52 protein-coding genes (2 of these 52 running past the window's edge) are annotated in these 57,671 nt (G+C 60.9%); 35 read left to right on the top strand and 17 right to left on the bottom strand.

What is annotated here, in order from left to right:
- The 6 genes from ABFO07_RS28920 to ABFO07_RS28895 form a co-directional block, all read left to right on the top strand.
- Positions 1-630 carry the 3' portion of an HpcH/HpaI aldolase/citrate lyase family protein gene (locus ABFO07_RS28920; RefSeq protein ID WP_059882521.1) on the top strand. 318 nt of this gene lie to the left of the window's left edge, so the window shows 630 of its 948 coding nt (coding positions 319-948); its start codon lies off the left edge, out of view; the stop codon is at positions 628-630.
- Positions 631-746: 116 nt separating this feature from the next.
- Positions 747-1,340, top strand: coding sequence for a TerD family protein (locus tag ABFO07_RS28915; protein ID WP_347469115.1), 594 nt, complete (start codon positions 747-749; stop codon positions 1,338-1,340).
- On the top strand, positions 1,337-2,548 hold the full coding sequence (locus ABFO07_RS28910) for a TerD family protein (RefSeq protein ID WP_347469114.1): 1,212 nt from the start codon (positions 1,337-1,339) through the stop codon (positions 2,546-2,548). The genes ABFO07_RS28915 and ABFO07_RS28910 overlap by 4 nt, the downstream gene beginning before the upstream one ends.
- 48 nt (positions 2,549-2,596) lie before the next feature.
- Positions 2,597-3,046: a tellurite resistance TerB family protein gene (locus ABFO07_RS28905; protein ID WP_059882517.1), complete on the top strand. Its 450-nt coding sequence runs from the start codon at positions 2,597-2,599 to the stop codon at positions 3,044-3,046.
- A gap of 85 nt (positions 3,047-3,131) precedes the next feature.
- Positions 3,132-3,707: a TerD family protein gene (locus ABFO07_RS28900; RefSeq protein ID WP_060028492.1), complete on the top strand. Its 576-nt coding sequence runs from the start codon at positions 3,132-3,134 to the stop codon at positions 3,705-3,707.
- A 41-nt stretch (positions 3,708-3,748) separates the two neighbouring features.
- Positions 3,749-4,327, top strand: a complete 579-nt coding sequence (locus tag ABFO07_RS28895; protein ID WP_059564253.1) for a TerD family protein — start codon at positions 3,749-3,751, stop codon at positions 4,325-4,327.
- Positions 4,328-4,409: 82 nt separating this feature from the next.
- On the opposite strand, the gene ABFO07_RS28890 is transcribed toward ABFO07_RS28895, so the two are convergent.
- Together ABFO07_RS28890 and ABFO07_RS28885 are read right to left on the bottom strand one after the other, a co-directional pair.
- Positions 4,410-4,640, bottom strand: coding sequence for a hypothetical protein (locus ABFO07_RS28890; RefSeq protein WP_347469710.1), 231 nt, complete (start codon positions 4,638-4,640; stop codon positions 4,410-4,412).
- Positions 4,641-4,691: 51 nt separating this feature from the next.
- Entirely contained in the window at positions 4,692-5,312 is a 621-nt protein-coding gene (locus ABFO07_RS28885; protein ID WP_059564254.1) for a LysE/ArgO family amino acid transporter, read from the bottom strand.
- Positions 5,313-5,413: 101 nt separating this feature from the next.
- On the opposite strand from ABFO07_RS28885, the gene ABFO07_RS28880 reads away from it, so the two are divergent.
- Positions 5,414-6,307, top strand: coding sequence for a LysR family transcriptional regulator ArgP (locus ABFO07_RS28880; RefSeq protein WP_059882515.1), 894 nt, complete (start codon positions 5,414-5,416; stop codon positions 6,305-6,307).
- Between the two features lie 60 nt (positions 6,308-6,367).
- Here the strand turns inward: ABFO07_RS28880 and fnr are convergent, their stop codons facing one another.
- From fnr to ABFO07_RS28865, 3 genes are all read right to left on the bottom strand, one after another.
- Positions 6,368-7,114 carry a fumarate/nitrate reduction transcriptional regulator Fnr gene (fnr, locus tag ABFO07_RS28875; protein WP_059564256.1) on the bottom strand — a complete coding sequence of 249 codons (747 nt, stop codon included), beginning with the start codon at positions 7,112-7,114 and terminating at the stop codon, positions 6,368-6,370.
- 103 nt (positions 7,115-7,217) lie between these two features.
- The gene (locus ABFO07_RS28870; protein WP_059803004.1) at positions 7,218-7,685 is read right to left on the bottom strand and encodes a universal stress protein; all 468 of its coding nucleotides are present in this window, start codon (positions 7,683-7,685) and stop codon (positions 7,218-7,220) included.
- Between the two features lie 500 nt (positions 7,686-8,185).
- The gene (locus ABFO07_RS28865) at positions 8,186-8,596 is read right to left on the bottom strand and encodes a DUF3005 domain-containing protein (RefSeq protein ID WP_059882512.1); all 411 of its coding nucleotides are present in this window, start codon (positions 8,594-8,596) and stop codon (positions 8,186-8,188) included.
- A gap of 279 nt (positions 8,597-8,875) precedes the next feature.
- On the opposite strand from ABFO07_RS28865, the gene ABFO07_RS28860 reads away from it, so the two are divergent.
- Together ABFO07_RS28860 and epsC are read left to right on the top strand one after the other, a co-directional pair.
- Complete coding sequence (locus ABFO07_RS28860; protein ID WP_081063185.1) at positions 8,876-9,109, top strand: hypothetical protein; 234 nt, start codon at positions 8,876-8,878, stop codon at positions 9,107-9,109.
- Positions 9,110-9,248: 139 nt separating this feature from the next.
- A complete protein-coding gene (gene epsC / locus ABFO07_RS28855) occupies positions 9,249-10,169 on the top strand; it encodes a serine O-acetyltransferase EpsC (protein ID WP_059564259.1) in 921 nt (306 codons plus the stop codon).
- Between the two features lie 78 nt (positions 10,170-10,247).
- Here epsC and ABFO07_RS28850 read toward each other — a convergent pair whose 3' ends face one another.
- The 3 genes from ABFO07_RS28850 to ABFO07_RS28840 all read right to left on the bottom strand — a co-directional run bounded on the left by ABFO07_RS28850 (position 10,248) and on the right by ABFO07_RS28840 (position 12,707).
- Complete coding sequence (locus ABFO07_RS28850; protein ID WP_059922231.1) at positions 10,248-11,051, bottom strand: SDR family oxidoreductase; 804 nt, start codon at positions 11,049-11,051, stop codon at positions 10,248-10,250.
- Complete coding sequence (gene folE / locus ABFO07_RS28845) at positions 11,052-11,681, bottom strand: GTP cyclohydrolase I FolE (RefSeq protein WP_026044351.1); 630 nt, start codon at positions 11,679-11,681, stop codon at positions 11,052-11,054.
- Between the two features lie 99 nt (positions 11,682-11,780).
- The gene (locus ABFO07_RS28840) at positions 11,781-12,707 is read right to left on the bottom strand and encodes a LysR family transcriptional regulator (protein ID WP_059882508.1); all 927 of its coding nucleotides are present in this window, start codon (positions 12,705-12,707) and stop codon (positions 11,781-11,783) included.
- 165 nt (positions 12,708-12,872) lie between these two features.
- Here ABFO07_RS28840 and pobA point away from each other — a divergent pair, with 165 nt between their 5' ends.
- From pobA to ABFO07_RS28805, 7 genes are all read left to right on the top strand, one after another.
- On the top strand, positions 12,873-14,105 hold the full coding sequence (gene pobA, locus ABFO07_RS28835; RefSeq protein ID WP_059882506.1) for a 4-hydroxybenzoate 3-monooxygenase: 1,233 nt from the start codon (positions 12,873-12,875) through the stop codon (positions 14,103-14,105).
- A gap of 142 nt (positions 14,106-14,247) precedes the next feature.
- Positions 14,248-14,964: a 3-oxoacid CoA-transferase subunit A gene (locus tag ABFO07_RS28830; protein ID WP_060014405.1), complete on the top strand. Its 717-nt coding sequence runs from the start codon at positions 14,248-14,250 to the stop codon at positions 14,962-14,964.
- 19 nt (positions 14,965-14,983) lie between these two features.
- A complete protein-coding gene (locus tag ABFO07_RS28825; RefSeq protein WP_059922229.1) occupies positions 14,984-15,640 on the top strand; it encodes a CoA transferase subunit B in 657 nt (218 codons plus the stop codon).
- A gap of 86 nt (positions 15,641-15,726) precedes the next feature.
- Positions 15,727-17,100 (top strand): 3-carboxy-cis,cis-muconate cycloisomerase, encoded by a 1,374-nt coding sequence (locus ABFO07_RS28820; RefSeq protein WP_347469110.1) that lies wholly within the window; start codon positions 15,727-15,729, stop codon positions 17,098-17,100.
- Entirely contained in the window at positions 17,100-17,885 is a 786-nt protein-coding gene (pcaD, locus tag ABFO07_RS28815; protein ID WP_347469109.1) for a 3-oxoadipate enol-lactonase, read from the top strand. The genes ABFO07_RS28820 and pcaD overlap by 1 nt, the downstream gene beginning before the upstream one ends.
- Before the next feature lie 15 nt (positions 17,886-17,900).
- Positions 17,901-18,287 (top strand): 4-carboxymuconolactone decarboxylase, encoded by a 387-nt coding sequence (pcaC, locus tag ABFO07_RS28810; protein ID WP_017330845.1) that lies wholly within the window; start codon positions 17,901-17,903, stop codon positions 18,285-18,287.
- Between the two features lie 206 nt (positions 18,288-18,493).
- Complete coding sequence (locus ABFO07_RS28805) at positions 18,494-19,852, top strand: MFS transporter (RefSeq protein ID WP_059803023.1); 1,359 nt, start codon at positions 18,494-18,496, stop codon at positions 19,850-19,852.
- Positions 19,853-19,890: 38 nt separating this feature from the next.
- Here the strand turns inward: ABFO07_RS28805 and ABFO07_RS28800 are convergent, their stop codons facing one another.
- Entirely contained in the window at positions 19,891-20,139 is a 249-nt protein-coding gene (locus ABFO07_RS28800) for a hypothetical protein (RefSeq protein WP_059564268.1), read from the bottom strand.
- Positions 20,140-20,245: 106 nt separating this feature from the next.
- Positions 20,246-20,863 carry a LysE family translocator gene (locus tag ABFO07_RS28795; protein WP_059882550.1) on the bottom strand — a complete coding sequence of 206 codons (618 nt, stop codon included), beginning with the start codon at positions 20,861-20,863 and terminating at the stop codon, positions 20,246-20,248.
- A gap of 875 nt (positions 20,864-21,738) precedes the next feature.
- Here ABFO07_RS28795 and ABFO07_RS28790 point away from each other — a divergent pair.
- The 7 genes from ABFO07_RS28790 (at position 21,739) to ABFO07_RS28760 (ending at position 28,001) form a co-directional block, all read left to right on the top strand.
- On the top strand, positions 21,739-22,095 hold the full coding sequence (locus ABFO07_RS28790) for a helix-turn-helix domain-containing protein (RefSeq protein WP_347469106.1): 357 nt from the start codon (positions 21,739-21,741) through the stop codon (positions 22,093-22,095).
- Between the two features lie 286 nt (positions 22,096-22,381).
- Positions 22,382-23,017 carry a TnsA endonuclease N-terminal domain-containing protein gene (locus tag ABFO07_RS28785; RefSeq protein WP_347469104.1) on the top strand — a complete coding sequence of 212 codons (636 nt, stop codon included), beginning with the start codon at positions 22,382-22,384 and terminating at the stop codon, positions 23,015-23,017.
- Positions 22,998-24,947 carry a Mu transposase C-terminal domain-containing protein gene (locus ABFO07_RS28780; protein ID WP_347469102.1) on the top strand — a complete coding sequence of 650 codons (1,950 nt, stop codon included), beginning with the start codon at positions 22,998-23,000 and terminating at the stop codon, positions 24,945-24,947. Before ABFO07_RS28785 ends, ABFO07_RS28780 begins: the two co-directional genes overlap by 20 nt.
- 10 nt (positions 24,948-24,957) lie before the next feature.
- A complete protein-coding gene (locus ABFO07_RS28775) occupies positions 24,958-25,866 on the top strand; it encodes a TniB family NTP-binding protein (protein WP_060183031.1) in 909 nt (302 codons plus the stop codon).
- Positions 25,863-26,831 (top strand): TniQ family protein, encoded by a 969-nt coding sequence (locus ABFO07_RS28770; RefSeq protein ID WP_347469100.1) that lies wholly within the window; start codon positions 25,863-25,865, stop codon positions 26,829-26,831. The genes ABFO07_RS28775 and ABFO07_RS28770 overlap by 4 nt, the downstream gene beginning before the upstream one ends.
- 131 nt (positions 26,832-26,962) lie before the next feature.
- A complete protein-coding gene (locus ABFO07_RS28765; protein WP_347469098.1) occupies positions 26,963-27,199 on the top strand; it encodes a hypothetical protein in 237 nt (78 codons plus the stop codon).
- Between the two features lie 31 nt (positions 27,200-27,230).
- Entirely contained in the window at positions 27,231-28,001 is a 771-nt protein-coding gene (locus ABFO07_RS28760; protein ID WP_347469096.1) for a TniQ family protein, read from the top strand.
- A gap of 530 nt (positions 28,002-28,531) precedes the next feature.
- Here ABFO07_RS28760 and ABFO07_RS28755 read toward each other — a convergent pair.
- The 4 genes from ABFO07_RS28755 to ABFO07_RS28740 all read right to left on the bottom strand — a co-directional run bounded on the left by ABFO07_RS28755 (position 28,532) and on the right by ABFO07_RS28740 (position 32,975).
- Positions 28,532-29,680: a hypothetical protein gene (locus ABFO07_RS28755; protein WP_347469094.1), complete on the bottom strand. Its 1,149-nt coding sequence runs from the start codon at positions 29,678-29,680 to the stop codon at positions 28,532-28,534.
- Positions 29,670-30,335, bottom strand: a complete 666-nt coding sequence (locus tag ABFO07_RS28750; RefSeq protein WP_301761005.1) for a hypothetical protein — start codon at positions 30,333-30,335, stop codon at positions 29,670-29,672. Before ABFO07_RS28750 ends, ABFO07_RS28755 begins: the two co-directional genes overlap by 11 nt.
- On the bottom strand, positions 30,319-32,346 hold the full coding sequence (locus ABFO07_RS28745; RefSeq protein WP_347469092.1) for an AAA family ATPase: 2,028 nt from the start codon (positions 32,344-32,346) through the stop codon (positions 30,319-30,321). Before ABFO07_RS28745 ends, ABFO07_RS28750 begins: the two co-directional genes overlap by 17 nt.
- 191 nt (positions 32,347-32,537) lie before the next feature.
- Positions 32,538-32,975, bottom strand: coding sequence for a hypothetical protein (locus tag ABFO07_RS28740; RefSeq protein WP_347469091.1), 438 nt, complete (start codon positions 32,973-32,975; stop codon positions 32,538-32,540).
- Positions 32,976-33,024: 49 nt separating this feature from the next.
- Here ABFO07_RS28740 and ABFO07_RS28735 point away from each other — a divergent pair, with 49 nt between their 5' ends.
- The 8 genes from ABFO07_RS28735 to ABFO07_RS28700 all read left to right on the top strand — a co-directional run bounded on the left by ABFO07_RS28735 (position 33,025) and on the right by ABFO07_RS28700 (position 46,366).
- Positions 33,025-34,359 carry an SAM-dependent methyltransferase gene (locus tag ABFO07_RS28735; RefSeq protein WP_347469089.1) on the top strand — a complete coding sequence of 445 codons (1,335 nt, stop codon included), beginning with the start codon at positions 33,025-33,027 and terminating at the stop codon, positions 34,357-34,359.
- Positions 34,360-34,756: 397 nt separating this feature from the next.
- Positions 34,757-36,787 carry an AAA family ATPase gene (locus tag ABFO07_RS28730; RefSeq protein WP_347469088.1) on the top strand — a complete coding sequence of 677 codons (2,031 nt, stop codon included), beginning with the start codon at positions 34,757-34,759 and terminating at the stop codon, positions 36,785-36,787.
- On the top strand, positions 36,780-37,472 hold the full coding sequence (locus tag ABFO07_RS28725) for a hypothetical protein (protein WP_347469086.1): 693 nt from the start codon (positions 36,780-36,782) through the stop codon (positions 37,470-37,472). The genes ABFO07_RS28730 and ABFO07_RS28725 overlap by 8 nt, the downstream gene beginning before the upstream one ends.
- 1 nt (position 37,473) lies before the next feature.
- On the top strand, positions 37,474-38,655 hold the full coding sequence (locus tag ABFO07_RS28720; protein WP_347469084.1) for a hypothetical protein: 1,182 nt from the start codon (positions 37,474-37,476) through the stop codon (positions 38,653-38,655).
- Between the two features lie 302 nt (positions 38,656-38,957).
- Positions 38,958-40,136, top strand: a complete 1,179-nt coding sequence (locus ABFO07_RS28715) for a hypothetical protein (RefSeq protein ID WP_347469082.1) — start codon at positions 38,958-38,960, stop codon at positions 40,134-40,136.
- A gap of 217 nt (positions 40,137-40,353) precedes the next feature.
- On the top strand, positions 40,354-42,111 hold the full coding sequence (locus ABFO07_RS28710) for a hypothetical protein (RefSeq protein WP_347469080.1): 1,758 nt from the start codon (positions 40,354-40,356) through the stop codon (positions 42,109-42,111).
- Positions 42,112-42,116: 5 nt separating this feature from the next.
- Positions 42,117-43,148 carry an AAA family ATPase gene (locus ABFO07_RS28705; RefSeq protein WP_347469078.1) on the top strand — a complete coding sequence of 344 codons (1,032 nt, stop codon included), beginning with the start codon at positions 42,117-42,119 and terminating at the stop codon, positions 43,146-43,148.
- 8 nt (positions 43,149-43,156) lie between these two features.
- Positions 43,157-46,366, top strand: a complete 3,210-nt coding sequence (locus tag ABFO07_RS28700; RefSeq protein ID WP_347469076.1) for an SAV_2336 N-terminal domain-related protein — start codon at positions 43,157-43,159, stop codon at positions 46,364-46,366.
- A gap of 535 nt (positions 46,367-46,901) precedes the next feature.
- Here the strand turns inward: ABFO07_RS28700 and ABFO07_RS28695 are convergent.
- The 3 genes from ABFO07_RS28695 to ABFO07_RS28685 form a co-directional block, all read right to left on the bottom strand.
- Positions 46,902-47,915 carry a hypothetical protein gene (locus ABFO07_RS28695; RefSeq protein ID WP_347469075.1) on the bottom strand — a complete coding sequence of 338 codons (1,014 nt, stop codon included), beginning with the start codon at positions 47,913-47,915 and terminating at the stop codon, positions 46,902-46,904.
- Between the two features lie 111 nt (positions 47,916-48,026).
- Entirely contained in the window at positions 48,027-48,431 is a 405-nt protein-coding gene (locus tag ABFO07_RS28690) for a DUF2384 domain-containing protein (RefSeq protein ID WP_347469074.1), read from the bottom strand.
- 664 nt (positions 48,432-49,095) lie between these two features.
- On the bottom strand, positions 49,096-51,381 hold the full coding sequence (locus tag ABFO07_RS28685; protein ID WP_347469072.1) for a TonB-dependent receptor: 2,286 nt from the start codon (positions 51,379-51,381) through the stop codon (positions 49,096-49,098).
- Positions 51,382-51,719: 338 nt separating this feature from the next.
- Between ABFO07_RS28685 and ABFO07_RS28680 the strand changes: the two genes are divergently transcribed.
- The 4 genes from ABFO07_RS28680 to ABFO07_RS28665 all read left to right on the top strand — a co-directional run.
- Complete coding sequence (locus tag ABFO07_RS28680) at positions 51,720-52,868, top strand: efflux RND transporter periplasmic adaptor subunit (protein WP_124491030.1); 1,149 nt, start codon at positions 51,720-51,722, stop codon at positions 52,866-52,868.
- A gap of 13 nt (positions 52,869-52,881) precedes the next feature.
- Positions 52,882-55,974, top strand: a complete 3,093-nt coding sequence (locus ABFO07_RS28675; protein ID WP_322235390.1) for an efflux RND transporter permease subunit — start codon at positions 52,882-52,884, stop codon at positions 55,972-55,974.
- Positions 55,975-56,038: 64 nt separating this feature from the next.
- Positions 56,039-57,430, top strand: coding sequence for an efflux transporter outer membrane subunit (locus tag ABFO07_RS28670; protein WP_347469709.1), 1,392 nt, complete (start codon positions 56,039-56,041; stop codon positions 57,428-57,430).
- Positions 57,431-57,554: 124 nt separating this feature from the next.
- Positions 57,555-57,671: the beginning of a Fur family transcriptional regulator gene (locus ABFO07_RS28665; protein ID WP_347469070.1), read on the top strand. 456 nt of this gene lie beyond the right edge of the window; only the first 117 of its 573 coding nucleotides appear in the window; the start codon lies at positions 57,555-57,557; its stop codon lies beyond the right edge, outside the window.

The raw sequence follows: 57,671 nt of genomic DNA, 5'->3' as shown, positions 1-57,671 counted from the left end.
CTGACCTTGAACAGCCTGCGCCGCTGGGAGCGGGCGGTCGACAACCCGGACCTGCTCCTCATGCCCACGCTCGAGACGGCCGACGTCTACAACCCGGGGGCGATGGTGGAGCTGGGCCAGGCGCTGAAAGCCAGCCTGAACGAACGCATCCTTGCGCTGCGGATCGGCGGCAACGACCTCATGGGATGCCTCGGGCTGCGCCGCCATCCGGCCAGGACGCTGTACGACACCCCGATGAGTTATGTGATCCCGATGCTGGCCGGCGTGATGGGCGCGCAGGGTTTTTCGCTGACCGCGCCGGTATTCGAGCAGCTCGCCACGCCGGCGCTGCTGACCGCCGAACTGGAGCTGGATATCGCCCACGGCCTGGTGGGCAAGACAGCCATTCACCCGCGCCAGATCAGCCTCATCCAGGACACGCTGCGCGTCAGCCTGGAGGATCTCAACACCGCCAGGCTGATCGTCGACCGGGATGCGCGGGCCGTGTTCAAGCACAACGACGCGATGTGCGAACCGGCCACGCATCACAAGTGGGCGACCCACATCCTCGAGCGCGCCAAATGGCTTGGGGTGAAGCCCGCCGAAGCCGCCGGCGGCGAGCCCAACATCCGCCTGGCGGAGGTCAGCTGATGCGCATCGGGACGCGCGATCGGGCGGTACCCGCAGTTCAAGAAAACCGGGAGCGAGAGGCGAACCCTGGCCGCTCAATCCCGACGGAACACTGAAGATCAACAAGGAGCGAAATCATGGCACTCACCCTGAGCAAGAACCAGAGCATCTCGCTGGAGAAAACGGCCGGCACCGGCTTGAGCAACGTCAGCCTGGGCCTGGGCTGGGACCCCGTGAAGACCGGCGGCTTCCTCTCCAAGCTGCTGGGCGGCGGCAACGACTCGATCGACCTCGATGCATCGTGCATCGTCCTCGATGGCGAGTTCGCGCCGATCGATGTCGTGTGGTTCCGCCAGCTTGCGTCGAAGGACGGTTCGATCGAACACTCCGGCGACAACCTGACCGGTGACGGCGACGGCGACGACGAAACCATCTCCGTGAACCTGCAGCGCCTGCCGGCCCTGGCGAAGCATCTGGTCTTCACCGTGAACAGCTTTCGCGGCCAGACCTTCGACCAGGTCGAAAACGCCTACTGCCGCATCGTGAACGAATCCGGCAACAAGGAACTCGCGCGCTTCAACCTCGCGGAGAAAGGCCGCCATACCGGCGTGGTGATGGCCAGCCTGAGCCGCGGGAGCAGCGGCTGGGAGTTCAAGGCGATCGGCCAGTCGACCAACGGCCGCACCGCGGAAGACCTCGTCAACCTGGCCATTCAGGCGGTGCGCGCATGACCACGCTGCTTCCTGGCGGCAACGCGCCGGTCGCCACCGGCCAACTTCGCGTCGACATCACCTACGCGCCGATTCCGGGCGCCGATATCGACATCTCCGCATTCGCGCTGACCGCCACGGGCAAGGTCCGTGGCGACGGCGACATGTGCTTCTACGGGCAGACCGGCATCCTGGGCGGCGCGGTCGAGCTGACCGGCAGCGCGGCAGGCCGCGCCACGTTCACGCTGGACCTCGGCCGCGTCGACCCCGCGATCGAGAAGGTTGCGTTGACCGCGACCATCTACGAGAACAAGGCTGCGTTCGACCGCGTGTCGACACTGGCGCTGGCCGTCACCGGCGGCATCGAGGCGCAGATTCCGACGCAGGGCATGACCGAGACGGCGCTGATCCTCGGCGAGTTCTATCGCCGCCAGGGTGCGTGGAAGTTCCGCTGCGTCGGTCAAGGCTTCGCGGGCGGGCTGGAGCCGCTGGCGAAGCACTTCGGCGTCGACGTTGCCGCGCCGGCACCGGCGTCTGCGCCGACGCCCGCACCGGCTGCCGCGCCGGCTCCGGCACCCGTTCCTCCGGCCCCGCCGAAACCGACGGTCAGCCTGAGCAAGGTCACGCTCGACAAGACCCGCTCCAGCATCAGCCTCGACAAGCCCGCGGCCGGCTTCGGCGAGATCAAGGTGAACCTGAACTGGAACCGCGGCAGCAGCAGCGGCGGCGGCGGCCTGCTGGGCGGCCTGTTCGGCAAGGGCAATAGCAACGCGGTCGACCTCGACGTCGGCTGCCTGTTCGAGCTGCAGGATGGCTACAAGGGCGTCGTCCAGGCGCTCGGCAACAGCTTCGGCGACCTGAACGACGAGCCCTACATCCAGCTCATGGGTGACGACCGCACCGGCTCCGTCGCGGGCGGCGAGTGGCTGCACATCAACGGCCGGCAGTGGAGCGAGATCAAGCGGATTCTGGTGTTCGCCTTCATCTACGACGGCGCTCCCAACTGGAAGGCGACCGACGGCGTGGTGACCATTTTCGTGCCCGGCCAGCCCGAGATCGAGGTGCGGCTGAACGAGGAGGGCGGCCGCCACGGCATGTGCGCGATCGCGCTGCTTGAAAACGCGGGCGGCGCCGTCAAGGTCACCCGCCGCATCGATTTCCACCGTGGGCATGACGATATGGACCGTGCCTACGGATGGGGGATGCGCTGGCGCGCCGGCTCCAAATAACGACCTGTCCGGCGGGGCCGAGGGGCTCCGCCCAACGAGGAGGAAACCATGCTCGAGTGGCTGAAAACCAACGCGGCGAAAGCGCGCGAAACCTTGACGACGGAAGTCGCCAAGTTCAAGAACCGGACCTTCATGGAAGCGGTGGCCAATGGCTGCGCGCTCATCGCCGCGGCCGACGGCGTGATCCAGTCGGAGGAGAAGATGAAGATGGTCGGCTTCATCAACAACTCCCCGGAGCTCAAGGTCTTCAACCTGAACGATGTGATCAAGGTTTTCACCGATGCCTGCGCGAAGTTCGAATTCGACTTCCAGATCGGCCAGGCCGAAGCTCTGAAGGCCATCAACAAGATCAAGGGCAAGGACGGCGAAGCGCGCCTGCTGGTACGGGTGTGCATCGCCATCGGCGGCTCGGACGGCAACTTCGACGACAAGGAAAAGGCTGCCTGCCGCCTGATCTGCCGGGAGCTTGGCCTGAACCCGGCGGACTTCGAACTCTGAGCATTGAACCGGAAGCGGCGCACCGCTTCCCCCGCGGCATCGGCCGAAAAATAGTTATCCGTAGCAACCACAAGGAGCTGTACTCATGGCACTGACTCTTCAAAAAGGCGGCAACCTCTCCCTGTCCAAAGAGGCTCCGGGCCTGACCAGGATCCTGGTCGGCCTGGGCTGGGACCCGCGCGCCACCGACGGCACCGAGTTCGACCTGGACGCCAGCGCCTTCCTGCTGGGCGCCGGCGGCAAAGTGCGCGGCGAAGCCGACTTCATCTTCTACAACCAGCTCAAGAGCCCGGACGGCTCCGTCGAGCACACCGGCGACAACCGCACCGGCGCCGGCGACGGCGACGACGAAGTCATCAAGGTCGACCTGAGCCGCGTGCCGGCCGATATCGAGAAGATCGCTTTCACCGTCACCATTCACGACGCCGATGCGCGCAAGCAGAACTTCGGGCAGGTTGGCAACTCGTTCATCCGCATCGTCAACGAGACCAACAGCGCCGAAATCGTGCGCTACGACCTCGCCGAAGACGCGTCGATCGAAACCGCGATGATCTTCGCCGAGCTGTATCGCCACAACAACGAATGGAAGTTCCGCGCTGTCGGCCAGGGCTACGCGGGCGGCCTGCGCGCGCTGGCCAACGGCTACGGCATGAGCTTCTGATACTTCCGATCGCTTCACTCAACTGAACAAGGAATCGCACCATGGCTGTGAGTCTGTCCAAAGGCGGTAACGTCTCCCTGACGAAAGAGGCCCCGGGCCTGAGCGAAGTGCTGGTGGGCCTCGGCTGGGACCCGCGCGTCACCGACGGCACCGAGTTCGACCTCGATGCGTCCATCTTCGTCACCGGCGAGAGCGGCAAGGTCCTGAGCGACGCCGGTTTCATCTTCTACAACAACAAGAAGTCCGCCGACGGCTCCGTCGAGCACCTGGGCGACAACCGCTCGGGCCAGGGCGACGGCGATGACGAGCAAGTCGTCGTCAAGCTGACCGGCCTCGCGGCCGACGTGAAGAAGCTCGTGTTCGCGGTGACGATCCACGAAGCCGAAAGCCGCAAGCAGTCGTTCGGGCAAGTCTCGAACGCGTTCATCCGCGTGGTGAACAAGGCCGACGGCAAGGAAATCGCCCGCTACGACCTGTCCGAAGATGCGTCGACCGAGACGGCGATGATCTTCGGCGAGCTGTACCGTCACAACGACGAGTTCAAGTTCAAGGCGATCGGCCAGGGTTTCGCCGGCGGCCTGAAGCCGCTGGCCGAAGCGCACGGCGTGAACATCGGCTGACGACAGCGGATGGAGCAAGCCCCGGTGGCCGGGGCTGAGGGGGCCGAGTTCCGCATTGCGCGGGGCTCGGCCCTTTTTGCATCTAGTTGCCCGCGTTGCGCCGATACAGGCTGAGCGCGACGGCCAACCCCGCCAGCATGCCGGCGCAGCCGCGATCGAGCCACTGCAGCGCGCGCCCGAGCAGCGCTTTCATCGCGTGATGGCCGCCGATCGCGTACACGCTCATCAGCGCGATGTCGATCAGCGCGGTCAGGATCGCGAGCGTGACGTACTGCGGCGTGACGTCGGCCCGAGCCTGGATGAATGGCGGCAGGAAGGCCGAGAAGAACAGCAGGCCCTTGGGATGCGAGAGTGCGACCAGGACTCACCGCAACTGCACGGCCGCGAGAAACAGCACCATGCTGCCGATCGCGGCATCGAGCACGCGCCACGCCGTCGCACGGCGGAACCACGGCGCGAGCAGCCGCGCGCCGTACCCGAGGCCGAGGAACCACACGACGCTGACCGCCATCGCGCCGATCGCGAACGCGAGCCGCGCGCCTTCCGGCTCGCGTGCGCCGGCCGTGCCGATCAGCAGGAACGTGTCGAGATACACGTGCGGGTTGAGCCACGTGAACGCGAGCGTCATCAGCACGATCGAGAGCCCGCTCTGCGGCGGCGGCGCGACGGCATCGCCGCGCACGTCGAGCGTCGCGTGCCCCGGCTTCAACGCGCGCCGCAGCGCGCTCAAGCCGAACCATGCGAGGTACGCGAGGCCGACGTACAGCACCGCATGGACGAACGTCGGATAGCGTTCGACGAGCACCGATGCGCCGCCGACGCCCGCGCCGATCAGGATCATGTCGGACAGCGCGCAGAGCAGCACGATCTTGCCGACATGCGCGCGCATGATGCCCTGGCGCAGCACGAATGCGTTCTGTGCGCCGATGGTGACGATGAGGGACGCGCACAACGCGGCGCCGTGGGAAAAAGCGAGCCAGTTCATGGTGGATGCCAGCAGTAGACGGATGAATCGAGTGGCGCTAGTCTGCGGTGTTCGCTAGGCTAAGAAAAGCTAAATCCTCTAATGCTGATTAAGGAAATCTGATGCTCGACTACGCATTGCTCGATGCCCTCGCGGCGGTGATCCGGCACGGCTCGTTCGAACGCGCGGCGAAGGCGCTGAACGTCACGCCGTCGGCGGTGTCGCAGCGGGTGAAGCTGCTCGAGGAGCGCGTCGGCAGCGTGCTCGTGAAGCGCGGGCAGCCGTGTGTCGCGACGGCGTCGGGCGCGCTGCTGTGCCGTCATACCGAACGCGTGCAACTGCTCGAAGCCGAGTTGTCCGGGCGGCTGCCCGCCCTGCCGGGGGCGCTGTCGGCCGACTGGCCGAGGCTGCGCGTCGCGGTAAACGACGACAGCGTCGCGACGTGGTTCATCGACGCGGTCGCGCCGTTCTGCGCGGAGCGCGAGACGCTGCTCGACCTCGTGATCGACGACCAGGACTACACGGCGTCGCGAATCCGGGACGGCAGCGTGCAGGGCGCGGTGACTGCACAGGCGGAGCCGATCCAGGGCTGCCGTTCGACGCGGCTCGGGCGCATCCGGTATCGCGCCGTGTGTTCGCCCGAATTTCACGCGCGCTATTTCGGCGCGGGCGTGACCCGCGATGCGCTGCGTCGCGCGCCATGCGTGATGTTCAATTCGAAGGATGGCTTGCAGGCGCGCTTCATCCGGCGCGTGACGCGCGCGGATCTCGAGCCGCCGCAGCACTGGATACCGCACGTCGCCGGGTATTTGCGCGCATGCGAAACGGGGCTGGGATGGGGGATGTGTCCGGACCGGATGGTCGATCGCCAGCTGGCGGCGGGAGAACTGGTCGACATGTCGGCGGGGCGGACCGTCGACATCGACTTGTACTGGCAGAGCTGGCGCCTGTCGATCGGCTGGCTCGACGATTTCAGCGCGATGCTGAAGGCGCGCGCGGCGCAGTTTCTGGATTGATCGTTGCACGACGCGCGATGCGTCACGCAACGTGGCCGGACACGCGCGCCGGTTTCGGCGTCAGATTTGACGCAGGCCGTCGAAATCGACGATGTGTACGTGGCGGCCGTGCATTTCGATCAGGCCGCGCTTCTGGAACTTCGACAGCGTGCGGCTGACCGTTTCGAGCGTCATGCCGAGGAAGCTGCCGATGTCTTCGCGCGTCATCCGCAGGTTGAATTCGGTCGGCGAATAGCCGCGCTTCAGGTAGCGCGACGAAATGTCGAGCAGGAACGCGGCGACCCGTTCCTCGGCGTTCAGCGAACCGAGCAGCATCGCTTGCGACGTCTCGCGCATGATCTGCTCGCTCATCAGCTTGTGCATGCGCAGCTGCATCGAGCCGGCTTCGGAGCACAGCGACTTGAGCGCGCTGTACGGAATCACGCAGACGGAGCTGTCTTCGAGCGCGACCGCGGTGCGCGGATGCGCGTCGTCGCAAATGCCGTCGAGGCCGAGCGCTTCGCCGGCGAGGTGCAGACCGGTGACCTGCTCGCGGCCGTCGTGGCGCGTCGCGACCGTCTTCAGCGAACCGGAGCGCACGGCATACAGGTTGTCGAAGGCATCGCCTTCGCGGAACAGCGCTTCACCGCGTTTGACTGCGCGTGCGACGCAGATGACCGACTCGAGGCGGCTGAGCGCTTCGGGTGCCAGGCCCTGCGGCATGCACAAATGCCGCATCGCGCACGACGAGCAGTGCGCTGCCTGGCGGGGAGCCCAGCTGCCTGCGTGGGGCGCGGCGGCTTGGCGTGTGGCGACGGGCGTCAGCATGATCGTTTACTCCGGCGTTAAATCGACCAGATCATTGTCCCACCGCAACTTGCCGCTGTCGGGTGACAAAACGTCGCGATTCGCCGCACCCGCCGCGCGATGCTCAGCCTGGCTGTGTGTCGGCATGCGCGGCCGCCGGAATCAGCAGCACGGGCAGCGACGCATGCCGCACGCATTGCTCGGCGATGCTGCCGAGCACGAGCCGGCGGAAGCCGCGGCGGCCGTGCGTGCCGAGCACGAGCAGGTCGGCGCCGAACGCGCTCGCGGCTTCGAGGATCAGCGACGAGACGTCCGCAATCGACGACGCTTCGCCGAGCTTGGTTTCGCCCTTCACGCCGACGGCCTGCATGCTTTGCGTGAATTCCTTCGCGAGATCGTTGCCCTGCTCGAGGAGCTGGTCGCGCAGCAACGAAGGATCGTAGCCGGGCACGTTGTAGTAGATCGCGGCGTTCTCGACGACGTAGAACGGCTGCAACTCCGCGCCGTGCGATTGCGCGAGTGCGAGCGCGGCATCGAACGCGTGGCGGGAAGTGTCGCTGCCGTCGACGGCAACCAGAATACGCTTGTACATAGTGTCTCCGAGATGCGGGTGGAAAGGGAGCTGGCCGGATGGCCAGTTGAACGGTGCGCTGCTGCGAGGCAGAGTAGACGAATGTCGGCGACCTTGCAGCGCGGTGGCGCTCCGCTCGCAATCCGGTTCGCGGCCCGTCGGCCCGGTGCCTGCGCAACGAGCGGGCCGGCCAAGCGCCTGCATCGTCATTGAAGCGCAATCGGCGGCGAGGGTCGTGACACCGATCAAACGATGTGCGGATCAGGCGTGTGCGGGCGTACGGGCCGCCGGCTGGTTTCGGCATCGGGTTCGATGCTCGACGATGCAGAACGTCTGCTTGCGCGGACACCGCCGTCATCGCGGCTCATGTCCGCGTGCGATGACTGTGTGTGCTTCACCATGGTGCGTCGATCGGGTCGGCCATCTGCGATCGAAGGCGAAGCCGGCGCGACGTGCGATGCGTTCGAGACGTGCCGCGCGCCGCTTCGCAAACGACCAAACGACAGCTTAAAACGCTTGAGCTAACGCGGCGCCGGCGTCAGTTCGATCACCCGCTCAGGCCGGCGTGCGTGGCCGGGCCAGTGCCCGCCTCCATGCATCCGGTGCACCGCGCCGAGCGTTTCGCCGCCGACCGGCAGCGGCGCGTCGAAGCCTTTCTCGATCATCACGTAGCCTGCGCGCAGCGCGAGCGCAAGATGGTTGCCGTCCGGCCTGCTGTCGTATCCGGCGAAGCCGTCGCCGGATTCGGGCATGGCGTTGTCGAGCGACGCATTGCTCGTCGTGACCTGATCGGGTGAGATCGGTTCGCCGCGCGCGAGGCGCGCCGCTTCGCGGTTCTTGCCGTCGGTGTCGACGGTGCTGTCGTGGGTATCGTCGTTGTACAGCTCGATGCTGCGCGGATGTGCGGCGCGCATTTGTGCAGACGATTCCATCGCGAATCTCCTGGCGGCGAAGCGCTCCGGATCGAAGCAAGTCCCGTTCCGGGCACGACGGGAAAAGGCGCGCGGGCGGCCGCCGCAGCCGTGTCGCGCGCGCTGATTTGTCATGATTTATTTCAGCTAGAAGATGCGTTTTCTACAGAGTATGATTCTTTTCCGATGAAGCGGCGACAGGGGACGAAGGATGGCCGCTTCCGCCCATACCAGGGCGCCGCAACACCCTTAACACACGGGTAGTTAACAAGAAAGCAAGGGACTTGAGGTGGCGGACTCATGCAAGCGAATACTGCCTTCACACATCGCGGATATCTGTTGAATTGCGCGCCTGCGCGCGCCAGTGACGGTTCGTTCAAGCCCTACGTCGTGATCTCGCGATCGAGCGACGGGGAGCTTGTCGCCAACCGTTTCTTTCCATCGGAGCTTCAGTTCCATGACGAAGGTTCGGCGATCGCGCATGCCCGCGACTGGGCGGTGCGCTGGATCGACGCGAGCAGCGTCACGATCTGACGCCGGCGGCCGCTGCCGACGTTGGCCATCCGGCCGACCCTCCGGGGGCGGCTCGCGGGCGAAAAACGCGGTAATCTAACCAAACCGTCACTTTTATTTGCGGCCGTGCGCAGTCAGCGCGGGGCTGCCGCTTTTGCATATGTCGAAATCGCCTGCCCGTCACTGGGGCCTCGAAGAAATCGTTGCCGGCTTGCGCGAGTCGCGTGAGGAACTGCATCGCACCCGCCATCCGCGCGGCATCCGTGAACTGCCGTCCCGGGATGCGATATGCAAGATCGTCACCGGCCTGCGCGCGTCGATGTTCCCGACACATTACGGTGCGCCGGACCTGACCGACGAAAGCGTCGACTATTACGTCGGCCATACGCTGGAGAGCACACTGCGCGTGCTGTCCGAGCAGATCCGCCGCGCGTTGACGTTCCTGCCCGAGCATGTGGATACACCGCCTGCCGAACTCGAGGAACGCGCGTTCGACATCGCGCGCGAATTCGGCAAGCAGTTGCCGGCGATTCGCGCGCTGCTCGTCAGCGACATCCAGGCTGCCTACGCAGGCGACCCGGCCGCGCAGCACATCACGGAAATCCTGCTGTGCTACCCGGGCGTGCTGGCGATGATGCACCACCGGCTTGCGCATGCGCTGCATCGTCTCGGCGTGCCGCTGCTCGCGCGCTTCATCAACGAGATCGCACATTCGGCCACCGGCATCGACATCCACCCGGGCGCGCAAATCGGGCCGAGCTTCTTCATCGATCACGGCACCGGCGTGGTGATCGGCGAGACGGCGATCATCGGCGAGCGCGTGCGCGTCTACCAGGCCGTCACGCTCGGCGCGAAGAGTTTCCCGGCCGACGGCGACGGCGCGCTCGTGAAGGGCAATGCGCGTCACCCGATCGTCGAGGACGACGTGGTGATCTACGCGGGCGCGACGATTCTCGGCCGCGTGACGATCGGGCGCGGCTCGGTGATCGGCGGCAACGTGTGGCTCACGCACAGCGTGCCGCCGGGCACCAGCGTCGCGCAGAGCAAGGCGCGCGAAGGCGATCGGGCCGAGCGGCCGTAACGGCGTGGGAAGGGCGGCGCGGGCCGGCGTCGAACGGTGCGCAGCCCGTGCGACGCCGGTCTCTCGATGGTGTTTGCGTCAGGGCTTGCCGGCCGGCGAACGGTGCTTGTACAGCACGTCCTGATCGACGCGGATCAGGTTCTGTCCCGCGTCGACCACGAAATCCACGCCGTTGTACGCGCTGCCCGTCAGCAGCAGGATCGCGCGCGCGACGTCATCGGGCCCGGCGATGCGCGCAAGCGGCGTCGACGCGCGGCTCGCGTGTTCGAAATCGGCCTGGGTCTGGTCGTCGCTCGGCAGCATCAGGCCCGGGAACACCGCGTTCACGCGCAGCACCGGCGCGGCCGACAGCGCGAGCATCTGCGTCAGGTTGCCGAGCGCGGCCTTCGCGACCGTGTAGCTGAAGTGGTCGCGATGGAAGTTTTCCTTGATCTTCTGGTCGATCACGTTCACGACCACGCCCTGCGTGCCGGCTGCGCGCGCCCGTTCGTAGAATGCGCGCGTGAGCAGGATCGGCGCGCGGCAATTGACGGCCCAGGCCTGGTCGAACGCGGCGAGGTCGAAGCCCGGGAAGTGGTCCTGCCAGAACACCGATGCGTTGTTGATCAGCACGTCGAGGCGGCCGAAGCGCGCGTAGACGTCGCCGATCAGCGCGTCGACCTGCGCGGCGTCGGACAGGTCCGCCCGTAGCGCCGCCGAATCGGTCCCGCGCGCGGCGATCGCATCGGCGGCCGCGTGTGCCGCGTCGGCCGACCGGTCGAAGTGGATCGCGGTGCGGTAGCCCTGCGCAGCGAAAAACTCGGCGAATGCGCGCCCGGCCCGGCGCGCGGCGCCGGTCACGAGCACCACGGGCGCATCTGCCGCTTGCTTCGTCGACGCCATTTACGTATTCGTCAGGTTCACGGAGGACGGGTTCGCGACGATCGACAGGAATTCGCGTCGCGTCGATGGATCGGTGCGGAACGTGCCGAGCATGCGCGACGTGACCATCTCGACGCCCGGCTTGTGAATGCCGCGCGTCGAGATGCACTGGTGCGCGGCTTCGAGGATCACGCCGACGCCTTTCGGCTGCAGCACGTCGAACAGCGTGTCGGCGATCTGCACGGTCATCTTTTCCTGGATCTGCAGGCGCTTCGCGAACGCATCGACGAGCCGCGCGAGCTTCGAGATGCCGACGACTCGGTGATTCGGCAGATACGCGACGTGCGCGCGGCCGATGATCGGCACCATGTGGTGCTCGCAGTAGCTCTCGAAGCGGATGTCCTTCAGCACGATCATCTCGTCGTAGCCGTCGACCTCGCTGAACGTGCGCGCGAGGATGTCGCGCGGTTCGATCGCATAGCCGGCGAAGAACTCCTCGTACGCGCGCACGACGCGCGCGGGCGTGTCGACGAGGCCTTCGCGCGCCGGATCGTCGCCGGCCCAGCGCAGCAGCACGCGGACAGCTTCCTCGGCCTCCGAACGGCTCGGCCGGGATGCGGCCGGTTCGGGCCGCGAGGATTTCTTACCCATGTATTCGCTCCATCGAGGACGGCCGCCTGCGGCGGCGCAATGGGGAGCATTGTTTCATGCTTTCGGCGCTCGTGCGTCACGAGGCGGCGCCGCGCCCGCTCACTTCGGCCACTCGTCCTGCTCGTCGTTGAACAGCGACGCGACGACGCCGCGCAGCCACGCGGTGCGCGGATCGTTGTGGAACTTGCGATGCCAGTGCTGCTTCAGGTCGAAGCGCGGCAGCGACAGCGGCGGCTCGACCGGCGTGATGAACGCGTGCTCGGCCGCATACGCGTAGCCGATCGCGTGCGGCACCGTCGCGATCAGGTCGGTGCGGCTCAGGATGAACGGCAGGCTCATGAAGTGCGGCGTCTCGAGCACCGCGCGGCGATGCATCCGCTGCTTCGCGAGGTATTTCTCGAGCACTTCCTGGCTGCGTCCTTCCGCGCGCACCACCGCATGGCCGCACGCGAGAAACTGCTCGACCGTGAACGGCCGCGCCCGTTCGAGCGGATGGCCGCGCCGCATCAGGCACACGAAGCGGTGCGTGAACAGCCGCTGCTGGAAGAAGTTGTTGCCGTCGAGATCGGGGAAGTAGCCGACCGCGAGATCGAGCGAACCGGCTTCGAGGCCGCGCCCGACTTCATCGTGCGAGAGCGACACCGAGCGCAGGTTCGCATGCGGCGCGCGCGCCGAGAACGCCTGCAGCAGCTTCGGCAGGAACACGATCTCGCCGACGTCCGACAGCGCGATCGAGAACGTATACGTGCTCGCCGCCGGATCGAAATCGTGCGGCGCGACGAGGCCGCGCTCGATCTGCGCGAGCGCGTCGCGCGCGGCGGGCAGCAGCGCCTGCGCGCGCGGCGTCGGCTCCATGCCGCGCGACGTGCGCACGAACAGCGGGTCGCCGAAGTATTCGCGCAGGCGGCCGAGCGCGGCGCTCACGCGCGGCTGGCTCACGCCGAGCAGGTCGCCGGCGCGGCTCACGTTGCGCGCGTCGTCGAGCGCGACGAGGTAGGGAATCAGGTTCAGATCGAGCGTTTCCATCACGACACCAATATTCGCGAAACGTATACAACTTATCTCCTGAATCGCGTTGCCGCATAGTCGGGAAAGCGCTGAAATTCGTTTCACTATTCGAATCAATGTTCAGCTTTGCATGGGACCGGGGTAAGCGCTGAAGCGCTAACTCCGGTCGACAAGGAGACAAACATGCGTACCCAAGTCGCGATCATCGGCGCCGGTCCGTCCGGCCTTCTGCTTTCCCATTTGCTGCGCCTGCAAGGCGTCGATTCCATCCTCGTCGAAGCGCGTTCGCGGGAGTACTGCGAGAACCGCATTCGCGCCGGCGTGCTGGAGCAGGGCACCGTCGACACGCTGAACGAAGCCGGCCTCGGCGACCGGATGCGCCGCGAAGGGCTCGAACATCACGGCATCGAGCTGCTGTTCGGCGGCCAGCGCCACCGCATCGACCTGACCGGGCTCACCGGCGGGCGCGCGATCACCGTCTACAGCCAGCACGAAGTGGTGCGCGACCTGATCGCGGCCGGCGTCGAGCATGGCCATCAAATGCACTTCGAAGTGAGCGACGTCGCGGTGCACGACGTCGACGGCGACCAGCCGTTCGTCACGTTCAAGCACGCGGACGGCCGCGCGGAGCGCATCGACTGCGACTACATCGCCGGCTGCGACGGCTTTCACGGCATCGCGCGGCAGGCCATTCCCGCCGAACGGCAGCGCACGTTCGAGCGCGTCTACCCGTATGCGTGGCTCGGCATCCTCGCCGATGCGGCGCCGTCGCTCGACGAACTCGTGTATGCACACCACGAACGCGGCTTCGCGCTCTTCTCGATGCGCTCGCCCACCGTCACGCGGCTCTACCTGCAATGCAAGCCGGACGAGAACCTCGACGAATGGTCCGATGCGCGGATCTGGGACGAGATGCATACGCGTTTCTCGAACGACACGGGCTGGACGCCGGCCGAGGGCCGCATCACGCAGAAGAGCGTGACGCCGATGCGCAGCTTCGTGTCCGAGACGATGCAGTACGGCCGCCTGTTCCTCGCGGGCGACGCCGCGCACATCGTGCCGCCGACGGGCGCGAAGGGGATGAACCTCGCGGTGGCCGACGTCCGCGTGCTGGCCCGCGCGCTCGGCGCGCGCTACCGCCGCGGCGACACGGCGCGGCTCGACGCGTATTCGGCAACCTGCCTCGAACGCGTGTGGCGCGCCGAGCATTTCTCGTACTTCATGACGAACATGCTGCACCCGTCCGCGGACGACACGCCGTTCGTCAATCGCCTGAAAGTGGCCGAACTGAAGTACGTGACGCGCTCCCGGGCCGCCGCGCAGGCGCTCGCCGAGAACTACGTCGGGCTGCCGTTCGACGACGACGCGGCCCCCGAGGGAACCCGCCTTGACAACGCGCTGTGCACGACTCTATGATCGGCCATCGTTCGCTAATCGAATCTAGGTTCGCTTAGCGAACATTCGCCGGGTCCGGATACGGGTCCGGCGCGGCACGCGAGACGCGCGTGTTCCCTCGACAGGCCGCGCATCGTGCCGCGGGTACGTATCAGGAAGAGACATGGTCAACAAGATTTTCGAATCGCTTCAGTCGGCGGTCGCCGACGTTCACGACGGCGCGACGATCATGATCGGCGGCTTCGGCACGGCCGGCATGCCGTCCGAGCTGATCGACACGCTGATCGAGCAGGGCGCGCGCGACCTGACGATCGTCAACAACAACGCGGGCAACGGCGAGATCGGCCTTGCGGCGCTGCTGAAGGCGAAGCGCGTGCGCAAGATCATCTGTTCGTTTCCGCGCCAGAGCGATTCGCAGGTGTTCGACGCGCTGTACCGTGCGGGCGAGCTCGAGCTGGAGCTCGTGCCGCAGGGCAACCTCGCGGAGCGCATCCGCGCGGCGGGCGCGGGCATCGGCGGCTTCTTCACGCCGACCGGCTTCGGCACGAAGCTGGCCGAAGGCAAGGAGACGCGCGTGATCGACGGCAAGCAGTATGTGTTCGAGACGCCCATCCACGCCGATTTCGCGCTCGTGAAGGCGTACAAGGGCGATCGCTGGGGCAACCTCGTGTATCGCAAGACCGCGCGCAACTTCGGGCCGATCATGGCCAGCGCCGCGAAGGTCGCGATCGTCCAGGTGTCGGAAGTCGTGCCGCTTGGCGCGCTGAACCCGGAACACATCGTGACGCCGGGCATCTTCGTGCAGCGCGTCGTCGAAGTGCCGCAGGCCACGCATGCGGCCGAGCTGGCCGCCGAACGTGCCGCATCCCAAGCCGCCTGACCGTCGGAGGAAAATCCAGATGAAACGACTGACCCGCGATGAAATGGCCAAGCGCGTCGCCCAGGACATTCCCGAAGGCGCGTACGTGAACCTCGGCATCGGCGTGCCGACGCTGGTGGCGAACCACCTCGACCCGAGCAAGGAAATCTTCCTGCACAGCGAGAACGGCCTGCTCGGCATGGGCCCGGCGCCCGCGCCCGGCGAGGAAGACGACGAGCTGATCAACGCCGGCAAGCAGCACGTGACGCTGCTCACCGGCGGCGCCTATTTCCACCATGCCGATTCGTTCGCGATGATGCGCGGCGGCCATCTCGACTACTGCGTGCTCGGCGCGTTCCAGGTGTCCGCGAGCGGCGACCTCGCGAACTGGCACACCGGCGCGCCCGACGCGATTCCGGCCGTCGGCGGCGCGATGGATCTCGCGATCGGCGCGAAGCAGGTGTTCGTGATGATGGAGCACCTGACCAAGCAGGGTGAGAGCAAGATCGTCGCGCAGTGTTCGTATCCGGTCACGGGCGTGCAGTGCGTGAGCCGCATCTATACGGATCTGGCCGTGCTCGACGTGACGCGCGACGGCCTCGCGGTGACCGAGATCTTCACCGACCTGTCGTTCGACGCGTTGCAGAAGCTGACCGGTGTGCCGCTGATCGATGCAACGCAGAAGGTTGCCGCCTGAACCGGGCGCAGCCGGCGTGCGCACCGAAGCGCACGCCGGCGCGCTTCGGTGGACAATAAGCGCACCCTGTTTCCCGACCTGACGCCATGCTCGAAGACAGCGCCCGCCTGACCTCCCTCATCTGCGGCACCGAGCCGCTCAACCGGATCTGGTCGCCCCGTGCGACCGTCCAGCGCATGCTCGACGTCGAGGCGGCGCTCGCGCGTGCGCTGGCCGCGCAGCAGGTGATTCCCGCCGCCGCCGTCGCGCCGATCGAGCGCGCGTGCCGGGCCGACCAGCTCGATGCCGACGCGCTCGCGCGCGACGCCGCGCTCGGCGGCAACCTCGCGATTCCGCTCGTCAAGCAGCTGACCGCGCGCGTGAAAGCCGACGACCCCGAGGCCGCGAAGTTCGTGCACTGGGGCGCGACGAGCCAGGACATCATCGATACCGCCACCGTTTTGCAGCTCCGCGACACGCTCGACGTGCTCGAACCGATGCTCGAAACGGCCTGCGCATCGCTCGCCGCGCTGGCGCGCGCGCATCGCGCGACGCCGACGATCGGCCGCACGTGGCTGCAGCAGGCGCTGCCGATCACGCTCGGCCTGAAGTTCGCGCAATGGCTCGATGCGCTGCTGCGCCACCGCGCACGGTTCGCCGAATTGCGCGCGCGGGCGCTGGTGCTGCAGTTCGGCGGCGCGGCGGGCACGCTCGCGAGCCTGCGCGAGCACGCGCGCGGCGTGTCTGCGGCGCTCGCCGGCGACCTGACGCTCGCGCTGCCCGCGGTGCCGTGGCATACGCAGCGCGACCGCATCGCGGAGGCCGCGTCGTGCTTCGGCATGCTGACCGGCACGCTCGGCAAGATCGCGCGCGACGTGTCGCTGCAGATGCAGACCGAAGTCGGCGAACTCGGCGAACCGGCCGCGGCCGGCAAGGGCGGCTCGTCGACGATGCCGCACAAGCGCAACCCGGTCGGCTGCGCGGCCGTGCTGACCGCCGCGGTGCGCGCGCCGGGCCTCGTCGCGACGGTGTTCGCGGGGATGGTCCAGGAGCACGAGCGCGCGCTCGGCGGCTGGCAGGCCGAATGGGACGCGCTGCCGGACCTCGCGCGCCTGACCGGCGGCGCGCTCGCGCAGATCGCGCAGATCGTCGCGGGCCTCGACGTCGACACCGAACGCCTGGCTTCCAATCTCGGCCTGACGCGCGGCCTGATCCTCGGCGAAGCGGTGATGCTCGCGCTCGGCGACAAGATCGGCCGGCTCGATGCGCACCACGTCGTCGAGCACGCGTCGAAGGAAGCGGTGCGCACCGGCGCGACGCTGTTCGACGTGCTCGCCGCCGACGCCACCGTCTCCGCCCATCTGTCGCGCGACGCGCTGGCGCGTCTGCTCGATCCCGCTCATTACGTCGGCGAGGCGCAGGCCTTCGTCGATGCCGTGCTCGCGGCCTATGCGAGCCCGAACCCGCAAGGAGAACACTGATGCCTTTCGCCACTGTCAACGGCGTGCAACTGCATTACCGGATCGACCGCGCCGCGCGCGACGACGCGCCGTGGCTCGTCTTCTCGAACTCGCTCGGCGCCGACCTGCAGATGTGGGCGCCGCAGATCCGCCCGCTCGCGCAGCATTTCAACATCCTGCGCTACGACACGCGCGGCCACGGCCATTCCGCCGCGCCGGCCGGCTCGTACACGATCGACCAGCTCGCGGGCGACGTGATCGGCCTGCTCGATCACGTCGGCATCGCGCGCGCGCATTTCTGCGGGATCTCGATGGGCGGCCTGACGGGCGCGGCGCTCGCCGCGCGCTTCCCGTCGCGGATCGGCCGCGCGGTGCTCGCGAACACCGCCGCGAAGATCGGTTCGCCGGAAGTGTGGGCGCCGCGCGCGCAAAAGGCGCGCACCGAGGGGATGCTGGCACTCGCCGATGCGGTGCTGCCGCGCTGGTTCACGAACGCGTTCTTCGAGCGCGAGCCGCGCCTCGTCGACGCGATCCGCGACACGTTCGTGCACACCGACAAGGACGGCTACGCAGCGAATTGCGACGCGCTGAATGCCGCGGACTTGCGCGAGGAAGTGAAGGGCATCGCGCTGCCGGTGCTCGTCGTGACGGGCGCGCACGACCTGTCGACGCCGCCGGACCAGGGCCGCGCGCTCGCGGCGGCGATTCCGGGCGCCAAACATGTCGAATTCGACGCCGCGCACATCTCGAACATCGAATGCACCGACGGCTTCAACCGTGCGCTGCTCGATTTCCTGACCGCCTGAGCCGAGGAGCCCGCGATGGACGACCAGCAACGTTACGAAGCCGGGATGAAGGTGCGCCGCGCGGTGCTCGGCGACGCGCACGTCGACCGCTCGATCGAGAACCGCACCGAAGTGACCGAGGAGTTCCAGAACCTGATCACGCGCTATGCGTGGGGCGAGATCTGGACGCGTGAAGGGCTGCCGCGCCACACGCGCAGCCTGCTGACGATCGCGATGATGGTTGCGCTGAACCGCGGCGAGGAACTGGCGCTGCATCTGCGTGCCGCGCGCAACAACGGCGTGACGCGCGACGAGATCAAGGAAGTGCTGCTGCAGACCGCGATCTATTGCGGCGTGCCGGCGGCGAACTCGGCGTTTCATCTCGCGGACCGGATCTTCAAGGAACAGGACGGGGCCGCCTAGGACGGCCGGTCAGGCGGGGCTGCCTGAGGCGGCTCGCATCGGCGGGCCGTCGACAACACACGCGCCGGCAGAGCATCGGCGCGCAGCGCATCGTCGAAGGTGCGCAATAAAGGAACGGCGCGGCAGAGAGACCGCGCCGATTACATATCATGCATGCGACCCGAGAAAGCGCCGAAGCGCCGACTCCGGTCGACAGGAGACAGGCGATGAATCGCACCCCGGTCGTCAACGTACAGACCTTCATCAACGAGCAGCCGTTCGGCGGCTTTCAGTGGCTCATCTTTGCGATGTGTTTCGTGATCGTCCTGCTGGACGGTTTCGATACCGCCGCGATCGGCTTCATTGCCCCGTCGTTGCTGACCGAATGGCATCTGACCAAGCCGGATCTCGCGCCGGTGCTCAGCGCCGCGCTGTTCGGCCTCGCGTGCGGTGCGCTCGTGTCGGGCCCGCTGTCCGATCGTCTCGGCCGCCGTGCGCTGCTGCTCGGCTCGGTGTTCCTGTTCGGCGCCGCGTGCCTCGCGTCCGCGTTCTCGTCGGGCATCGGGCAGCTCACGGTGCTGCGCTTCGTCACCGGCGTCGGCCTGGGCGCCGCGATGCCGAATGCGGTCACGATGATGGGCGAGTTCTGCCCCGACAAGCGCCGCGCGACCGTGATCAACCTGATGTTCTGCGGCTTTCCGCTCGGCGCGGCGTTCGGCGGTTTCCTCGCCGCATGGATGATTCCGCACTTCGGCTGGCGCAGCGTGCTGGTGCTCGGCGGCGTGACGCCGCTGGTGCTCGGCGTGCTGCTGCTCGTCAAGATGCCGGAGTCGGTGCGCTTCATGGTCGCGAACAGCCGGCCCGTCGACCGGATCCGCGCGACGCTCGCGCGCATTTCGCGCGATGCGCTGAACGCCGGCGCGTTCGTGCTGACCGAGGCCGCGCCGCAGACGGGCAGCAAGGGCGTCGGCGTCGTGCTGTCGCGCTCGTACGTCGTCGGCTCGGTGATGCTGTGGATCGCGTACTTCATGGGCCTCGTGATCTTCTACGCGTCGATCAACTGGATGCCGATCCTGCTGAAGGATGCCGGCCTCACCCCGAAGAGCGCGACGCTGATCTCCGCGCTGTTCCCGCTCGGCGGCGTCGGGGCCGTGCTGTGCGGCGTGCTGATGGACCGCTTCAACGCGAACCGCGTGATCGCCGTGTGCTATGCGCTGACGGCCGTCAGCGTGGCTGCGATCGGGCAGGCGGTCGGCAACGTCGGGCTGCTGGTGCTGGTCGTGTTCATTGCCGGCGTGCTGATGAATACCGCGCAATCGTCGATGCCCGCGCTCGCGGCGGCGTTCTATCCGACCGAAGGGCGCGGCACCGGCGTCGCATGGATGCTCGGCGTCGGGCGCTTCGGCGGGATCGCGGGGTCGTTCCTCGTCGCCGAGCTGACGCGCCGGCACTTCACGTTCGCGGGCGTGTTCGCGACGATCGCCGTGGCCGGCGTGCTGTCGTGCGTCGCACTGCTGATCAAGCAGTCGGCGCGGCCGTACGAGGTCGCGCCGTCCACGGGCAACGCGGAGTCGCTCGGGCACTGAGCGGGATCAGGCGGGCGGCGCGCGATGGCGCGCCGTCGTCACTCCTCCGTGTCGTGTTCCTTGACGAAGCGGCGCAGATACGCGCGCAGCGCCGCTTCCCGGCTGCGATGATCGGCGGCGTTCGGGGAGCCCATCTCCTCTTCCTCGCCGAACAGCGTCGGCGGCGCCGCATACGTGCCGACTTCGATGTCTTCGCGCAATATCCGGATGTCGTGCGTCAGTTGGTGGTATTCGGCGATCCAGTGCATCCCTTCGATGTGTTCGCCCGTTCTCAGCAGCGGCTTCATCGGCGTTCTCCCGACAAGAGCGGCTCGACCTTCCTGCCGGTTTCGCGCGCCCGGAATCCAAGCGTACGCCTGCATGCGGCGAATCTCAACGGGCGCGCCGGCGCGCTCACTGCGGCAGCAGATGCGCGACGAGCGGATACAGGGACAGGATCAACAGCACCGCCATCGTGACGTTGAACATGCGCAGCGCACGGGGATTCGACAGGAAGTGCCGCAGGCCCTGGCCGAACGCGGCCCACAGGCTGATGCACGGGAACCCGATCAGGATGAACACGACGGCCATCCACGCGGCGTTCATTCCGTAGTCGGCGGACAGCTGGACCGTCGTCGCGGCGGTCAGCACCATCATCCACGCCTTCGGATTGACCCACTGGAACGCGGCGGCTTCGACGAACGTCATCGGCCGCGCCTTGCCGCCGTGCGCCTTGACCTCGCCGGACGTGCCGATCCGCCACGCGAGATACAGCAGGTAGACGACGCTTGCGGCTTCCAGGATCGTGTACAGCACGGGTACACGTTTGAATACTTCGCCGAGACCGAAACCGACGCACAGCATCAGGATCGCGACGCCGATGCTGATGCCGAACAGGTGCGGCATCGTGCGGCGGAACCCGAAGTTGACGCCGGACGCGAGCAGCATCGTGTTGTTCGGGCCGGGCGTGATCGACGTGACGAGCGCAAACAGCATGCCGGCGGGCAGCGCGCTCAGGGTGAGGAATTCCATCGCGGTGTTCTCCATCGGTGAGGCGGGTGATGGAGGCAGTTTAGCGACAGTTGACGGTACAGTAACGGTACAGTTTGGCGGACGAATGCCGGTACGGGGTGGGTGATGTGGGCTCTCGGAGGTTGTTGTTGTTGTTGTCTCTCAGAAAAGATGTCCGCAGTCTCAATATGTTGTCTTTGAATAAAAGGCAGCGTCCCACGCGTTGGGGATGAGATCTGACTCGCTCTGCGAGAATCGGCGGGTCAATATTTGTCAGTGTGGGATTTTGACGCAATGTTAGATCGACATCATCGCGTCGTTGTTGCTGCACTGAGGACATTTAACCGCCACTTCACTTCGAGCGCTTATCGGCAGAGGCAGGAGCGGGGAGCGCGAACGGCTAACGCTAAGCTACGCAGAACATAACTCGGCCAGATCTCCCTCCAGCTGCGTTCGTCGGAAGTGACATGCCAGCGATGACATGAGCCACATATTGGCCATCCATGTCGATCTGCTACCTAGCTTGGACTTGCACTAAAAGTGTAACTTTCACACAACGGATGCCTGTCGGCTGTCGGAAGCCGATCATCCGTCGCCGAAAATTTGATCGCCTTTTGAACACCTATTGATCCATTTTTCCGAATTTCTCCACACACGCCGTCCAGAAGTTTGATTAATGAGTTGACCCTAATCGAGGAACGTCAGAGCCGGGACTTGTACAAAAAGGGAAATTATTTTCTTCTCATTTTCTGCGCCTCCATAACACGCCCCACTATTTTTCAATTCACACGAGACTTCTTCTGCCTGTGTTATTGCGCAGAAAAAGAAAAATTCCCTTGCCGGCCGGCTGGGTCACGGCATAGATTTGGAGATAGGAAACATCAAGGTGAGAAGCAATGACCCCGTTCTCGAATGCATTAGTGCATTACCGAAAGCGCGCCGGACTCAGTCAGACGAATCTGGCCAAGCAACTCGGGGTCGCGATCCAGTACGTGTGGAAGCTCGAGCGCGGAGTGAAACCGCCGCCGTCGCTTGAGCAAATCGAGCGCATCGCCGCGGCATTGGACATGGGCGAAGCCGATGTCGCTTCATTGCTCGATGCGGCCCGGGATTCACAAAAAAAGCTGCGGCTACCTGACGACCTGCACTCGGATACGTTGCGTCTGATCAATCGCCTGGTGCGAGCGTCGACACGTCTGAACGGTGACGAAGTCACCATGCTTGATGAACTGGTGACGAGGCTGGACCGGTAACGTCATCGGAAAATGCCCTTCTTCATCAACCTATTCGATTAGGAGTACTGCCTATTAGACAGAAAAGAAAAAACCAACCCATCTAGGACGGATTGGTTCTTTCGACCCGGATGAGCGGGGCAATGCTGAAGCCTAAGCAATTTCAGTATAGCCCCCTCCTCATTCGCGTCAAGCCCAAACTCGTCTCCTAGTTGCGTGGAAGTGACATCCGCGCGGCCGGCGCTCGTCCAGTCGGACTGGCGCCCCCTACATTCACGCGCCCAAAAAAGGCGCAGGAGACATCACCATGCCTTCCCACGATACCCGCAGTGGTGGGAATTTTCGAGGTTTCACGCCTTCCGTCAAAAACGCTTGCTCGATGCCTTGGTACTCGCTTGCCGAAGAGGCATCGACCCTCTTGCTCGAGTTCAGCCCGGAGGTACTGCGCTTTCGCAGCGCTCAAGATAGAACATTTCTTTTCCGCGAGGCCGGCCAGACTTTTCGGTACACGCCCGACTACGAAATTGTGCGTCGCGACGGTTCGACTGTCTTCGTCGAAGCCAAGCCTGCAAAGGATTTACAAAAACCTTCAGTGCAGGCCCGCATGGCGCGTTCGAGAGCCGTCCTCGCACAGCATGGATACGCCCTTTTCATTTGGGATGAACGCACCTACATCTGTGGCACGCGTCACGAGACGCTGCGGCTCTTGCGGCCGTGGCGGGGGCGAATGTCGCCCGAGCGGATCCGGGAAGCACAGAGGCTCGTTGAAAAGAAGCATCCGAAGACTTTCCGAAACCTGGTGCATCTGGCTCGTACGCGCGACGTCGCGTTGACCTGGATCGCCAATGGTGCCGCGGGTATCGATCTCGATGTGCCGCTGACCTCGGACGCAGCCATTTACGTCGCTCCTTCGGAGGTGCGTCATGCAAAAATTTTTGCTTAAGCGTGGCGTCGAATTCCAGGAGGGAGAATACGTCTGGCGTGTTCAGGGCGCGCTTCCCGATGGTCGAATCGAGTTCAGCTCTGACTACGGCTCGCCGATACGCGTACACGAAACTGAAGTCTGGGAACGACACGGCAACGGGCGATGGTCGGTCAGAATCGAGTCGCTGCTCGAAACGGGGGCGTCGCCGATCATAGTCGTCCGACGCGATGTCTCCACCTTCGAAGAAAAAGATCTCGTTGTGATGCGCGCGAGGCTCGCCTACCTGAGAGCTGTCGAGGAAGCGAAATGCTCGCGCGTTCGCGAGGTCGAAACCGTCATTAAACGGGTAGCGTGCGAAGCGGGTGCATTGACGCCACCAAACTATCGAACCTTCTGCCGCTGGAGAAAGCGCTATCGGCATTCAGGTGATGTCATGGACGTGGTGCCGCGACATGAAAACAAGGGACGACGTGAAATCCTTGATGGTCCGCTGCTCACGCTGGTCGAAGATGTCATAGAAACGCACTATCTCAATGGCCAGAAACTCAACGTCGCGAGATTGTACGATCAAGTAGAGGAGGCCATTGACGCTCATAACGAACGTGATCCGGAAAACCCGTTACCCACGATCAGTCAAGCGACACTTTATCGCCATGTGGGGAAACTGAACGACTATCTCGTCACTGCGGCCCGGGAGGGCCGCACCGAAGCACTGAAGAGGTACCGGCCAGTGTTGCGCCGGCTCAAGACAAAGCGGCTCAATGAGCGGTGGGAGATTGATCACACGCCGGTGAACTTGCTGTGCGTCTGTGAGCGCACCCGCATGGTCATCGTTCGCCCCGTACTGACACTGATCATTGATGCGCACACTCGCATGGTGATGGGGTTTCATATCGGGGCGCGCTCACCAGGCCAGGAGGAGGTCGGATGGGCAATGCAAATGGCCATGCTCAGCAAGCGCGATCTGTTGAATCGATTGGGCCTAGGACACCTTGAATGGCTGGCGCGAGGTGTGGCCGAGATGGTCTTTGGCGACAACGCTTGGGAATTCCACGGCTCTGCCACGCGTTCAGGCTGTGATGAGTTAGGGATTTCACTTGTGTACTGCCCGAAGCGTGCACCCTGGTTCAAAGGCCGCGTCGAACGGTTCATGCGCACGATCGCGGAACAACTCTTCCATTTGATTCCCGGAACGACTTGGTCGAATACCAGGGATCGTGGAGAGTACCCGTCCGAGAAGCTTGCGTGCGTGACGCTCGAGGAACTGACGGTGTTTGTCGTGCGCTGGATTGTGGAGTGTTATCAGCACGCACCTCATCGCGGCTTGAAGGGCAAGACGCCGGCTCAGGCATGGCAGGAAAGCGCACGGCTGACCCCTATCTACATGCCGGCCGATCCCGATCAGCTTTCCGTTGCGTTCACGAACACCATCATGCGGCCGATCACGAACAGCGGCGTGACATTCGATCACCTGTCCTACAACTCCAGCGCGCTTCAGTTGCTGCGTCACGGCATCCCCGACGATGAAAAAGTCAAGGTTCGGTATTTCAACGAGCAGACCGGCTACGTCTACGTATATGACCCACGACAGAAGGAATATTTTCGCGTTGATTGTACCGATCCGGATTACACGAAGGACTTGACCAGATGGATGCACAACGAAGTCACTGGTGCCATGCACGACAGCCGAGTCGATATCAACCCTGTCGCGCTGCGTAAGGCACGTATTCGTCTCGCGGACGATATTGCCAAGGCGGAGCTTGATCAGAAACTCAAGAAGCGCAAATGGGTTGCGCAGATCAAGGGGAAGTCGAGCAAGGAAATTGTGTTCGGAGCCGCTGGGGGGGGCGCCATGGGCAATTCCGCTCAGTCCGATCAAGCGGACTCCATGGTCGTCAGATTCGATAGTGTTCCTGAATTTTCAGTCATGAAGCGTTCAGAACGGTAAGGAGATCATCATGAAACGATTCAATGTCCGTAAAAGCATCGTCGAACATCCGGATTTCGTTGCTGCGCTCAAGAGTATCGAGGACGTTCATCAGTGGCTGCGGGAATCCGGCGAGGCCGGTTGTCTGGCCACGATCGGGGAGTCTGGCGCCGGAAAGTCGACGGTGCTCGAATGCTATCGCGCCAAATTCCCGGTGCGAGAGGAGGTCCTGCGCCGGCACGTGCCCGTGCTCTACGTCATCGTGCCCGCAGTGCCAACCGTTCGGTCTCTTGCAGAGGCGATCCTGATTGCCTTGGGCGAGATTCCGCAAGTCGGTCAATCGAGCGCGCGCCTGACGGAGCAGATTGTCAAGCTGGTGCACGGTTGTGGCGTCGAGATCATCATGCTCGACGAGTTCCAGCACTTTGTCGAGGGCGATCGTCGTTCGTTGAGACAGGTCGCAAACTGGTTGAAGGTGCTGCTGGACCGGCTCCCGGCCGCTGTTGTGCTCGCCGGGCTTCCATCGCTGCTGGGTGTGCTGCGGGTCAACGGACAGTTGAGACGTCGTTTCTCGCGCGTGACGGAGATCCGTCGGTTCGATGTGAACACCCAAGAGGGCGCTCAGACGTTTATTGGTGTGATGCAGGCGCTTGCCAAGGATATGCCCCTGCCGATGATGGACATTGCTGACAAGCGGGTTGCGATGAAGCTGTACTACGCGAGTGCGGGCCTCGTGGATTACATGTGCAAGCTGTTGAACGGCGCTTACCAGATCGCCGAACGACGCGGTGCGAAAGCCGTCGCACTACATGATTTCGCCGCAGCTTTCCGCGTTCACATCTGGAAGGATGCGCCCCCGTCGCGCAATCCCTTCGATGCGAAGTTCAATGGTGTGCCGCTCGACCAACCGGGTGAGCCGTTTGCGGGAGACGTGCAATGACGACCCCTCTTCTTCTTAGCGTCACACCGCGTCGCGGCGAATCGCTCTCCTCGGTGCTGCATCGCGTTGCTGAAGTCAATGGGCTGAATGGGCCAGGGATGGTGCTGCGGCGGGCGGGCGTGGCCGCAGCTCGGCCGCGTTTCCCGTCGGAGGTCGATGCGCTTGCCCGTGTTTGCCGGCTTTCCCCGAAACTGGTCCGTGCGATGACACCGATGAGCGTAGGCGCGATGGACTGTAACGAGGTGAAGCACCCGAAGATCAGCTTGTACGGTCACTGGGTTGAGCCCGATGCAATCCTGGTTGGCACCAACGAGCGCGTATGCCCGATGTGTATCGCCGAGCACCGACATGTGCTGGGCGTGAATGCTTACGTATTCGCGACGTGCTGCGCTGTCCACGGCCTCCAACTCCTCGATCGCTGTCCGGGCTGTCGACGTGATGTGTCGTCCATGCGGCCGGGTCTGGCGCGTTGTCAGTGCGGGACGGATCTCGGGTCGGCCGCGTGTCAACTCGCGACGCCGGACGAATTGATGATCACACGGCTCATCGATCGACGCTGGCGCATGAGCTTTGAGCATGACGTGCGGGACTGTCCGTCAGGCGTCCCTTCCGATTTCGCCGCGCTTGACCTTGGGGAGTTGCTGCGTGTGCTTTCGTTTCTCTATCGCGTCAGTGGTGCAACGAGCGGGTCGAAAGACAAGGGGTTGCGCTCGAAGGCTATTCATGAGCTTGCGCCGCGCATGCAGAAAATCGGACGGATCATGTCGGACTGGCCTCGAGGATTCGCGGACCTGGTCAACGCAGAACGGCAATACCGACCTCGGTCGGGTTCGATCCTGAGCTCGGTCCGAAGCGTTGAGCACATTTCCTTGCGTTTGTTCACGGAGTTGCCGGAGCCACCGTTCGCATTCCTTCATCGCGCATTGGTCGACGCAATAGGCGGTCCGGTGGTGCAGGCCGTGTGACGCGGTGTTCTCAATGAACCGTGGCGATCCGATTCGAATCGGATCGCCACGGGTTCCGGCATGGGACTTCGAATCTGGGTGAGGTGAATATCATGAAAACGTGTCGTTGCGGCACATGGCGATCCGAATGTATGGTCGAGCACGTGCCAGAGGCGGTCTGGAACAGGCTTGTGAATCTTGTGCAGAAAATGGTCAACGAGTCAGGCGAACCGGACGGGTTTGACGCGAAACGGTGGTTGTGTACATGGCTACACGAAGAGGTTCCGTCGCTCGGGTGGAAGAAGCCGGTCACGTACCTCGATACCGCCGACGGAGAGGAGCTGGTGGCTCTGACGCTGCAGAGCATGCAGACAGGCGCCTACCGCTAGGAACGAGCACTGAATCGATCTGGAGTTCGATATGGAAAATCAAAGTTGGGTGCCGTGCTCCGCAAGGCCAGCGAATGCGATGTCACGGCTGCCGCTTGCGCTTCGCGTCGAACCCTATCCCGACGAGTCGTTGTCGTCGGTGCTCATGCGTCTGGTGGACGCCAACGGTCTGAGAAGCGTCGGGGCGTTGCTGCGTGACGCTGGTTGCGTTGCCTTCGGTCCGTTGGTTTCCGCCGAGATTGCGGAATTGTCTCGTGTTTGCCGGATCGAGCAATCGACCATGAGATCGATGTGCCCGGTCGAAGTCGGTGGGCGAGCACGAAGGGCCGCTTTCGGTTACGCGATTGGCCATCATGTGATTGAGGCCAGGCATCTGCTTGTTCGAGAGCGGGAACGAATTTGCCCTCTGTGCCTACTTGAAGGCGGGATCATGCTTGCCGCACATCGCCTGACATGGATGACAGCATGTCCGGTGCACGCTGTTCAACTGCTTGACGTTTGCCCACAGTGCGAAAAGCTGATCATGGTGACGCGGCCGAACATAATGCGATGTCGATGTGGATTGGATTTTTCGCACATTTCGCCGGCGGCATGCGTTCCCGAGGAAATTGAGAGTGCGTGCTGTCTGTACCAGTACTGGCGTATGTCGACGGCTAAAGGATCCGGATTGTCCGAAGGTTTGGTGGTGGTAGAGGAGAGAATAGACCGCCAACTCGCCGTTGAGATGGGGATCGGGAGTGGTGCGATAGACCGGCGACGCGTTCCGTTGCGTCAGATACGGTATGCGTTGGGTTTTATCTGACTCCGCAAGTCGCGCCACTGCATTGGGTGCATGTTGATGATTTTCAGTTGATGCAGACAGAGTTTCGCGCCAAACAGGCGTTGATCGTCCTGCGCGCGTGGGCTCAATGGTCGTGCGTGCCACGCGTATGAGACAGGAAGTACATTTTGCCCCAAGTGCAAAGATATGCTTACCTGACAAAGTGCAGCCTTATGTTTCAACAACAAAGCCGGCCTTGTGCCGGCTTTGTTGTTTGGGCGTGAAGATTCAGCGTCTGATCACGGACAACGGCCAAATCTTCCATTCGGAGAGTGGCGTCGCGCTGAGTAGGTGTACCGAAGTGCGTCTTACAACGCACCGTTGGCAAAGATTACTCATCGTCGACTTCCCTCTCTGTGTGCCTGCGAGTCGAATGATCAATGGAGACGAACGAGCGCTGCTTGATTATGTACGATCTGTACGCGGCCAGCCCGCCGTCTGTTACTTCGCCGATTTGCGGTGAGCTACATTTTCGGAAGAATTCCAGGTTAGTATTTCCGTCTGGAAAAAGCCTACGCTTGCTTACTAGCAACTGATGTAGACGTGGGCGGGGTAGCTTCTTCCGTTGTGATAGTTGGCGAATTGGCCGCGGTCAGATGCTGGTCGACCTTGGCATCACGATAATCCTGCGATGTGCGATATAAATACCACCGCTTCAAGCGGATCGACAGCGTGTTGGCCCGATCCTTGACTTGAACAAACGTCGCATCATCACCAACATCGTTACTGCGCATGTCATAGCAGCAAAGCATACGGAGGACGCTATTGTTCGCAGTCCCGTACGAGTGGGCTTGATTGACACCTTCAACAATTGCATCCTGTACAGCTGTCTCACTGTATGCGGTGCCCGTCGAGCCGAAACTGCGCAGAACCTTGAGCTCAAGGAGTGCATGGTGATAAATCATTCCCGGCTTTCCAGTGCGGTCATCGACTATCTCAAGGTCGGTCCGTCCGCTTTTGCCCGGTTGCTCTTGCCGGATTGTGCACCACAAGAATCTTCCGACCAGCGCATGCCGGATCATTTGCTGGACCGTTCGCTCGGCTTCCTCGACGGGATAGCCCTTAACTGCATCCTTCCACAGTTTTGTTGGCCCCATGTTGTCGGGGGTGCAAAGTTCGCTTCTGTAGATCGCCTGAAGCGTTTCGTGTACTTCGGCCTCAGTAACCTGGCCGAATTTTAGTATGACCTCGCGCACGCCATCGTCGGTTCGCATTCCATTGGGGTAGTAGCTCAAAGACGACTCACCGTCTGACGGAACGTACAACAGGGCGGGCCGATCATCGTAGCCGAGCTTTGTGACGAGCTCGAACAAATCATTGTCGTCGCCCTTGTACTCTTCCATTACGCTGCTGGTAGCTTGCGGGGTGACGAAGTGCACTCGGCTGGATAGGCGTCGCGTACCCGTATGAACGAGCCGATCAAAGACTCGTCCAGTTCTAAGTTTGTCTTGCTCGTCGGGATTCACAAGAATAAACGCTGCAGCGCCCGAGGTTTCGAAATCAAGCTGGTTCTCGCGTTTGCGGATCATTCGAGAGACGTGGACTTGGAAACGAAGATCATCCGACAAATCGTCGACATCGCCATAGTCAGCACGTTGAGCGACAGCCAACTGTTGGCGATCGGCTTCCCAGGAGCCGAGCAGGAGTGCCTCAGATGCCATGGGCTGCCCTCCTCTGCACGTGCTCGATGTACATGAAGATCCGTTCCGCTGGCTGAAGAGCCTCCCCAGGTCGGAAAGACAAGGCAGCATTGCGTGAGAAGTTAGTTTTGGCGGGATCCGCCCATTGGCCGAAGTCGATCACTTCGTTGTTGTCTACATCGGTGTCCGCGTAGCGGGCATCAAACCGAAACGTCTGCCCCAACTCGTGATCTGACAGCATGCTGTAGGCGGCGCAAAGCTCTTCAATGAAGAAGGGCTCCCCGGTGTCGACATAGACTTGCTTATAGGTGTCGAGCGCGTTTCGAGCCAAGTCATTGTTCAAGCGATAGTTGGCTTGCAGTCGATAGCGCTTCTCTTCGGCGATGAACACGTATCGAATGTCTGAGGCCAGCACCATGCCACGCCCTACCAACACGTCGATGGTCTCCTGTAGCTCCGGATAGTACGGCCCACCCTGACGCTTGAGCAGGCTCGCACTAAACGGCGCCAGTTCGAATACCGGAGCGAGAACATTGGACAGGTAGGCCAATTCATGCACGGTGCGCAGTGATGCTTCGAAAATGGATGCCCTGTATAACGCGTCAAGCAACGCAAGAACTCGGATGGGGCGCCTGCGGACCTCCACCGATTGTTTGGGATCAGCCGCGGCCATCATGGTGTGGCGTCTCGAGGATTTCAGTGAACAGGTCGCTGCGAAGCGCCTCGTACTCCGCCCGAAGCTCCACCATGGCCCTCGTTGAAACGCCGGCATTGAACAAGTCGACGATACGATCGAGCCGTGCCTGTGGATTGGCTTCCGCCGCTTTGAGCACGGCGGGGATTAACTTACCCGCCGCTAGATTCGACGTCACAATGAGCCGATTGGACTGGTTGTCGTTTGCGAACGCTGCAAGTACTGCAGCCGCCCGATTGACAAAAACTGCGTCGAGTGAAGATTCAGGGGCGTCGATGATGATGGTCGATGCTTGGCTGCGAGACCCAACCTTCACTAGTGCCATGCGGAATGCGAGGTCGATGAATTCGCGTTGACTCTCAGACACCTGCTCGGGGCTATCCCGACGGACCACGTCCGAGAAATTGGCTCCAGTCATCTCAACGCTGAATGATGGGTATTCGGTGGTGAGGTCGAGCCCGCCAGTACCCGCTTGGCCAAGCAGGACCCGTGTCGGAGCCCATGACAATGAAGCTGTCTCTAGAAGGAATCCCCCCGCGATAGCATCAAACTCCGCCTTGATCCGTTCGGCAAAGCCTTGAATCTGCTTACGGTATTGATTCATCTGTCGAGCAAACGCTTCACGCTTGACCTGCAGATCGGCGCGCAGCAGATCGGTGCGCTTTTTTAGATCTGCGAAGCCATCGTTTTGTCGCCGAGCGGCTTGCTCGTCAGCGGGAAGTTGTCGGACGAGCGCCTCAATGTCCGCTTTCAATGTGGCTACTTCAACGTTTCGCTCGGCCAACTCCAGATTGGCAGTGTCAAAAGCTTGGCTCGAATCGTCGAGAGCGGCGTGTGCAGCATCGGCTGTGATGGTCGCTTGCTTGACTTTTTCCCGAAGAGCAATGACACGCTCCTCGTTGATGTCCACTGCATTGCCAGTGCTTGGCTCCATATCAGCGTCGCACAAGATGCAGTGCTTGTTGTCGATGGCGTGGAGCATCTGCACCCGCTTTTCTGTGCGGCCAGGGGTCTGGCATACAATGCACACGTCATCGCTCATCAGCCGCGAAAAGATGTATCGCATCGATTCGTCGGCGGTGGGGAAGCGCGTTTCTATCGCGGACAGCCGGGCGCGTTCCAGCTCGTGCATGACGGCGTGCAGCGCTTCGTTGGCACGCAATGAGTCAAGGCGATGTCGACGCCGAGCGCTATCGAGTTCTTCAATGCCTTGACTAATCTCCTCCTGCTGCTTGAGCGCTGCTTCGTACAATGTCTCCTTGGATTTGAGTGTGGCGCGCACTTCAGGTGCCGCTTTGGATAGGTGCTCCTGTGCTTTCTCTTCGCGCTCTTCGCGGTCGAGTGCTGCCTTCAGGTTACGCATGCGAGTATCCAGCTCAACAATCTCTCGCTCAGCTGTGATCCAGTCATGAGCTTGGGCGGGCTCCAAGAATAGGCACCGTAAGAGCTGCCGCTGAGCGGACGGATCCCACACCAGCATCCGTCGGTCTTCGAAGAAAAAGACCATCGTGCGGAGGAGGAAGATCCACTCACCGAAGGTGCCGACGTTCGAGGCAGAAAGGATGGCGCGCTTCAGCTCTTCTTCGTCGGAGCTTTCCGGGCCGTCATCGACCTTGAATGAGATTAGACCGAGCTTCATCAGCGAGCGGGTAACCTCGAACTTCTTGGCGCCGATAAAGTAGATCAAAGTTGACTGGGCGTCTCGAGCGTTGTCGTTGACGCGAGCGCTGAAAGTTGAGCGCCGCTTTGCGGACAGTGCTTGCGCGGTCAGCTCTGTCGTGCCGACGTTGCCGTCTGGTAGCTTGAGATCCCATGGGCCCGACAGCATTCGGAAGAGAATGTTGACCAGCGTACTCTTGCCCAACCCGTTCGCGCCCAGCACCACTGTGAGGCCTGGCGCGAGAGGAATGTCGAAGGTACCGTCGCGTGCCGGACCGGGATAGAGTCCGTATTGGCGAATCTGAAGCAGTTCAAGAACTGGCAGTTCAGTCATGCTTGCGACCCTGCGGACCGGCGATACATGAATGAAAACGCCGGCGTTCGAGCGGCGTGCGTCTGGTACGTCTTCATTGAATCCCCCGTGTTCCTATTGGCTGCTTGGCGGCCACTTAGGCTATAGCGGCAGTATAGCAATCGGCATCGTCAGCTGAATAGTTCCAGGTCGAGCTTTGCCGCGGTACTGGTTCAGATGCTCGGGGGGCGAGATGCTCGAAGTTGCAGAGCGCCATCTAGGATCGCTTCGAGCGCTCTTGCACCTTCTTCGGTGCCGTCCCATGCGAGCATCAGGCGCTGCGTCAACTCCATGCGCAACGCTGCGGCGTCAAAGTTGGCACCGGGTCGCGTGTCTTGCTTGCCGCGCCTGTCAATTGAATATTCAAATAAGCGAGCGGCATGGCCCCGGGCTTGTTTGAACTGGCCGTTGACTAGCTTGGAAAATTGGCTCTGATGGATACCTAGGTCGACTGCTACCTGTTTCTGCGAGATTTCACCGCGCTCCCAAGCGGTTCGAATGGTATTTGCCATGACCTCGCGTGAAGGAGTGTTAGGTGACTTCGACGGCATTTTGCGCTTGATTGAATAAATGTCCATCTGCATAATATTCAAATTGACGGTGTGGCGCAACAACGCCTCGGCGTTTGAGATAGTCGGCTAATGAGGAGCAAAAGAGGGTATGAACGCAGCCACGATTAGCGCATTCATTGATGAAAATTGCCCGGGGATGGATAAAAGTGCGCGCAGAAATTTTTCGGCTTGGTTGAAAACACTCGTCGACAGTGCGCCGATGTCTTCGAACATCCCCAGTCATAACCTACCGTTTCAGCGCTGGTATCGGTTCAAGGAAGCGTTCTCGCCGATGATGGTCGCTGAGTCGCTCAACTGCCTCGGCTTCTGGCCGACGACGTGTCTCGACTGCTTCGGTGGTTCCGGGACAACGGCGCTGACGTGCCAGTTTCTCGGGATTGATTCCACTACCATTGAAGTGAATCCGTTCCTTGCTGATCTCATCGAAGCCAAGCTGGCGAAATATGACCATCAGAAACTCGTCGACGACTATGCCGAAGTCGTCAGGAAGATGACTGGTCGATCTGCGAACCTGCGTTCGCTTCGCTACGAATCATGGCCCGCGACGATGGTTGAGCCGGGTTTGAAGGGGCGCTGGATTTTTCCGCGCGAGACCTTCCGCCAGATTTTGACTATTCGCGAGGCGATTGAAGAGGTCGAAAATCCCATCAACCAGCGTCTATTGCGAGTAATCTTGGGTAGCATCCTGGTAGACGTGAGCAATGTGGTCATCAGCGGGAAAGGGCGCCGGTATCGGTCCAACTGGCAGGCGACCCAAAAGTCACCACATGATGTCACTGATGCATTCAAGGCTGCGTTCCAAGCAGCTCTGTTCGATATTAGTGCGTACGGGACTCGCGCGACTCATTCTTATTCGCTGCTACGAGGAGACTCACGTGTAGAGGTTGATCGCGTGGGTATGATTGATGTGGCCCTTTTTTCGCCGCCGTACCCAAACAGCTTTGACTATACCGACATCTATAACGTCGAGTTGTGGGTATTGGGTTATCTCAAAAGCAGAGCAGACAACACGGAGTTGCGCTACTCAACGTTGCGCTCACACGTTCAGGTTCACCGTGATATGACATGGGAAGGACTGGATTCGCGCAAGCTTCGTAAGACGGTGGCTGCTCTGAGCAAAAAGCGCGACGAGCTTTGGGATCCACATCTGCCCGACATGATCGGTGCCTACTTCGCTGACCTGGTGCAAATCCTGAAATCGATTCGCGGGAGAATTAACCCGGACGGTGCGGTCCTCATGACGGTGGGGGATAGCCGCTATGCTAATGTGCTTGTCGATGTTGGTGAGATTCTTCGTGAGCTTGCCGGCGGCGCAGGCTATGTCTGTGAGGCGGTCACGCCAATACGCGCGATGAAGACCAGCGCGCAGCAGGGCTGGGAAGCTTCGTTGAGCGAAGATCTGGTGCGCCTAAGGCCGGTATAAGATTTAGTTGGGTTCCCCAAGGCGAGGAATGGGGCATCTTCGCCCGGCCGGAGCAGGTAAGCATGGCTTATGCAGATGCTTTCTCGATCGCAAGCTGTGTTGCGGCGTGACGAAGGAGGCTCGGTTGCACGCCGGATTCGGAATAAGCTGATAGGGTAGCTTGGCATTTCACCAAATCGGTCGTGCTGGCCTAATTGTGTCGACGGTCGGAGCTGTCCGCCAACCGTAATGTCGAAATTCACAACTTGCGCCTCCCGAGCAACGGCTCGGGCAGCGCAATGACTATGCGGAGCGCGGTGGCGCTAAAATCTGCAGAGAAATTGCACACAAGACAGTGCGAACCCAAGCAAGACCGCAAATGCATGGGTGATCCAGAAAGCAATTAACCGGGGGTTGTGTGAAGTCCAAAATCAAACTGCCGATTGTCGTCCGGCTTAGTATCCGCAACTACTCGCTTTATCCTGGAATCAACGACCGTGGATTGGTCCTTGAGTTTCCCCGTGGGGTCACGGTTCTCGCTGGCATCAATGGCGTCGGTAAGACCACGTTGCTAAATCTGCTCATGCGGATGTTGCTTGGGCCACTGGAGCGAGCCAAGGCCGATCGTGACCTGAGCCGAATTAGCAAAAGGGAGCTTGTGCTGGACAAGCGATTCTCGTTCTTCGCGGACCGCGTGCCTGAAGACCTAAATGAGAATGTCACAGCGACGCTGGATTTTACTGTAGGGAGCCGGGCTATTACCGTGACTCGGTCCCTCAAGACGATGGCGCTGAAGTCCCTCAAGGTAAACGGCATGAGCCGCACCATCACGACGGAGCTTCAGTTTTCAGAGGAGATGGCGAGGCTCTGCGGGCTGTCGTCCTCCTACGACTACCATGTGGTTGTGCGCTATCTTCAGTTTTTTACCGAAGAGCGGCAGCCGATACTGTGGTCCGCGGCGACGCAGTATGAGTTCTTTAAAATGCTGTTTCTTGACCGAGCTTTAACGGAAGAAACGGACGCGACCTTCGCGTCCATCCAGCGGCTGGATACAACTTACCGAAATCGTGTTCACCAGCTCAACGCTCGGGAAGACCGACTTCAAAAAAGCCGAGCAGCTGCCTTGGCAATTCAAAATATCGGCGACCTTCTCACCCGAATTGAAACTGCGAAGGCGGAGTGCAGTACGGTTGCCGAAGTTCATTTGAAGAACCAAGAGTTCGTCACAAGCCTGCAGTCACAGGCTCGCGATCTTGATATCGAATTCAATCAAGTGGAAGCGACGCTCGCTGACCTTGAAGACGAGCTGGAAAACGTCGACGCCGCATTCATCGCACAGGCCCTCCCAACCATTGACGACAAGGCGGAATTCCTGATGGCTGGACTTGGCTCGGGCCAGGGTTGCTTTGTCTGCGGAAACCGAAATCGAAGTCAGAGACAGGCCATCGCAAGGCAGCTCAAGGAGGGCAACTGCTTCGTCTGCCACCATCCGATCTCGGGTCGTGGCAAGGGCGGTAACGTTGAACCCCTAGCCGCCGCGCAAGTGCGCGACCTTGAACAAAAGGTCGAGAGGATCAGGGCGATCGCCGCAGAAATCGACACCAAACGCGACACCGTCGCCAAACAGATCGCTCCAGCGCTTCAGGCTCTTCGCCAATCGGCATCGAGGAATTCGGAGGCTGCGCTGGCACTTAACATGTTGCAAGCGCAATTGCCTGATCCACCGGAGGCATCGAGCGCAATGGAAGCGGAATTGCGCGCGGAGCGCGCTGAATTGGACGTGATGGATGGCGAGCGCAAGGCATTGACCGAGCAGTACCGCGAGCTCATAAAGAGAGGTCGTGGACAGGTTGAAATCTTCAAAGAGGCCCTGCGCACAAAGCTGACTGCCTACGCCGAAGCATTTCTTCAAGAAACTGTGGCGGTTCAATTTGACGCGAAGGACAAAATGAAGATTGCCACGGGCGCTGGCCAGGTTGGTATCCCATCGTTTTTCATCCTCATGACATCGAGTACCCACGAGGTCCCGAAAGAGCGCTTGACGAGCGATAACGTTTCGGAATCTCAGAAAGAATTTCTCGATCTCGCGTTTCGCATGACGCTCCTCGATATGGCCTGCTCGGACGGGGCAACAACATTGGTTATCGAGACTCCGGAAGCCAGCCTGGACAGCTGGTTCATGCTCCGAGCGGCGGCGCTTATGCGCCAATTCGCACTTGGGGATCCTGGCTCAGTGCGTAATTTGATTGCCACCTCGAATCTTAATGGAACTGCGATGATCCCTGCCCTTCTCGGCCGAGTTGGCAAGGACGGGAAGCCGCGACGCGGCGGCAAGACCACCGGTGCGCAGCTCATTGACCTGCTACAGGTGACAGCCAAGTCGAACACTTTGAAGGAAGGCGCCGCAAGGGCTTTGCTTGAAGAAGAGTTGGGGAGGCTCCATGGCTAAGATGTCCCACTCAGTACCTAAGAGTGCTCAGGAACGGCTGCGATTTTCCCGATGGGTGCTTTTCACGATCAATGCTGCGGAAGCAGCTGGTATTGGCCAACTGACTCGCAAGCAACTGCATCTCCTGCTGTTTATGTCGTTTGCTTCATGCCGGTTCTATGGAATCGAGCCGCTGCGTCAACGAGCACGACGAACTAAGCAGGGACCCTACTACCGCGCCGCGCACTTTGCTTTAGGGGCATTAACCTTGTCGGGTTTGGTAGAGGTGTCGAGTTTCTCTGCACATCATTCTTCGACACACTTGCAGTTCGAGGGCAATTTCGGGGCAACCGTCGCGGGTCTGGAAGTCGGTCGCCATCTGCGAAGCACACACCGTGGAGAAGCACTCTATGCTTTTCTACTGGATCTCTGTCTAGGCGTCGTCGAAGGCGCCTGGCATGGCGAGCGCACGCGGGATCGTCAAGAGCGCAGTGACCTTGACCGAGTATTCGAGCAGGATCTCACCTACCGGGAAGCGCTTAATCGACCGGGGAGCATGCTGTTTATTGAGGAGTCGTTTGACCGCGCGACACCAACACTCACCGGCCTTCGACAGATCCGAAAGTACCTCGAGGGAGAAACGTTTGTTAACCGTCGTGACGTATTGACTGTCTACCAGCGGTTGCTTCAGAAGAGGGTGGCCTGATATGGGGCAGCAAAGTACGATCAAGCGTCAGGAAATCGTTGGTCTAGATGCAGGGCTGTCGCTGGTATCAGGGTCGCCCCAGGAGCGGTTCTTCCAAGCGCTGGTTGACTACTTCATCCAATGGTCGGCGTGCCACGCAACCTCGATTGCGGCCGGAAACATTAAGCCCGACCGAGCGCTCTTGGTGGTGTATTCGGAGTCGCCCAAACTTGAACCAGGCATCCCGACAGGCGTCAGTGTTCAGCCAACGGAGGTTTTTGCTGCACTGCTGACGCTGGACGATGGCGTCGCAGTTGCAGTCGAGAGCCTTAGCGAGGTGATTCAGCACGTGCCTCATTTCAACAACGGGGCAACCGAGGCCTTCCAGTTCGTTCGTCAACATCTTAAGGCCGATCAGACGTTTGCATTGTTGATGCTTGGCCAGAGCCGAATGCTGGTGCATGACAAAGGTGTCCCGATCGACGAATGGATGCACAAGCCACGAACGATCAATGTCAAGCAGCTCGACGAAGCTGCGATTACCCCCGAACTGATTGGGCAGCAGCTGGATGAGTTCCACAACGAAGCACTGGCTTCACCCAGGGGCACCATATCTCGACTAATGTGGCAGATCGAAGAGGAGCCAACCCTGTCAGTGCTCGGACACAAGCCAGAACTCCACGTGCAGTCTGGGTTGCTCACATATTTTCGCGGACTCTATCGAAACAAGGTCGCTACCGTCGACGAAGAAGTGACGCTGACCGAGGGGCGTGTAGATGTCAGGATCGTACGCTTCGATAAGGCCGATCAGCGCTTTATCACGATGATCGAGCTCAAGGTTCTCGATCCAGGAAGCAGCGACGCAAAGAACTTGGCATGGGCTCACAAAGGGATTGAGCAAGCGCATGGCTACAAGAAGACCAACGGCACGGAAGCAGCGTTTGCCTGTATCTATGACGCTCGAAGAAGCAAGGTCGATGCAATGCCCACGCTGAAAACTGATGCCGACGCAAAGGGCGTACTGCTGAAGGTGCAGCCCATGGAAGTACCGGATCCACGGCCGCTCAAGAAGGGCAAGAATGGGGTTGCCACTGGTGTGGTGCCTCCCAACGGCTCTCGTGCCAGCCGGGCTACGAAGAAGCTCGCTAGTGGTTCTGTGGCAAAGAAGCAGCCAACTGCCAAGGGCGCACCGAAGAAACCCTGAATCGGGAGGGCAGCAACGACTGCAATTGACCCTCGCCTTACTTATGCCGAGGGCAACAACAAGCACGACTGGTTTAAGGTCCAAGCGCCCGATTATAGTATCGGTAACTCGGAAGCGGATACTTCACAGGATTGAAATCAAGGTAGGTACGGGGCGATGGGAGGGGCCGTTGAAGACGAAAGATGAAGCGCTAAGGCTGGTACCCTCATTAAAAATCACCTAATTGCTTGAGCGTCGTCGCGGAAGAGTTTGTTGACCACTTTCCCATGCTAATCATTCTAGAATCAATATAGAGGCAGCGAATGGCACTTACCGTCGTATTCGTTCATGGAACCGGGGTACGCAAGGCATCGTACGAATTCACCTGTTCGCGTATTGCCGAAGGGATACGCTCTGTGGATCCAATGGGGACACTTCTGCCCTGTCTCTGGGGCGACGTCCATGGCGCGCGCCTTGGACTCAACGGCGCATCAATCCCAGAATTTTCAAAAGAGGTACGAAAAGTACCCGACAATGGTCAAATCGTGGCACTCTGGGATTTGCTGGCTCGCGACCCGTTCTTTGAGTTGCGTGAGCTCACCGCATCGACCTCCAAAGGCCTAGAGTCGCCGAATGAGAAGACGCGCAAATCCGAATTTGTCGACATCCTGCGCGCGCTCGATCAGGACCCTGCACTGCTGGAATCCCTACGAGGGCACGTACTTCCCGTGCAATGGCACGAGACCGTGGACGCCGTGACGACCTCCACCGCTCTAAAGGACGCCTTGGCTGCGGTGCCTCGTATCGATTCCACGCTACGACTGGCCGTAGCGCGTTCGCTCGTTGCATCGCTCCAGCAGCGCTTGGATGACGAAAATATGCCGCCGATCCCGACTGCTTTGCGCGACGACTTCGTTGAGACCTGTCGCGATCGTCTTGGGGGGGGCGAACTCGGGGGTATCAAGGACTGGTTCACCAACAAGCTTATGGGGCTCGGATTGCGCTTGGCTACCAAGAAGGCTCGTCGCGACCGCGATGCGCTGTTTAGCTCTGCGTCCCCAACGGCTGGCGACGTTCTTCTCTACCAGGCACGTGGCTCTGACATCCGCGGGTACATTCAGGGAGTCATCGAGAAGTGCGGTGATGAGGTTATTGTCCTCGCTCACAGCCTTGGCGGCATTGCTTGTGTTGACCTTCTGATTGAAAAGCATATGCCCCAGGTGAAGCTACTCGTCACTGTCGGCTCACAGGCTCCGTTCATGTACGAGATTGGCGCCTTGACTTGCCTGCCTTTTGGGGAGCCGCTACCACCACACTTTCCAAGTCGATGGCTCAATTTCTACGATTGTGATGACCTCTTAAGCTATGCGGCATCAAAGGTATTCCCGGGGCGAGCCGTTGACTATGAGATCCGCAGCGGCCAGCCTTTCCCAATGTCGCACAGCGCATACTGGGATGCTCCGGATCTGTGGGCGAGGCTCAAGACCGAAGTGAAATCTTGATACATACTAGCGCCACGTCGAGCCGTCGCAGGCAAGCTAGCATTGTGGCGCTGAGCACGGAGTCAGTCCAATGAACGTGGTACTACCGCCCGCCGAAGAGGTGAGAGCAATCGTGGTTGGCATCGAGCGCTATCCGGGACTAGGGCCGAGTTTCGACGCTCCTGGTGCAGGGGCGGGCGCACTTGCGTTCGCACGCTGGCTCGTTAACGCGCGACACGTGCGTGCTTCCGATATCGATCTCTGGTTGTCATTGCGCGACGCTTCGGATGTATGGGAGGTCTGCAAGGCGGAAGGGCTTGCGGATGCTACGGTACACGACTTTGTCTGGTCCAATTTCCGAGCCGCGATGGAAGAGCCTACAGGCGTGATGCTCGATGGTCGCTTTCTGATTGTGTATTTCTGCGGCCACGGGGTCATCTCGGGTGCACGCGGAGAGCAATATCTGGTGCTTCCTGAAGCCAGCGAAAAGCAATTCCGCTGTTTCGAGGCACTCAACTGGCGCCAGTTGTTCCGGGGCTCCGGCTGGGAGCGCTATGGACATCAATTGTGGATCATAGACGCTTGCCGGAATCAATGGGGCGAGGCCATGAAGCCGGTGCCTGATGAATGGAATCCGGGCGAGCCTAAACTCGTGCGCCAATGCGCTATGTTTGCGTGTGCCGCCGGAGGCACAGCAGCGATCGACTCCAAAGCAGGCCCGCGTTTCACCCGCGAGTTGCTCGCCACATTGATCGGAATGCCGGCGAACGATGGCTGGCCTGCCTTCGACGCTGCCTTGCAAGAAACAGCGAGCCGTCTCCGCGCAGACCCCGCGCTCGGACAAAGCCCCACGCTGTCAATTGGCGAAGACTGGTTTGGTATGGCGATGGTTGGCCCCGGGCTTGCTGGCGCGGAACTGCACACTTTATTGGCTACAATTGCGTGGCCATACTCGCGCTTCAAGCCTTACGTAATGCGCGCAAGAGCTGCCACATCAATCTTCGCCCCGCAACCTACCGACCTCAAAAGTGCGATCGAGCAATTGCATCACGCGGCCCCCGTCGATGGCGTCCCACCGCTCGTCGATTTTGCCGAACGTGTAGCTCGCGCAGTACCATCACCGATGCTGCATGAGTGGGTGACGTCTAGGCTTGCTCCGCAGCAACTAGCTGAACTCGCTGCGCGGCTCGATGCGGATGTCGCACATGCTTGCTTGTCACTCTGGTACCGCGACGACGGCGCACAACCCTGTATCGAAGGCGAACTAGATGTGCTTGATGCAGGTGGCGGGGTACGCGCCTGGCCGCGCAAGCAAGCAAAACCCGTTACAACGGGTGACGTCGGAAAAGCCATCGGAGAGTGGATGCAGGAAGTGTACGAGCACGTGGGGAACTCGGCCATTAATCTTGTTGTAGAACTTTACCTGCCACGCGCGTTGCTTACTGCCGCCGCTTACGATACCGCTATCGTACCGCTGACGGCCGACGAAGAGCTCCGACTGGGGGAGGACCATCCAGCCCTGCTCCGCTGTACCGATCGATACAAAGGCACGACGAAGCTCTCCCGATTGCGCAAGCATGCGCCGAAGATTCTCGCGCGTCTATCCCAGGCCCCAGCCGATCGTTTGCGTTGGACGGTGTCGGGAGAAAGTTCTGCCGCCCTGCGCTCCGCTTTCATAGTCGAATCGGATTTAGCCCCTGTCTGGCTGGGCTTCGATCCGGTCGAATGCGGCAACGACGCACCGCTAGATGTTGCGCTTGCCGAGGGCCTTCCAGCTGTGGTCTGGTTACACGCCGACACTAGTGAGGAATCTATGAAAGTGCTTCGGTCAGGCCTGCAAGAATTGCTCAGATCGCCGCTGAATGATCTACCTGCCCGCCTCGTTACATGGCGCGCTAACCACGCTGGAGATGCAGGCAGGTCCCTATCGCTGCTATTAGACGATCCCGCGCGCCTTCCTGCCATGTGGGCGTCGTGGACACAACCCGGAGGATGATTTCAATGGACATGTCGCCCACTTGGCGAATCTTCAAGGGAACGAGGCAGCCGCACGATGATCTCGGTCGGCTGCCGCCGCCACCACCTTGGAGACCATACCGCAGCACGGTCGGCGATGAGCGAGCGTTGCCTCTCGACGTGGACGATCATAAGCTCCCTCCGGCGGCACTCCAACGCGGGAAATCGTTCCACGCGACCGAACACGTTATCGACATGGTCAACGCAGCGCTCTATCTGCGACGGCCTCTGCTGGTAACGGGCCAGCCCGGCAGCGGCAAGTCGTCACTGATCGATGCTGTCGCATACGAACTTCGCATGGGCGCGCCGCTGCGCTGGTCTGTGACTTCGCGAAGCACGTTGCGCGATGCACTCTACCAATACGATGCAATTGGCCGTCTGCAGCAGCAAGAGGCTGGGCCAGCTGACAAGATCGGCGACTTCATTACGTTGGGCCCCTTGGGTACCGCGTTGTTACCAACGTCACGCCCGCGCGCGCTTTTGATCGACGAGATTGATAAAAGTGACATCGACCTACCTAACGACTTGCTGAATGTCTTTGAGGAAGGCGAGTTTGAGATTCCAGAGTTGCGTCGCCTTGGCACGGAAGTTGAGTCCGAGGTTTTCACTTCAGACCCAAACCAGTCACGCGTGAAATTACGAGGCGGGACAATTTCCTGCCACGAGTTTCCTTTGATGATTCTCACGAGCAACGGTGAACGAGAGTTCCCCGCGCCATTTTTGAGGCGTTGCCTTCGGCTTCGTATGCCCAATCCCACAGGTAGCTTGCCGGAGGACGACAATAAGGAATGGAAGCGTCTAGATGCCATCATTGACCTCCACTTTGCAACGGACGAGCGCAAAGCTGCCGAGGAGATTATCGCGAATTTTAAGGTCCTCGCAGGCAAGAGAGAAGTCGCGACAGACCAACTGCTAAATGCGATCTACTTCGTAATGAGTTCGCAGGTGGAGCCAGGCAAGCAGCGCGACGATGTTATAGCTGAGCTGACGCGTGAGCTTGCCATTTCTGGTAGCTAGGACGACGTGTGAAAATCGGAGACTTCCTTAGAGCACTGCAGGCTGTGAAACTGCATGCCGACCTCATCGATCTGCGGGATATGCTGTGGCTGGCACCGCAGCTCACGATAGGCCCAAACGCAGCATCGGACGAGAAGGAAATATGTCACGAAGAGGAGGCTACGCCCGTAGTGTCCGATGCTCCGGCAGTGACCGATGCAACGACTAAGGCTGACTCATCGCACGCGAGCCCGTCACACGAAAAACCCGAATTACCGGCGCTGTACGCCGCCGGTGATTCGAGCGGTGGTGGTGCCGCGGCGCGCCGAATTCAACTGCGCGGCGCGCCGGCATTGCCTGACGCACTCGCAATAGGTCGCGCCTTACGCCCGTTGTCTAGACGTCGATCAGGTAGCCGAGTCGAACTCGATGAACGCGCGACGGCCGAGTTCATCGCCGAGACCGGTCTTAGGACTGCCGTATGGCGCCCTGCCGTTGAGCGATGGTTTGATATCGTTGTCGCAGTAGAAGATGTGCCGTCGCTTGCTGCGTGGCAGCCGACTGTTTCAGAGTTCGAACGCCTCTTACGCCATCAAGGCGGATTCCGGAATGTCCGGACCATCTCGCTTTGCCATGTGGATGGTCACGTGAAGGCTATTGCGTCGAACGGCTGTGAGATTCCGAAGCGCGGGCTACAGGATCGTAACGAACGGCAAATTTTGCTTGTCGTTTCGGACTGCACGTCGTCGGCATGGAGAAGCGGCGCAATGGGCGCATGGTTACAGATCGTGTCAGAACGCTCACCGTTAGCGGTCGTTCAACTGCTCCCTCAAGCGCTCTGGCCTAACACTGCAACCGGGTTCGCAGAATTGCGCGTGCAGTCGCCTCGTGTCGGCGCGCCAGTCGGGCAGTTGCGAGTCCGCATGCCGTCATGGGCGGTAGGCGAACCTGGAGTGGTAGTGCCAGCGCTAGCACTCGAACCGAACGCCGTCGCCAACTGGGCTCGCATGGCAAGCTCAACTGGGGGTGCCTGGGGTACGGCTGCACTGTTTCCGCTACCTGACGACGATGTGGATCAGAACGATGCGCCATCACCATCGCAGCGTGCTGTAGCATTCCGAGCAAGTGCCACACCGGACGCGCAACTGCTGGCCACGTATTTCTCGGCAGTGCGACCACTCACGCCGCCTGTCATGCGAGTGATTCATCGGGCGATGGCGCCGGCGAGCGGACCGGTGGCACTAGCACAGATTTTTCTGGGAGGCCTGCTGCAACCAGTGGCAAACACGGCCCCAGAAAGACGGGCTGATGAGGTCGTCTACGATTTTTATCCCGGACTGCGTGATCATCTCGTCGCAGGGCTAAGTCGACGAGATTTCATCGAAGTAAACCTTGCACTTCATGATTACCTTCAGCAAGAGACCGGGACACCTTTCGATTTCTTCGCGTTGATCGAGGATAGCAATGGGGACGTCAGGCTGCCGGTGACAGCACTGCCCTTTGCCGAATCAGCACGGGCTCTTGCGCGCCGGTTCGTGAAACCTAGTGAAGCGACAATCTGGACAGCGCCGAGGAGCGATGTTGGAACCGTATCCCTAGAGGTGATTGCTTCCGCGCAGATCGAAGACACACGGTCCCTGCCGAGTATCTTCGTCAGTTCAGCCGCTAGTGATAACCAGCCCGGAATTGACACCGAAGGCGGTTGGGTGTCGGATATGGTTCGCCTGCTAAGAAGCAGCGCTCAAGTGTTCCATCCAGACGACATACGCCCAGGTGAAGATTTCAATAGAACAATCGACCAGGCGCTTCAGCGGTGCGATTGGTTCCTCATCGTCATGTCTGAAGCCTACCTTTCTTCAACGTATTGCCAGGAGGAAATCAAACGATTCGTCAATCTTAATCTAGCCGGTGCCCCTGAGCGCAATATAGTTGTGGTCGAGATTGAGCCAGTGGACCGATCTCAGTGGCCCCTGCCGTTGCGCGGTCTTCCTTCAATAAAATTCTGGCTTCCGGAGCGTGGCAAGCATCCACGGCGCTTCGAGAGGCTCGCGTCGCGGGGGCAGTTTTACTCAAATATCTTCTACGAGAGAAAGTTTTCCGAACTCCTACGAGCACTTAAATTAGAACCATTAGATCAGCTGACCGCAGACAAAGGGCCGATGAACTGGGTTTTAGTTGCGGGTACGGGTCTGAAGACTAAGCTCAGCCAAAAACTCGCTAAGACCTGCGATGCCCTAGGTACTGTTCTTGCCCGCTCGGGCTATGGGCTGATCAACGGCGGGTGGCCGGGGGTGGACGAGGCCGTGGCACGAAGTTTCATAGGCGAACTCGAGCGAACGAACACCTCGGCCCAGCCCGACAAATGGCTGATCCACGTGATTGCCCGAGGGAATACTCCGACCTTTTCGCCCGGCCAGATTGTGCAGGTCCCAACGGGCGAAGAGGAGTACGTCGAATCAATCAACCGCGCGTCTTTTGTCGTGCTGATTGGAGGAGCTGGTGGTGCGATGGAGATCGCGGAACGCGCTCACTCGGCAGGTAAGGTGGTGCTACCGTTGGCGAATACCGGTGGAGACGCTTCGACGTACCATCAACGGATGAAATCCATGAGACTCGATCTCGCATCGAATTCCGAATGGTCCTCTGGTGCCCCGATAGGAATTGACTCCTTCGAGCTCGCTATCTTAGCCATGGAGGTGCCTAGGGTCGTCGAACAGTTGCCAAAGATTCTTGACGGCCTGCTCGAGCGGGCAGGGCGAGGCTTGCAGATCGGGGGAGCGAAGATCGCGACGTGGCACGTCATCGTGGAAGGACCGGTGGACGAGTCAGCTTACAGAATCCTCTTTGATCGCATTTTTGAGGCGTCTAATGTGTCGATCCGACTCTGGAGTGCAGGAGGCTTGGCGGTCATGACAAACATGATTCGGCGCGTGTACCCATCAGATCGAGGGAACATTGTAGCCATAGTGGACGCAGACGTACCCACGGAGATAGCACATGAACTTCAACAACAATTGGACGTCGCTGAAAATCTTATTAAGGTACATCCAAATACTGAGGAATGGCTCGAATCTGCGTGTTCCGTTGAATACGTCAATGCCGTTCCGCCAACTTCCATTAGAGAAAAGGCCGCGCGCCGCTGGGCGCGAAATGCTGACATCGATCTCCTGTTAAGGATGAATGTGGATTTTTCATCGTTAGTAATGAGAATTAGAAATTCGATTTCAGGCTCATTTTAGAAGAATCGGCACGATTGATTTGCGACACTGACCTGAGGCGGAATTTTGTAGCCAATCAGGCAGTGAGTCTCGCGTCGATATGATCGGGATCCAGCCAGGATCGGCAGACCGTCGCGGCACCCAATCGGGATGTGGGCTATGGGGCCGGCGTCGTGTCATCGCGCACATCCCGATTGGGTGCCGCGGCGGCCGTGCGCCACTGCGCGTCGCGATGGTTGCAGTCCGCGAGCGTGCGTAGCGCGTTGGCGCGTGAGCACCTCAGGTCGTACCGGCCGAGCTACGCCTGGCGTGCGAAATCCGCGATGTCGACGAATGGCCGCACCGCACTGGCATCGACGTCAGCCGTTCGATTGTGGGATGTCACCTGCCCATTGTGACGTCGACGAACAATTCCAGTGGTCGTTGCCGACCCATTGTCGTGCCGTCGTAAGACCGGTAATGGAACGGTCCGGTCATCGAAGCCCGCTTCTCCGGAACAGCAGATCGGCCTTAGCGGGAGTTGGCGTGTTTGCGCAGATGGGCATGCATAAAAGCATCACCTCAGCATATCGTACTCTAAATTTTCCGGAATGACAGAGCCATTAACCTCGTTAAAATCGCCGTTCGATGCATGCCTTAAAAATCCCATCAATTCATCGGAATGGTGAAGGACGTGAACTCGGTCGCCTTCGCAAGAGTCAATCTTTTTTTTGAAGCTTAAAGTCTGCAAATAACCGGATGGGGCAACAAGAAAATAATAAATTCCCAACTTGAATCTGACCAACGGTACTGGCTCTTTAGTAATGCGGAACGCCTCTCTGCCGAACATCTTTCTAAAATTTTGGCAAAATATCCCCTGAGAAATGGAGTATTTGAGAAGATTCCGATTAATTGAGTCTGAGCTGATGTTCTCCTCAATCTCTTTGCCATGGAAAAAGTACACATCAACCGGAACTCTTTCGGCGGGCGAGTTCAGAAAGTGGGCCGTCCAATCGCTGAGGGATTTGTAGTATTTATTGGTCCCGGCATGCTCTCTCATCAATGGCGTTACGGCTAGAATCCTCCATGCCACTGACATCGCAAAGTGATAAATGTTATCTCCGGCAGCCAACTCCTGCTCACCTCGATAAAATCGCTTGAAAAAATTGTCAGTGAAAAATTTTTCTTGAGATGAGAATTTGTCCTCGCAATCCGGACATAAAATCCTGAGCGACATGGTGTCCGATACTTTGGATTTCTCATCATTGTTAAAATAAAAATTATTTATCTTGTTTGCCCGTTTCAACCATCTCATCACAAACTTCGGGATAATATGGCCTCGCTCGTCGAGTTCCTCGCAAGGACACAGCAAGCATTTTGATGGCAAACCATCGTCTACAATTAAAGGATCGTAGGTTCTTTTATTATTGGTTATGTCTGTATATTTTTCGTCAAGCTTTTCGTGACTCGATGTCATATTAAAAAACTTCCAATTAAAATTTCCGGGAAGAAATGCGGATGCAGTAGGGCATTGCAATGCTGGACGAAGGCAATCCTGTAGAACAGATTTACGGCTCAGCCCTCTCGACACCACTTCCAAATCGTCGGAGACTGTGCTGCCCCGGTAAACACGCCGAGCATACGCCGGCTATGACATGAGAGCGGCCACGATTTTGCAGACCCGCAACGTGGATACCCGACCCTATCCGGCCGCACCGGCCTCGAGCGATGTGACGTAACGCAGCAGGTCTTCAGTGCGTCCCTCCGATATCAGCTCTTCGGCAGTCTTGTAGCCAAAGGTCGGAAGCGGTTCATTGCGATACCAAAACAGCGTGCTCCGTATATCTCCGGAGATATCGGTTGCAGCTCGGATGACCCGCAGCGCGTCTCGAAGGTACTTTTGCACGCTTTCGGCGCCGGGAAGACGACCGATGGTATTGCGATGGACATGGGCCAGCCGTGCGAGTGTCCGCATATCGATATGCAGGGCGGCCGCGAAGCGTCGCGCCGAGACGATCGGAGCAGCGCTCTCCGCGTCCTTCAAAGACGCCAGGAAGTGATCGAAATCGAGGGGTGGCGTTGAATCTCGGGCCAGACAGGGGTTCATGGAAGCTTTCTCGGCGCACACTATGTGCACATTTATAGCACAAGAAGTGCCGACATCGCTGGCCGCTGAAACGTTCCTCCATTGCGCTGCCGGTCGCCGAGTTCCGTCGAGGCGCTTAGGCAGGGCCGTGACATTCCGAAGGACAACTTTTCCGAGAATTTCCGGGGCTGCGGACATCTTTTCTGAGACAAGAAGCATGCGGTGTTCTCAAAAAAGATGTCCAAGCCCTTGATCTGTCGAGGGGCCCAAAGACACCTTTTCTGCGAGCCCACAGTTGTTGTTTCTCAGAAAAGATGTCCGCAGTCTCAATAGGTTGTCTTCGAATAATTGGCCGCCTTCTGCACATTAAGGGTGTAACCTACCTCCCTATGCGGGAATGATCGTGGAAAATTTGCCAATATCGGATTTTTCATGCATGTTTGGCCGAACTCACCCTGTTGTTGTTTTCGTATTGGAGGCGCTTACCTGCCCGTTAAACGTTTGAAGTTCGTCCGCGCAAACCTACGGAGAAATCGATGCTCCGGCACGTTGAGCCGGATGTAGCATGCAATTGTCCTTCGAGTGTTTCGCTCGGCATCACGGGGGGGATGGCATCGGCTCCCGCAATCGTGTGAATCTTGTGGAGAAGCGAAGGTAGATGACAAGATGCCCATACTGACGGCAATCAAAAGCTTTTGGTCAGACCTACCCCCAAAGTACGGCCGCGACCGACCGAAACCAGCTGCATGCCCGAGTACAGGCTGCCGAAGGTTTCATAGCGTTTGTCGAAAAGATTGCGGCCGAACAGATAGACTTCGAGATCCTTGTTTTTCCATCCAATCTGGGCATTCACAAGGCTATAGGCATCAAGGTAATAAGATTTGTCGATATCCGCGGTGCGCTTGCCTGTGTATTGGTATTGAAGGTCGGCAGAGAGCTTGCCGGGCAAATGAATCGCCTTGGCTGAGGTTTCGTATTGCAGCCCGGCCGTCGCCGTCCATTTCGGTGTGTTCGGAACAGGATTGCCAGTGACCGTATTGACCGCGGCGCCGTTGGCTCCGAGTTCGCTATGGATGTAGCCGACGCCCCCGGAGAAGCTCAAGCCTTCAGCGATGAGCGCGCGCGCCTGCAATTCGAAACCACTGGTCTTGTAGTCCTGGTATGTTGTCCGAAAGGCGCCAAGCGAAGGATCGAGATAGGACATGACACCGTTCTTGATGTCGTTGTGATAGACGCTGGCATCGATCTGAAGACGATGGCTAAGAAGATCGGCCTTGACGCCCGCTTCGTAAGTCCACCCCAAAGCGGCCGGATAGGGGTTGCCCACGATGCCATCGACCGGATAGCTAAAGAGCGGGTACACCCGTGACGCGTGACCACGAGCAACCGACACGTAGCTTTGAATGTCGTTCGTCCACTTGAAAGACAGTGCTACCCGACCTGTCGGATAGGTTTGCGACGTTGAGTTGGAGCCGGTCAGCGAAGCGAGGCCCAGTGAGTTGTCCTGCTTCATCTCGATATTGTCATGGCTTACCCGACCGCCGATCGAGAACTCCCAGCGGTTCGCAAGGGGGATCGAAACGTCCCCGAACAGTCCTAGATTGGTCGTGTCGAGATTGCTTTTCATCGCGACTGAGCCGGAATACGGAGGCGGCGCGCACTGCGTACTGCTGCACCAGCGTATGCCGTTGGTTCGCATGGCACTGGCACCGACGACCCAGCGAACCGGGGCACCCTCGAGTGAATTCAGCCGAATCTCCTGGCTGAAGATGTTCTCCTGATCCGTCGAGTGGCCCACGTTACTGGATGCGGGGAACCCGATCGCGTCATAGACAAGTTTGTCCACGAGATCGAGTTCGCTTTCCAGCTTGTTGTGCTGGTAGGAACTGATGGAAGTGAGCTGGAAATTCTTGAAGAAATGCTCGACGGTCACGGTGGCGCCCGCTTGCGTTGTCTTCAAGTCCGGCTCGGTCAGGATGCCACTGGTCGGAAACTGACTGGCGCTACGCAGGACATAGAGCGGGGAGTTAGCCTGATCATGCAGATAGTTACCCGTCACTGTGATGAGCGTGTCGTCCAGCCCCGTGAAGCGTAGTCCTCCACGGAATGCGCCTATGTCGCGCTTGCCCAGCTTGTCGGTGTAACGGCTACTGATATCGCCATTCTCATGGCCATAACGGATCGCCATCCGTCCATCAAGTTGTCCGGGCACGATATTGCCGCCAAGAACTGCCTCGCCCATGCGATAGCCGTGTTCGCCGACCTCGGTTGTCACGTGAACATCCCGAGTTCCGTCAGGCTGCTTCGTGACAACGTTGATGGCGCCACCCAGCGCATTGGTTCCCCATAGCGTGCCTTGGGGACCGCGCAGCACTTCGATATGGTCGACGTCGAGCAACATGTTCGACGCGCTCATCATGCTGTTCGGCACACCATCGACATTGAATGCGATCGTGCCATCGGAGTAGTTGGCAGGCGTCCCAAGTGAACTGACACCGCGAATTGAGAACCACTGGGAGCCTGTGGCGCGGCTGACCCATTGCACATTGGGCGCATGGCCGGCGATAGCCACACCTGGGTCGAAGGGCGATTCCTTCAAGGTCTTCGCCTGCAGAACCGTGATGCTTTCAGGCACATCCTGAAGGCGTTCGGTCGTTTTCCGGGCGGTGACCGTGACGGGCTCAAGGACAGTGCTCTCTGCGCTCGATGCCGACGTGCCGCTATCCGGCGACTCAGTGGTTGATTGCGCTTGCTTTCCTTCGGTAGCGAACACGTCTGGAGCAGCGACGGCGACGGCTGCGGCAATCGTTGCGTTGAGCAATGTATGTCGGACGGTACGGACGACACGCAAGCCACACGCCGGGAGCCCTTCGCGCATCGCATCGATCGAGCCTGAACTTCTGCCAAGGGATTGATGAAAGGGAGAGCGATGTACCGCGCATTGCCCTTCAATATGAGGCGTGTTAGACATTAAACGAGACTCATTTGCATTATCGGGATCGTCAATTTACCGATTCGCCGACACACCTCCGTAGCGAGATTTGGCCAATTCCTTGTTCAATCAGGCCAAGTGTATGTCTTTCCATCGAGATGGCCGTATTGCGAAATAAATTGACTAGATTTCGCAGTGTAGAAGTGTGGTTGCACGGGTAGGCTGCGCCTCATCGTGGCCTGCCATGCCTGTTCTCTGGCCGGCCGAGTACTTCGTCCTTCCCGAGGAATACCCGTGCACTCACATATCATCGGTAGATCGGCCATGCGCGGCCGTTCACGCGCCATCTCGATCCCCTTTGCTCAAGCGGGGCGCGCATGAGCACCGCCGCTATCTCCCGTACCAAACCCATTGTCATAAGCGTTGTTGGGCTGGTCGTTGTCTTCGGCCTGCTGTATGCCTGGCGCGCTGTTCGAAGCGGCGGCGCAGAACAACAGGCCATGCCGCCGATGCCTGTCTCGACGATCCGCGCAGAGCCTCGCAGTGTGGCCGACGAGTGGCAGGCCGTTGGCAGCCTGCAAGCCGTGCATGAAGTGCTGCTGGCTCCCGATACCTCGGGGCGAGTGACCGCCGTCAATTTCGACGCAGGCCAGTCCGTGAAGGAGGGGGCGGTGCTGATTCAGCTCTACGATGCCCCCGAACAAGCAGATCGTGCCGCTGCCGTGGCCAAAGCCGATTTCGCCCAGTTGCAACTCAGGCGTTCGCAAGCGTTGGCGCCTACCGGCGCGGAACCGCGCGAATTGCTCGAACAACATATGGCGGACGCTGCCCAGACTGCGGCGGCAGTCCGGCAACTGGACGCACGCATTCAGCAAAAGTCGATTCGCGCGCCGTTCTCCGGTCAGTTAGGTATCCGACGGATCAACCTGGGTCAGTATCTCAATGCCGGTGACGCGATCGCCACGCTGACCCAGCTCGATCCGCTCTATGTCAACTTCACGTTGCCGCAGCAGGATATGTCCAGGCTGACGTCGGGCGCACCTGTTCAGGTAACGGTGGATGCTGTGCCGGGGAGGGTATTCACCGCCAGGATCAGCGCCATCGAACCGCGTATCGATGGAGAAACCCGCAATGTGGCCGTTCAGGCGCTGTTGCCCAATACCGACCGGTTGCTGAAACCCGGCATGTATGTGACGGCGCGGCTGGTATTGCCCGCCACGACGGACAATATCGTATTGCCGCTGACGGCGATCCAGACTTCGGCCTCTGGTGACAGCGTGGTGGTCGTGAAAGGGGCCGACGCGCAGGGAGTCGGCAAGGCGGTTGCCGTGCCGGTCATCACCGGCCGCCGGCTCGGGGAGGAGGTTCTGGTATCCCAAGGCGTCAAGCCTGGCGACATCGTGGTGATGGCTGGCCAGAACCGTCTTCCGCCCGGTGCGACCGTAAAAATCAACAGCACGCCGCCTTCGGCAACGGCGACTCCTGATGCCCCGGCCGTTGCGTCCTCCAGCGCCAGCGCGCGGTAAAGGAAACCACGCCATGCGCTTTACAGACATCTTCATCCGTCGACCCATTCTGGCACTGGTCGTCAGCCTGCTCATTCTGCTGATGGGTGCCACGTCGATTTTCCTGTTGCCGGTGCGGCAATACCCCTATCTCGAAAACGCCACCATCACGGTCAGTACCACGCTTCCGGGGGCAACCCAGGACGTGATGCAGGGTTTCGTGACCACGCCGATCGCGCAGTCCATCGCCACGGCCAGCGGTATTGAATACCTGAGTTCGACTACCACGCAAGGCAAGAGCGAGATCAAGGCGCGATTGGTGCTCAACGCCAACGCCGATCGAGCGATGACCGAAATCCTTGCCAAGGTGCAGCGGGTCAAGTACCAGTTGCCGGCGGGCATCACCGATCCGGTCATCAGCAAGTCCACCGAGGGCGGTACAGCCGTGCAATACATCGCCTTCTACAGCAAGACGCTGTCGATCCCGCAAGTGACGGATTTCGCATCGCGGGTTGCACAGCCTCTGCTCACCAGCATCCCGGGGGTGGCCTCGGCGGACGTCTATGGCGGCCAGACGCTGGCCATGCGCATCTGGATCGACCCGGTGAGGTTGGCCGCGCGCGGGCTGTCGGCCGGCGAGATATCGGCCGCGCTGCGCGCCAACAACGTGCAGGCCGCGCCGGGCCAGCTCAAGAGCGCGCTGACCGTCACCAACATCAGCGCGGCCACCGATTTGCGCAGCGTCGAGGACTTCCGCCAGATGGTCGTGAAGTCGAGCCCCGGCGGAGGCGTAGTGCGGTTGTCGGATGTCGCCACCGTGGAAATAGGCGGCCAAAACTACAATAGCCTCTCGTTCGCCACCGGCATACCCGCGATCTTCGTCGCTATCCAGCCCACGCCGGCCGGGAACCCACTGGAGATCGTCAAGCAGGCCAACGAACTGCTGACCAGGATTCGTGCAATGGCGCCCCCAGGACTGACGGTAGCGCCGAACTACAACGTAGCGCGCTTCGTCAATGCTTCGATCGAGGAAGTAAAACACACGCTGGTGGAAGCCATCGTGATCGTGATCGCGGTGATCTTCCTGTTCCTCGGCACTTTCCGCGCGGTGATCATTCCGGTCGTCACCATTCCGTTGTCGCTGGTCGGTACCGCTGCGTTGATGCTGGTCTGCGGTTTTTCGATCAACCTGTTGACACTGCTGGCGATGGTGCTGGCGATCGGTCTGGTGGTGGACGATGCCATCGTCGTGGTGGAGAACATCCATCGACACATTGAGGAGGGGCTGACACCTGTGCGCGCGGCCCTGCTCGGTGCACGCGAAATCGTCGGGCCGGTGATCGCCATGACTATCACGTTGGCGGCGGTCTATGCGCCAATCGGCATGATGGGTGGACTGACCGGCGCGCTGTTCAAGGAGTTCGCCTTCACATTGGCGGGCTCGGTCATCGTCTCGGGAGTGGTCGCGCTGACGCTCTCGCCGGTGATGAGCTCGATGCTGCTCAGTTCCAGGCAGGGCGAGGGACGGCTGGCGAAGCGGGTCGAGCACTACATGGAAGGGCTGACGGCGTTCTATGGGCGCCTGCTGGCCCGCACGCTAGCCGCTCGCGGTGCGGTGCTGCTGGTCGGTGTGGCCGTGCTGGCCGCCATCGCGGTGCTGTTCACCGGCACTCGCCGCGAACTGGCGCCGACCGAGGATCAAGGCGCCGTCATCGTCGTCACCAAGGCCCCGCAATATGCGGGCGTCGGCTACACCGCCCGCTATGCTCAGCAGATCGAAAAGCTGTTCGAGCAGATTCCCGAGTTCGACAGCAGTTTCATGAATATCGGCGACTCCGCCGGTGGCCAGAACATGATGCTCGGTGGCGCGATCCTCAAGGACTGGTCGAAACGCAAGCGGTCGGCCACCGAGATTCAGGGGCAGATTCAAGCCGCCGGCGGTGCCATCGACGGCGAGACGTTGACCGCCGTGCAGTTGCCCCCGCTACCGGGTTCCAGCGGCGGCCTGCCGGTGCAGATGGTGCTGCGCTCGCCCGACGACTTCAGGACGCTGTACGAGACCGGCGAAAAGATCAAGGCAGCGGCATATGCCAGCGGTCTGTTCCTCTACGTGCAGAACGACCTGTCCTACGACAGCCCGCAGGCGCACATCACGATCGACAATGCGAAGGCCAGCGAAATGGGGGTAACCATGCAGTCTGTCGCCGATACCCTTGCCGTGCTGGTCGGCGAAAACTACGTCAATCGCTTCAACTTCCACGACCGCTCTTATGACGTGATTCCGCAAGTGCGCGGCGCCGAGCGTATGACACCGGAAGACCTCGGGCGTTTCTATGTCAAAACGACCTCCGGCGCACTGGTGCCATTGTCGACCGTGACGCATGTCGAGATGCGCCCGCAAGCGAACCAGCTCACCCAGTTCGGCCAGATGAATTCGACCACGCTCGAAATGCTGCCGGCGCCGGGCGTGAGCATGGGCGAGGCCGTGAAGTTCCTGCAATCGCAGCCGCTGCCGCCCGGCACCAGTGTGGACTGGCTCAGCGACAGCCGCCAGTTCGTGCAGGAAGGCAACCGTCTGCTGGTCTCGTTCTGCTTCGCGCTGGTGGTGATCTTCCTGGTGCTGGCGGCGCAATTCGAGAGCCTGCGCGATCCGCTGGTGATCCTGGTGACGGTGCCGCTGGCGGTTTGCGGCGCACTGGTGCCGCTGTGGCTGGGCTTTGCCACGCTCAATATCTACACCCAGATCGGATTGGTCACCTTGATCGGCCTGATCTCCAAGCACGGCATCCTGATGGTCACTTTCGCCAACCATATCCAGCACCATGAAAACCTGAGCCGCATCGAGGCGATCGAGAAGGCAGCGGCGGTGCGGATGCGTCCCGTGCTGATGACCACCGCGGCAATGGTCGCCGGCCTTGTGCCGCTGTTGTTTGCAGACGGCGCAGGCTCGGCCAGCCGGTTCTCCATCGGCATCGTGGTGGTGATGGGCATGATGGTCGGCACCTTCTTCACGCTGTTCGTACTCCCAACCATATACAGCTTCATCGCCAAGGACCACCGGGTAACAGCGGAAAGTTCTCGCGCCCGCGAACTCGCTACTGCGGAGGCTCCCGATGTCGCCCTTTAAACCGGTTCCTGCGATGCCTGTTGTGTCGCGTCCGGCGACGCTTCCCTCTCCGCGCGCTGCCTTCATGGCGGTGGCCGTCGCCGTTATCACCGCAGGTTGCGCCAGCGGCCCCGATTACCACGCGCCGGCCTTACCAGAAACCGCAGCAGGCCCCTTCGTCAGTCACCCGTCCAATACGGATGTCGCCGAAGCGCTGCCCGCGAACTGGTGGAAGCTGTATGACGACCCCGCGCTCGACAATCTGGTGCAGGAAGCCTTGTCGGCCAATACCAACCTGCGCGTGGCGATGGCCAACCTCGATCGCGCGCGGGCCATCTACACGGAAGCGCGCAGCGGGCAATTCCCTTCGACCAGTATGTCAGGCGGCGTGGGATACGGGCGCGATCAGACCACGTGGTCCGGCACCGGCCAGGCCCCCGCGCAATGGAGCTACAGCGCGGGCCTCGACGTCTCCTATGAACTCGATCTGTTCGGTCGGGTCAGGCGCGACATCGAGGCTGCCCGCGACGACACCGATGCAGTCGCCGCCGCCTACGATGCCGCCAGGGTCGTTGTTGTTGCGGAGACGACGCGGGCCTATGTGGACGCCTGCAGCTACGGTGAGTCCATCGGCGTGGCGCGCTCGTCCGTCGAACTGGCACAGCGCAGCCTGGATCTCGTCGACAGCCAGGCGCACGCGGGCTCGGCGTCGCATCTGGATGTCGAACGGGCTGGCGTCACGCTGGCCCAGGCCCAGTCCGCATTGCCGCCCTTGCAAGGCCAGCGCGAAGCCGCACTGTTCGAGCTGGCCGCGTTGACGGGGCGCACGCCCTCGCAAGTGCCGGAACCGGCGCGTGCCTGCACCAAGGCTCCCGAGATTTCCGGTGCGTTGCCGGTCGGCGATGGCACTGCGCTGCTGCGTCGTCGCCCCGACGTGCGTCAGGCCGAGCGCCAACTGGCGGCAGATACCGCCCGCATCGGCGTGGCCGTGGCGGATCTCTATCCGCGTGTCACGCTGGGCGCCTCGGGTAACTACCTGCGCAACGACTACCTGAAAGGCAATCGCACCTTGTCCTTCTCTTTTGGGCCACTCATCTCGTGGACGTTCCCCAACATGACGGTGGCTCGCAGTCGCATTGTGCAGGCGAAGGCACAAAGCGCGGCGTCGCTGGCCAGCTTCGACGGTGCCGTGCTGAATGCACTGAAGGAGTCGGAGCAATCGTTGAGCGCCTATGGCGCGGCGATGCGGCAGCGCGATGCGCTGGTAGAGGCGCGTGACCGTGCCGAGAATGCCTTCCGGCTGGCCGACCAGCGTTACCGCGCCGGCTCCATCAGCTACCTCGACGTGATCGTGGCACAGACCAGTCTGATCGACGCGAAAGCCCAGGTGGCCGCTGCTGACCAGCGAGTCGGTTCTGCGCGAGTCAGCGTATTCAAGGCGCTTGGTGGTGGCTGGGAACAGGTCAGTACGCAGTAATGCTTGAGGGCATCGGTGCGTGGGCGATCTCACCGTCGCGCCGATGTCTGATGCCAACCATTAGCCACGCGGCTCCGCGTTGTCGCGAACAACCGGAAGTTCGGCATAGCGAAGGAATACGGATATGGACCCGCACGACGACCCGCCTCGGATCATTGACCTGATTACATCATTCGGTAGCAAGAGCCTGCCGTCTGGCAAACACACGATGAAGCACACCACATCAGCCTGTCCGGCGACC

Origin of the sequence: Burkholderia stagnalis (assembly GCF_039848545.1) — a bacterium.
Classification (GTDB): Bacteria; Pseudomonadota; Gammaproteobacteria; order Burkholderiales; family Burkholderiaceae; genus Burkholderia; species Burkholderia stagnalis.
The sequence above is the reverse complement of the archived record's forward strand: the minus strand, read 5'-3'. Positions and strand labels throughout refer to the sequence as shown.

Coding starts and splice junctions, on each gene's coding strand:
- ABFO07_RS28915 (WP_347469115.1), top strand. CDS start 747: ATGGCACTCACCCTGAGCAAGAACCAGAGCATCTCGCTGGAGAAAACG.
- ABFO07_RS28910 (WP_347469114.1), top strand. CDS start 1,337: ATGACCACGCTGCTTCCTGGCGGCAACGCGCCGGTCGCCACCGGCCAA.
- ABFO07_RS28905 (WP_059882517.1), top strand. CDS start 2,597: ATGCTCGAGTGGCTGAAAACCAACGCGGCGAAAGCGCGCGAAACCTTG.
- ABFO07_RS28900 (WP_060028492.1), top strand. CDS start 3,132: ATGGCACTGACTCTTCAAAAAGGCGGCAACCTCTCCCTGTCCAAAGAG.
- ABFO07_RS28895 (WP_059564253.1), top strand. CDS start 3,749: ATGGCTGTGAGTCTGTCCAAAGGCGGTAACGTCTCCCTGACGAAAGAG.
- ABFO07_RS28885 (WP_059564254.1), bottom strand. CDS start 5,312: ATGAACTGGCTCGCTTTTTCCCACGGCGCCGCGTTGTGCGCGTCCCTC.
- ABFO07_RS28880 (WP_059882515.1), top strand. CDS start 5,414: ATGCTCGACTACGCATTGCTCGATGCCCTCGCGGCGGTGATCCGGCAC.
- fnr (WP_059564256.1), bottom strand. CDS start 7,114: ATGCTGACGCCCGTCGCCACACGCCAAGCCGCCGCGCCCCACGCAGGC.
- ABFO07_RS28870 (WP_059803004.1), bottom strand. CDS start 7,685: ATGTACAAGCGTATTCTGGTTGCCGTCGACGGCAGCGACACTTCCCGC.
- ABFO07_RS28865 (WP_059882512.1), bottom strand. CDS start 8,596: ATGGAATCGTCTGCACAAATGCGCGCCGCACATCCGCGCAGCATCGAG.
- ABFO07_RS28860 (WP_081063185.1), top strand. CDS start 8,876: ATGCAAGCGAATACTGCCTTCACACATCGCGGATATCTGTTGAATTGC.
- epsC (WP_059564259.1), top strand. CDS start 9,249: ATGTCGAAATCGCCTGCCCGTCACTGGGGCCTCGAAGAAATCGTTGCC.
- ABFO07_RS28850 (WP_059922231.1), bottom strand. CDS start 11,051: ATGGCGTCGACGAAGCAAGCGGCAGATGCGCCCGTGGTGCTCGTGACC.
- folE (WP_026044351.1), bottom strand. CDS start 11,681: ATGGGTAAGAAATCCTCGCGGCCCGAACCGGCCGCATCCCGGCCGAGC.
- ABFO07_RS28840 (WP_059882508.1), bottom strand. CDS start 12,707: ATGGAAACGCTCGATCTGAACCTGATTCCCTACCTCGTCGCGCTCGAC.
- pobA (WP_059882506.1), top strand. CDS start 12,873: ATGCGTACCCAAGTCGCGATCATCGGCGCCGGTCCGTCCGGCCTTCTG.
- ABFO07_RS28830 (WP_060014405.1), top strand. CDS start 14,248: ATGGTCAACAAGATTTTCGAATCGCTTCAGTCGGCGGTCGCCGACGTT.
- ABFO07_RS28825 (WP_059922229.1), top strand. CDS start 14,984: ATGAAACGACTGACCCGCGATGAAATGGCCAAGCGCGTCGCCCAGGAC.
- ABFO07_RS28820 (WP_347469110.1), top strand. CDS start 15,727: ATGCTCGAAGACAGCGCCCGCCTGACCTCCCTCATCTGCGGCACCGAG.
- pcaD (WP_347469109.1), top strand. CDS start 17,100: ATGCCTTTCGCCACTGTCAACGGCGTGCAACTGCATTACCGGATCGAC.
- pcaC (WP_017330845.1), top strand. CDS start 17,901: ATGGACGACCAGCAACGTTACGAAGCCGGGATGAAGGTGCGCCGCGCG.
- ABFO07_RS28805 (WP_059803023.1), top strand. CDS start 18,494: ATGAATCGCACCCCGGTCGTCAACGTACAGACCTTCATCAACGAGCAG.
- ABFO07_RS28800 (WP_059564268.1), bottom strand. CDS start 20,139: ATGAAGCCGCTGCTGAGAACGGGCGAACACATCGAAGGGATGCACTGG.
- ABFO07_RS28795 (WP_059882550.1), bottom strand. CDS start 20,863: ATGGAATTCCTCACCCTGAGCGCGCTGCCCGCCGGCATGCTGTTTGCG.
- ABFO07_RS28790 (WP_347469106.1), top strand. CDS start 21,739: ATGACCCCGTTCTCGAATGCATTAGTGCATTACCGAAAGCGCGCCGGA.
- ABFO07_RS28785 (WP_347469104.1), top strand. CDS start 22,382: ATGCCTTCCCACGATACCCGCAGTGGTGGGAATTTTCGAGGTTTCACG.
- ABFO07_RS28780 (WP_347469102.1), top strand. CDS start 22,998: ATGCAAAAATTTTTGCTTAAGCGTGGCGTCGAATTCCAGGAGGGAGAA.
- ABFO07_RS28775 (WP_060183031.1), top strand. CDS start 24,958: ATGAAACGATTCAATGTCCGTAAAAGCATCGTCGAACATCCGGATTTC.
- ABFO07_RS28770 (WP_347469100.1), top strand. CDS start 25,863: ATGACGACCCCTCTTCTTCTTAGCGTCACACCGCGTCGCGGCGAATCG.
- ABFO07_RS28765 (WP_347469098.1), top strand. CDS start 26,963: ATGGTCGAGCACGTGCCAGAGGCGGTCTGGAACAGGCTTGTGAATCTT.
- ABFO07_RS28760 (WP_347469096.1), top strand. CDS start 27,231: ATGGAAAATCAAAGTTGGGTGCCGTGCTCCGCAAGGCCAGCGAATGCG.
- ABFO07_RS28755 (WP_347469094.1), bottom strand. CDS start 29,680: ATGGCATCTGAGGCACTCCTGCTCGGCTCCTGGGAAGCCGATCGCCAA.
- ABFO07_RS28750 (WP_301761005.1), bottom strand. CDS start 30,335: ATGATGGCCGCGGCTGATCCCAAACAATCGGTGGAGGTCCGCAGGCGC.
- ABFO07_RS28745 (WP_347469092.1), bottom strand. CDS start 32,346: ATGACTGAACTGCCAGTTCTTGAACTGCTTCAGATTCGCCAATACGGA.
- ABFO07_RS28735 (WP_347469089.1), top strand. CDS start 33,025: ATGAACGCAGCCACGATTAGCGCATTCATTGATGAAAATTGCCCGGGG.
- ABFO07_RS28725 (WP_347469086.1), top strand. CDS start 36,780: ATGGCTAAGATGTCCCACTCAGTACCTAAGAGTGCTCAGGAACGGCTG.
- ABFO07_RS28720 (WP_347469084.1), top strand. CDS start 37,474: ATGGGGCAGCAAAGTACGATCAAGCGTCAGGAAATCGTTGGTCTAGAT.
- ABFO07_RS28715 (WP_347469082.1), top strand. CDS start 38,958: ATGGCACTTACCGTCGTATTCGTTCATGGAACCGGGGTACGCAAGGCA.
- ABFO07_RS28705 (WP_347469078.1), top strand. CDS start 42,117: ATGGACATGTCGCCCACTTGGCGAATCTTCAAGGGAACGAGGCAGCCG.
- ABFO07_RS28690 (WP_347469074.1), bottom strand. CDS start 48,431: ATGAACCCCTGTCTGGCCCGAGATTCAACGCCACCCCTCGATTTCGAT.
- ABFO07_RS28685 (WP_347469072.1), bottom strand. CDS start 51,381: ATGTCTAACACGCCTCATATTGAAGGGCAATGCGCGGTACATCGCTCT.
- ABFO07_RS28680 (WP_124491030.1), top strand. CDS start 51,720: ATGAGCACCGCCGCTATCTCCCGTACCAAACCCATTGTCATAAGCGTT.
- ABFO07_RS28675 (WP_322235390.1), top strand. CDS start 52,882: ATGCGCTTTACAGACATCTTCATCCGTCGACCCATTCTGGCACTGGTC.
- ABFO07_RS28670 (WP_347469709.1), top strand. CDS start 56,039: ATGGCGGTGGCCGTCGCCGTTATCACCGCAGGTTGCGCCAGCGGCCCC.